This is a genomic window from Paenibacillus sp. EC2-1 (assembly GCF_049311625.1).
Lineage (GTDB): Bacteria > Bacillota > Bacilli > Paenibacillales > Paenibacillaceae > Paenibacillus_AQ.
In genome coordinates, this window is record NZ_CP186007.1 from 57672 (window position 1) to 115342 (window position 57671).

The following is a 57671-nucleotide window of genomic DNA, read 5'->3' on the forward strand; positions in this document are numbered from 1 at the left end:
ATACATCTCCAGACTGTTTGCCTGATCAATTGCGCCATAGTCGTTATCGACTGAACCTGTCGGCGAAGATTCTGGGCGTGTGATTGTCTTCAATACAACACGATCAGTGATCTTGCTTAGCCCTAGCTCAAGGTCGATCGCGCCACGAGATTTAAACGTAGCTACAAACTCATCGGATGGCTCAGTGATGAAGTTAATGGCTGGATTATCGTAAGACACGATATAGTCCATAGCCTCCACCTGTGTATACTTCGCATCTTGATCGCTTAGATGTAACTCTAGAACAGGTTCAGTATTTTCGGTATACAGCTCAACACTATGTGGCTCAAGCTCATTCAATTGGAGAGAGCTATTTGTACCCAAGATCGAATACACTTTCTTGTTACCAACCGGTGTTGGATCCAGTTCCAAAAGTGCTCTAGTCAGTTGGTGTGTACCAGTTGACATTGATGCGTTGTTGAACTCGTAACAATTGAATACAAGCAGTGCGCCCCGCCCTGATGGCAGGGATACATCGGAATCAAAAGTTACCTTCTTCGCAACTTTGTCCAGTGTATAAGGTAATTGACCTGTGCCTTTCAATCCGCTTACCGCTGCTGCAACAGTTTGATAATCCTTCTTCGCCGCGATAGATTTTGTACCAATTGGCAATCTGAATCGGCGGCCCGAAGATATCATAGGATCAAGTTCAAGTTGTATTTTCGTACGATCTTCACGCCCTACAACTCCTGTGATCTCGGTAAACGTTAATGAAAAGTGTTCAGCTTTTGGAGGTTGGACGACGAAATCAACAAATCCGCCTGCGTAGTCAATGCTGTAATCATAATTCGCCACAACACGATCTACTGTAGGCGCATCGAGAACTTTTTCGACCACAACAGGAACCGTATCTAGAATTTTGCTAAAGCGATAATCGTAAGTAACGATAAGCTCGGCTCCACTCAGGATACCCCCGCCTTCTACCAAGGTCAGCTTTCGAGTCGCTGTAACGAATTTGTAGTCAGTGTCGGCTTCATATGTAACAACGCCGTTCAGTGACTTCACTACTAAGCTACCCTCTACAATATTCGTTCCAGACAGGGTAACTTCCGATGAATCTCCCGTACTAGTAAGTTTGATCGTTTCAGATCGAGATCCTGTGGGGATATATCGTAGGTTTTTTAAATCCGTCGTATCTTTTACTAATTTACCGCGAACAACATCGCCTTCCTCGAATGGACGTGGGTAGATTAACTCCCAGTTCTCATCCGCCTTAACGAGACCTTCGTCGTCTTTAATTGCCGTTGTGATAATCTCAGATAGGTCACGAAGGATGCGGCGGCTGGTTGTAATACCTTCGATCCATTTAGCTCGTTTTAGAGACATTTCTCATTCACTCCTCATCATCGTAAGAATCTCAAGCTTGGCCACACTGTCTTACTCGTACCGGATTCATTGTGGAAATCAAATCTGACTTTTGAGCCGGCAGGTAGGCGATGGACTATATATAAAACGTTGCCCATATTGATCGATTCCGCGATCTCTCTCGTGGGCATCGTCTCGACTAAGCAATACTCTGGTTCACCGGGGTCGGTTGAATACGCCTCCCAGTAATCTCCATCTCTATATCCCGAACATGCGATAGAGATGTTGATCAGCTCCATATCTGTGGGGCAGACATACTCAACGCTGTACGTTCCAGGAAGGGCTGGAACGGCTATCCCCGAACCAAAACCTTTGGTGAAGCTCTTGGTGAAACGGGGAAAGAGATGTGCAGGGAAGTTAATCTTTTTAATCTCATCAATAACGCCACCGACGTTATATGACTGAACTACGCTCATCGTTGATTCACCCGCCCTTCTGGAGGAGTGTCGACATCCGGCTCTGGTTCCGGTTCTGGTCCCGGCTCTGGTTCTGGCTCCGGCTCTGGTTCTGGCTCTGGTTCTGGCTCTGGTTCTGGCTCGTCAGACGGTAATGGATCGGGCGTAAACACGATATAAGTCGTACCATCTTTGTCCTGAACGATCGCGTACGATCCACTAACAAGCTCATGAGATTCCTCGTAGTCATCATTGGTAATGTGATGCCCAACGATAGATAGAGAATCAGTATCTATAAGTGAAACGTCTATTTCTCCGATCACACGGAAGTAAATGGATTTAATATTTGTCGGAACCTCAGCCCCATCTGCAGCCGGGAAGCTATCCACGAGCTCCAGATCGAGGTCCATCGGTTCATGCATAATCTCCACTGGTGGCGCATCATCTTCAACGATAGGTCTTTCGACAAACGTGGTGTAATGAAACTGCCATGTCGGGCTCCAGTCACTAACCGTTCCATCCTTACGCATACTCCGAACAGACCAATAATGCAGTCCGTCTTGCCAATCTACATCCGGCTCAATGACCGTATCTGCGACACGGAATCCTGACAATTCTTCTGGAAACACTAGAGTGTCATAGCGATTCGATTTGGAGATTCGGATTTGATAACCTGCAGCCTCCTCGACTGATTGCCAAGTAAAACTAGGTTTATAACGAATAATAGATTCGTTGGCAGGAGATGATAAGTCTGGTGTGGTGAGTAACTTCGCCGACTCCGTAGTGAAATTAATAACGACGTTACCAGCCATCGGGTCACCTAGAATGCTTCGTAATCCGGATGGTTGATCATTATCGAGATCGGAATCGCCAATCATAAAAAACTGATAAGACATCCCCGGAGATAACGGAGTGAGTGGTGTAAACGTCAAGACTCTTCTTCGATACGCTGTACGACCCTCTATTCGAACTCCGTGCGTGTCGGTTAGATAGACGTAATCTTTGAAATATCTCTGGTCGAGATCTGCGCTAAATTCGGCCGTAATAGATACGGTTGTCGCCACTCTGGTCTCGTAACTCGCAGGTGATGTTGTTAGAACGACAGGACCTTTACCCATGTTCTATCACCCCATCTTCACTGGATTAGATGTAACCGAATTTCTTTCTCAAAGCGACTTTGATTTCATCAATACCCGAACGGGAGTTTAAGTCCAGTTCAGCCATATCGATTTCGTTGCCCTTAATGAAATCGATCAGATCGGATCTCTTTCCGTTATCGATTTCTTCCTTACTAAGTGCGGACAGCTCTCCGTACAACACATCGCCTTCTGTACCAGACACTGATTGGGAAGTATTCTGCGATTCTTGATCTAACCCAACTGAGGATGTCGCATCTTTATCGGATTGAGCATATTCACCAGCTTGAACGTCCTCGCCAGCTTGTTTCAGCGTCACAGGATCGAGGGATACCGAAGGGGTATTTCGCTTAATTTCTACTGCGACCGGAACACCCTTCAAGCTAAGGTCTTCTTTTGAGAACACCTTATTAACATCGATTAATGTACCGCCCCGCAGACCACGCTTTATTGAGTCCGATAAAGGCAAATCCGCAGGGTATTGAGCCTGCGGTTTAATGTTGCCTATCAGATGAAAGCGTGTCTGGGGGCAGAAGAATCCGTTATACCCTCTCGCGAGTTTGATAATTCGTTCATCTGCCATCCAAGAACACTCCATTCATTTTAGGTTTATTATTACATTGTCAGAATTGACACTTAATCGATTGTTCTTACTGTGATTGGCTCTGCGTAGGATTTATCCATGCTGATGTTCTTCGCAACAGCGATCGCTTTACCCTGATTCAGGATACCGATACCATAGCGTTCGATCATCTTCATGTTTTTCAAACCACGAGCCGGCTCATCCCACTCTTCGACCTTCATGTCATCTTTCACCAGCAAGACACCGATGTTGTTACGATCAACCGCATACACATCGAAGCGTTTCGCTTTCTTGTCCAAAGGAATGAACGGAGACAATTGAACGTTGAAGTTGAATGGCAAGCGACCTTGGATGGAGTCTGGTCCCAATGCGATATCCGTCGGCTTACCTTTCGCAGGGTAGTTACCGTAAGGATTAGCCTGTAGTGAACCCATCAGCTCGTTCTTCGCAAACACAGTCCAAGACAATGGGTGCATCAACAGATCTGTTGGTGTGTACTCATTCGCCATAACTGCGATCATCAGATCCAAGAAGTCCTCGGCAGAGAACGTATCGTTGAAGTTACCCACTTTATCAAGACCGGTCGTTCCAAGCTCAGGAATAACCATACGTTGTTTGTTATCGAACACAGTATGTCCGTGCTTACGGAATTGATAGAATGCTTTTTGTTCTTTATGGCGAGCCATCGCACGACCAGCTTGTTTGATCATCATGCTGACGATATCCCACTGAGATTCGGATACTACTTCCTCAGTAAATCTTAGGCGCAAACCGGATTTACCGACACGAACCTCAGGTGTCTCGTGAGTCTGCCAGTCGATTCCTTCTTCCGGAATCTCTTGACCTTCCGCCACATCGTAAGCTCTCATAACGCCCATAGAAGGGAAGATTTTAGAGGTACCGTTTTTCAACCGGATCTTCTCAAGCATCTTTGTACCGATGTACATTGGTTCAGCTGCTTCACGCATAGCACCAACGACAACACGAGGAATCAAGATCTGTGCGGATGGTGTAGCCAAGAACTCTCTCAAACGGAAGTCGTTCTCTGGAAGCTCACCTTCCATCATGCGCTCAAAATCTTTAAGGGTTGCAACCTCATCCTCAGTTAATTCAACTGCGCGGATTTCAGCCTCTGTTAGCTCTTCTCTGCGTTCCATTTTCGTACGCAATTTTTCCTGCAACGCTTTATTATTTTTAGCCATTATATGTATCCTCCTTCGGATCACATGGGATGTATAGTTGATAAGCTAGTCGGGGGAGTTTTGTCCCCCGCCATCTTATTTAGAATTTCAGCAAGATACGAACTGCTCCAAGGGATCCTTTATAATCCCATCCGGCTGGAGTACCGAAGAATTCAGCTCGGAAATCAATACGAACATTCTTACCGGCATCATCTGCCTTTGTAACATAGGCTACGACACCATCGCGAAGCTCTACGTGAGCGCCTGGCGTCTCGATGTTGTTGATGAACAGCTTCATAGTGCCGTCAATGATGTTCTTCATGCCAAGGTTAAACTGCACCAATGTACCTTCCGTAGTACCGCCAGGGATACTAAAATCACGGGAGTGAACAGTCATCGCACGGTTCTTACCATCCAAGATACCTGGTACACCTGTAGCATCACCCTCAGTTGTGTAGTACTGAGAGAAGTAGCCATTCTCCCCGTTCTTACCAAGACGAGCATACTCAGGGTCGTAAGGATATCCGCCATCCCCCGGAGCATTGTACCCGGATTTATTCGGCACGCCATCCTGGTCTTCACGACGAGCTGTTTCATCCCACATAGCCCATTTCATCCAGCCTTGCGGTTCTTGATCGTCCTCAACCTCACCAACTTGACCGATGATATCGGACAGTTTATGTTTTGACTCATTGAACTTCACAATCTTACCGAAGTTCTGAGGGTCACGAGACCAAGTTACAAGATCGTTTGCTTGGAGCTTATCCGCACCGTCATTGTAAGCAGCCCCGTATTTAACCGTAGCAGCGTCGGTAGCATTTTGTAGTAACGGAAGCTCTACATATTCGCGGGTGATAACGGAAGGTTGATTGCCATCCAAGAAATCTTCCCAGTGTTTTGTAAAGTTATATGGGGCCATACCGAAAGGACGAATTGTATCTGTTGCGATCGTAAGTGCGTTTTTCTTAAAGCCGATCGAATCATCGTTGTATCGCTGCGGCGTAACACCAACGAGCAAGCCTTTAGACACAACGACTTCTTTTTGTCCCGGACCGCCGTAATCGTAAAGGAATAAGATAGGTAGATTAGGGTCGGTTAGCCACTGGCCTGCAGGGCTATCGCCACCCGATACAGATAAGCGGCCGGCATGGGAACGAGTTCCCGGCTTACGTTTAACAGTTGATTCAAATACTGCCATTGTCATTACCTCCGTTTCGGATAGGAACTATAATTTTCTGACATCTTGGAGACCATTGTCTCTTCCATATCTGCCAGGGTCATTCTGTTTTCTGACTTGCCCGGCTTATCAGTTGATTCTGTTACATAATCACCGTCGCCATCTACCGCGTCATCTTCGTCTACGAGATAAGCTGGTGACTCAACGACAGGGATGTTTCGTGGTGTCTTCACCAAGTCCGAAATGCTAGACTGTAACACCTTGGATGAGCAGTTAGCCCATTCGGCCAATGCTGTTTCTCGATCCTCTGGTTTGTCTTTGCCGTGCATAATTCGAAGATCAACTACTCGCTCCGCCAAAGCCTTACGTGCAAACTGAGCAAGTTTGAGGTTTTGCGATTCAAAGGTTTTGCGTTCGTCCTCTGCTGATTGCAAATGCTCTTTAGTCGTCTGCAATTCGGCTTTCAAACGTTCACTCTCTTCTTTGGCCTCGGTTACCTCGGTAGACAATAATAAATTGTCAGCCTCGGACTCCTCAAGCTTCTGCTCCAAATTTTGAATCTTTTCATTGGCTTCTTTGAGCTGACGTTGGAGATCTTCGTCGACATCTTCTTCCAGAGCATTGTCAGAATTGACATCACTCTTGTCTTCTTCTGGGTTTCCTGGTTCTTCGCCGTTATCTGCCTCATCCGATTGATTATCATCATCAGCAGATTCCGTTGTATCTCCATTTGTACCATTGTCAGAATTGACATCATTAGAGGATTTGTCGTCTTCTTGCCCCGCATTTTCGCCGAGGATACCATCTATAAGATCTGAATCGTCAACAGATTCAGTGACAGATGTTGCTCCAGCTGCGGATTCTTCTGGTTTATCCATGTTCTTCCCTCCTTCACCGCTTACGAGTTCAGCCGCGATGACTTGAGAATGCACGTCCGCAGGCATGTTAACAAAGGAGATTTCATCACCGGTATACTCACCGATAATCCAATGCGCCGTCTTCGTCTCATATTTGCGTCCGCGATAGTGTCCGCAGAAACCTTCTTCGACGATGTTCTTAGCGCACACGCTGCAGTTGACCTTGTTTGCAGATCCTCCGACGGATAGGGTTAAATACCTTCCATCTAAAACTTTATCAATTGCATCTTCATCGGTCAACTCTAAAATTAAACGGACGTTGTATTTATCTGTTAGCGTCGATTCCACGTAGTCTGCAGATACGATACGACCGAGGGGCTCCGTATAACTATTGTGGTTTTTCAGAACCGGTTTATAGTGTGGCGTCGTCCATGTAGGTACGCTCGCCTCCAATGCGGTCCCCGGGTAGAACGTGAGATTCTTCGTCATCCCCGTATGAATACCCTCAACAGTTACACGAAGCTTTCGCTTTTTGCCGGCGGATGATCCGGCACTTTCAGTCAAAATGATTTGCTTATTCTGCTCTTTAAGACCTTCGAGCTCTCCACCCCTGAACTGTAATTCGATTGTTTGTCGCAGCTGAATCGGCTGCCCTTTTACGATCGATTCTTCCAGAGGGATATTGCCTGCTTTACTCATCGTCGTCCACCTCCTCCTGTGATTGATACACTTCAGCGGTCTTCGTCGTCAGATCATGAACACGGTCTGTATAAACGTCAAATATAGAATTCACAACTTCGCTCGTGCGTTTCAGCGCCTCATCACCAGTCATCTCTTTGACCGTCTTGATCAAAATATCCTGGATCGAACTTACCATCCGTTTGGTTGGGATCGCCATTACTGTAGCTACTGACTCGCCGTAATGTTCCATCGTAAGACTAAGCATTTTCCGTTCTGTATACTGGAACGCGGCCATAATCGTATTGATGTGGGATACTCCGCTTTCCTGATAATGACGTTTAATTAATGATTTAACAGCATCATTCAGTTGTGTATATTCAGTAAACATCTCTTTCTGATAGCGAAGATCACTGCTGTTCGTCGCTTTCTTTGGAGATGACTTTACACCATGTTGGTTTGCGGGCTTTGTTTTGTTGTCGGTGGCGGCCTTCTTCTTATCCTGATCACTTGCAGCTGTACCGGTTGTCGGTGATGGAGCAAGTGATGCCTCAGCTTGAAGGGTCGCGATTGTAACCATCTGCAGATGCATCCGGCTTCGCTGCTCGCCATCCTCGATTGGATCACGACGTATCATCTCACGCATCTCGTCTTCACTAACCGCGTTATGCTCATAGAGATATACCGCTTGGTTTTCCATTTTGATTTGTGAGTCTTTGTCGATCTCCTCAAACATAAATCGCACCGCATCATCCGGGTTAAGTACGGGGTCGAAGCCGCCTTCCATGAGAATCTCCTTGATCATGCCTTCGTCAATAAAGGTAGCCATAATGCGCTGGAAAGCTTTACAGCGGTCTACGAACTCGCCGGAGATATTATCACCCGTTGATCGGTTTGCGGTATTTCCGCGTCCCATCATCAGCGCCGAAACGCCCATGACGGAGAAAACCCGATCCTCAAAGTGTTTGAGATATTCTTTCGCGTCAATGATCTGATTCGACGCGATCGCTTTCATCTCTACCCTCTCATTTGTGACAAGCCCACCCTCAACGCTCATGTTCTCCACTTCATTCCGAACCTCTTCAACCTCACCAGGTTCAGCCATCAGCTCTGGCTGTGGAAGACCCACTTTAATATGCCAGAGTGGGTGCAGGTTCCGGTGAACCAAGCGTAGTACATTTTCCTCAATCTGCCTTAGCGCACGAATGTCATCTAGTGCAGGTAAGAGAAAAGGTGTCCCAAAGGCTTTCCCTTTTTCACGCTTATAGTACATATGTACAATATCCTGCGGTTTAAATTTAACCTTCCCTTGCTGACCATCGACTTCTTGCTGCCAGCCTTTTACTACACCAAACTTGTCCCGTTTAACGCTTATCGTTTGAACATTGATTGGGAAGTATCCGGCTACTGGCATACTATCGCCGACACCCATGACATTAAGACCTTGGAAGATTGACGTATCCTTTGCCCGCGCCTTTGCGACAATAACATTGGAATACTTTACAACATCCTCCGCAATCTCAAGGAACAGCTGATTTGTAGGTATGGAAGTAGCTTCGGCTATCAAGCGGAAGCGCATCTTCACATAGTCCGTCGCATTAGGATTTTTCCCGACGAATTGCCAGCCGGCTTTAAACATCATCTCGATATACTTATCGATCGCCTGCCTTACATACCCCTCGGAATTATAAGCGTTGGTGATATCTTCGAAGTTAAACTCAGGCGGTACAAAGTCGGTCGACCCACCATCTCCGCCCATCGCAAGCCCGATTCGCTTAATGATGGACATAGCCGGATCACGCTTAGCAGACCCACCGCCACCGGTTCGTGGTGCGCTACTAGAAGGGGCTTCGCCGATGGAGAATTTTTCTTCGAATACGGGTGGTTGGATATCTTCATCGTCGTAATAATCGTCGTCTTCGTCTCTGTTCCAGAGCAGCCTAACACGACTCCACCATCCGCGTCCGTAAATTTTCCGAGCCATTCGACGACCTCCCTAAGTTTGAAAAGGCGGGGTTAATACCCCGTCCTCCAAACCGTTTGATTATTTTCTTGGCAGCTTATCGAACCAGTTGTGGGCGTAGCTAGCCCCACGAGAAGCGACTAGGCCGATAATAAGAAAACCGACCAGCTTAAGTCCTACAGAACCTTCCGCGAACAAACTTACTTGCATTAAAAATGCGAGCAAGATAGCAAGCACGAGAGAAACAAGTTGAATATTCCCTTCACTGAGGACGGAAAACTGAGTCTTAATAGCCTCCACAACTGTCTCCGTTAAAAATGCGATGAGCAGTGTTACTGCGATAACCGTACTCCAATCCGTAAATACAGGCATGGTTTACACCTCCTTATTTCTTGGCTTGTTCAACGGCATAGTTAATGGCGCGAATCATCAGTGCTGCAGTTTCAGCGCGAGTAATATTCTCGTTCGGTCTTGCGACGAGCTTACCTTTCGCATCCGTACTACCGCCCATCAAAGATTGACCGTTTGCAGTCTTCATCTCGTGAGCCTGATTCACAATCTTGCCCGACCAACTATTGTCGTCTACATCGGCAAAGTATTTACCCATGTGGTACACCACCTTGTCTTCGATCGATTCTGGTTTTTTCCCAGACATTGCAGCACCAACGTCAGCAACAAATTTAGCCCACAAAGCATTACCTGTAACGCCACCGATGTTTAATGTCTTCATAAAGGTGATACCTTCCGCTATCCGTTTTTCATAGGATGCGTCCGTTTCATCTTTCTTCCGTTTAATCATCGATTTGACGCTCGCGCGAACGTGTGCCGGATCCTTGATATAGTCTGTCATCATCATCGGGCAATCTTTGCCTGTGACATCATAATGGCGGACCATGTGTTTTTTAGGATCCCAACCGTAGCGCTTCAAGATAGCTGCCGCAAACCCGACTGCTCGATCGTATGTAGTCTTAAAATCTCCGTCCATATTCACGCAGATCTCAAGACCGATCAACTTATCATTCGGGTAGTTACCAAACCGATCTGTCTTATATCCATTACTTGACCCGACATGGTAAGCCATCTCGTTCTCCGGAAACAGACGATAAGTTCGGACCGAATCCAAGATGTATGGCGCTGAGGCATACGATCCGTTAAGATTGTGGAAGTAATTCGCGTTAGCTTTTGCATCCGCACCGAAGTTGATATTGCCTGTCCAGTGGATCGCGAGACCGCCAGGAGTAATCTTCGTACCAGGTCGGGTCCACTTGTTTACTGGGATCAGCCAATCGATGATATTGAACTCATCGTACATTCGTCCCACCACCTATCTTCAAAGGCTGCTCGGGATTTTTGTCCCTCAATGCCATCATACAACGCCCGTCTTCAACAGGACAATAGTAACATTGTCAATTCTGAGAGGCTGCTTTCTTTTTCTTCTTTTTCTTTGCACGTTTTGGCGTCATCGTGCAACGAGTTGACCAGCCTGCGTTTTCGTACTTCTCTTTTCTTGCTCGCTTGTCGCAGGTTTCGGCGAGATCACACCAGCGGCACTTAATACGTGTCGCCTGTTCGACATCCTGTCGTTCGGACATAGCTTGTGACATGAGGATCCCCCTTTCGTCGTAGTGCGGACAACATTGTCAGAATTGACATCGATGCCTAAAGAACAATATACATTGTCTGCCATCTCTTGGCAATCAAAAAACGACCCTCAATGAAAACCGAGGGTCGTTGATCTGCATTACGAAGACTGAGATTTATTTGAACCAGCGTAGCTGGAACACGTCCCCATCTTCGAATGGCGCCATCATCTCGATGGCTACACCTTTAGTTGCCACACTTTCATCTGCAACTTCGGTGTAATTGCGTCCGATCATCTGTAACATACCATTCAGATATACAGACAGCGTCTTCGCTCCAACAACAAAACCTTCTGGCGATGACAAGGTATAGCGAGTTTTTCCAATCAGCGCATCACCTGTGCCAATTGCTTTATCTTCGCTATAAGGCTTGACGATCGCGTCGATACGCAGGCCAAGGGCCTCGTCTGCATCTTCGCGAGCTTTTGTTTCTTCGGCGATCATCTCCAACACCGTTTTTACGTTATTCGCCACACCATCATGATCATACTGGTAGCTCGATCCGAAGATGTCCTTAGCCAGCTGAGTCAGATCTAGTCTGGATGAGATGTCGGAGGCACCGTCAACGAATTTCTCATTCGCTGCAAATGTCTCAACGACATCCTTAAACGTAAACCGCTGTGGAAACTGCAGATCGATTTCGGAAACATCAGCAAAGGTATGCTCAACTTCCCCATCGATTGCATCAAGGCTGTAGAACTTAACGATGTAATCTGCTTCATCGTGTGTCAGCCTACCGTACACCTCTCGTCCGGCTTCACCAATAATTGGATCGCCCGTTGTTGAGTTGCGAAGAATGACTTTGTTCTTTCCCGTTTGAACAATCGGGCCAAGCTCTCCATCAGCTGTAGCTGGTGACCCAGACACTTTGGCGGTCAAATTTACGCTGACTGACGACGCGGTGATAGCGACGTTATCAACTTGGACGAAGTCAACGACGAGCTTCTTGCTCAAGATCTCATTACCGCGCGTCTCCCAATCAATAGCTAATTTGGATTCGGAAATCGCAGCATCAGCAGCGAGATGTACATCTTTGATAGCTCCGTCTTTAATCTGACTACCACGAATAGCGTTGAAGAAGTTGTTTGCCATAGGAAATCATCTCCTACAAACGGGTGAGGCTTTGTTAACCCCTATATGTAGTCGCGCCAATGCGCGGGGCTACCCACAATAAGTACCCGGAGCTTCAAGTTGATGAGTCTTTATGAATCGCGGAATCTCACGATCCGGATTTCCGCGATCGTACTCCTCATCTACCAGTGACAAGAGATTGTTGTATTCCTGCGCCTCTTTCTTTGCATGCAGGTTTTTAAAATAATGCTCTGTCTGCTCGGCGTTCAACACGGTGTTACCGATGTTCTCGACAACCATGTATTGAAACGTTTGTGGTACTTGATCGGCATTCTGTTGGTACAACATCTTGAAGGCTTCGGCTCCAGGACTCTCCGGAGTATCATCATATCCGGTCAGCAAAGTGTCATAAACCGTATGCACTTTCTTTCGAGTTTCTGACATCTGCTTATCTAGAAAATCACGGAATTCTTTTCCACCGACGCGCTCCATGTTGTCGTACGCAGCGATCGCCTGAGCCGCACTCTTGCGATATGCAGCTTCCATAGTCTCTTTCATGAGCGGAATATGTTCCTCGGGTGTCTTATCTAAATACCTCATAAGACCCTCAACATCGTCCAACGCGTAATCCTTTATCTTTGAAGTAAGGTAAGAATCGCACCGAGATACAGTGTCTCGATACCAGCCAGTGCGATCTCCACACGCTGCGATCGCCTGTACTCGAGTAGATAACCGACTATAATCCACCGATTTCCCCTCCGACTCTAACCGCAGGACGCTCGAAACTAGGTCCTCTTCCTTCTTTCGGATCGACGTCGTATCATCGTAATCGGCCTCGCCGTCAAAGAGTTCTCGATTCATGAAGTCTAAATAACTCTCCATTTCATCTTTTAAATCTTCAAGGATCGGAATGACATCTAACTGAGGAATACCGTTGATATTATTGATATTGTCATAAATGACATCCTTAGCCTCGATTAAATCCCCTTCATCCTTTGCGGCACGATACTTCTGGTAAGTTGGATTATTGCTTAGACATTTGTCCGTCTTACTCAGTATATCTGATGCTCTCGATAATGTCGCCATTAGATTATCAACGACATCCGAACCCAGGACGTTCGCCGCACGTCTCGCGACGACAGACGGCTCATAGAGTTTTTCACCGGCTTCCTTTTCGGCAATCGTCGATAAGATGTTTTGATTTAATCCGAGTCGAGGACGATACTCTAGAAGCTCTCGCTCCCAAGGGTGCATATTATTCACTCTCCCATCATAAAACATGGAGTCCAGCCACGGTCTCCGGACAAGAATACCTAAAAGGATCTTCTTGAGGGCATTCCAAAACTCCTTCGTGCTGGAGAATATCCCGACTCTCGATTGGGATTTGGACGTACCCCTAGCGCTCTCGCAACTCTCTCCGCCTGTTTTTGTTCTGGCGACGGAGTTGTAATATCTCTTTTCTTGATACTATCTCGTTGACGGCGATCGATCGCATTTTTCAATGCGAAGATGGCGCTCGCCTTGGTAACCTTCAAGATATCATCAAAGTGCTTGATGAAGCCAAATAAACAAAACACGATACAGTCGAGGATATGTTCATTCTCATCTGTGTACGTCGGACGTCCACTTGATCCCCAAGATTTAACCTCGTAGGCTTCAAATTGCGTGATTGTATCTCGGTCTGATGGATTGAGAGCAACCATCTCACGCTCAAACATCCATACCGCATTGTTAACCATGAACGGCTTGATATCCTTTTTCTCGGGTCTTTTGGTTACCGGGTCATAGACCGTGATCTTTTCGCCGAGATGCACGCGCTCAATCTTCTTCGCGCTACCCATCTCGGGATGCTTCATGTACCACTGTCTCAGCTGCTCGATCTGATTTTCGCCATGACCGGCGTCGCACATTACGAAATCAAACTGAAACTCTCTATCTGCATCCTTGATCGCTTGAACGGCATTCTGGTAAGTAAAGTCACCCCGAGGGATAACTTTCCGGAAGAACGGAATAAATTTATTATGCTCGTAATTCCACTCCATGCCGACCATGTTGGTATCAGCTTTTGATTTATCCCAGTCAACGCCCAAGATTCGAGGACCATTCCGCTCGAAGTCTGTTGTGCGATAATCTACTCTTAATTTTTTACCAAGATCGATAGCTAAGTCAATATGTTTTTTCAAGAATACGCCAGAGACACTTTCACCGAACTCTGCCATAACCTCCTGAGTAAACCGTAGCTCTGTAAGATCCAGACGAAGCTCTTCGATATATGTCAATCCGGTATCTGGGTTGATCTTAAGCAGCTCTGGGTTTACCGTCGATGGTGCGTGGATTGTCGTCCAGCCATTACCATCGCGAATCTTACCACCCTTAGGATTGAGCTTATCCGTCCCATCGGAGTTCGTTAAGAACCCTTTCATTTTTCGATGATACGTTACCCGCCCTGTTGCTGCAGTCGTCTCTTCGTCAACCGTATAAGCCAATGTCGCACCTGTACACCACTTGTAATACGAATCACGTCGACCAGATGGTGTAGATGCCACGATCATACGAATACGCTCCGGCGCTTCGTTACGGATGTTCATGATGTTCGTGATATCATTTTCTGTTAAATAGTCAGCTTCATCGAGTACAATCAAGTCCGCACGCTGACCCCGCGTATTCGCCGCGCCAGACCCCGACTTAGAGCCCGCAGTCATACCATGGATGATCGTACCATTTGGTAACTCGATATGGTTCTCGATATCCCGGCTCGGGGCGATCTGGCCTTGCGACATATCGATCAGCTGACGCAGACGGGTGAAGATGAGTTGTATCTGGTCCTCATACGGTGTGACGATTAGGATATTATACTGAACAGAGTTTGGCGCCTTATTCGGCTGCGTCGTCGCATAATACATAATCGTAACGCACATTGAGTCTGTTTTCCCAAGACGACGCCCTAAGCGAAGTGAAACCCTTTTGGAGTCCACCATCTCTTGAAGCATTGGTTCCTGGTAATCACGACAGATCCAGTTCAAGGTTTCCGCTGCCCAAAGTTTTGGGATCTTCATCAATGTAAAATAATACATCTCTTCTGGGCTAAACTTCACTTTGGACTTCTTCATCCACTTCTGTGTCTGGTCATACATCTGGTCGTACTCGTCTTGCCAGCGCGCCCTTTCTTCTGGGCTTAGGATTTCATCGCTGACATTTTGTAATATCTGCATTAAACCTCACCTACAATCGTTTCACAGCTTTAGCCACAGTCTGCTTCCATTTCGGGCGAGGCTTTCGGCCATGACCATCAAGGGGATCGCGAATAAAACCGTCATAACTCGCTTGCCTGTCTGGAGACAGTGCCTCCCATTTCTTTTTCGCATCTGCCTGATATCGATTCATTTCAGTTACGTCATTCATCTTGACGGCAAGATCGTACATGTCAGAATCAAAACCGTTGTCGATCCCGACCATCACCCCTGTGTGTGTCTTCGCGTCGAATGGTATTGGCTGCGGGCCTTTAGGTTTCTTTTGGGGCTTCGGTTTGGGCTTCGCTGAATTGGAGTACATAACGGTCGCAGCACCTAACCCTACACCGGCTACACCGAGCCCCGTATACAACCGCAAATTTTCTGCATCTTGGTTTGAAATGATCTGTGGCATTATCGTCACCTATGTAATTGCCGAGCCTCGCTCCCGAGGATCGTCTCAGTCGCAAGACGATGTTGACGCATCATATCCATCTGCCGCTGGCGCATCGTTGCCGCCTGCTGACTGTCATGGAATCGACCGCCAAGTGTCCCGGTATTTACACCCTTCTCATTTGTGACACGGCTAGCATTAGCCGCTTTATCTAAACGGTTTTCCCGTCCCTCATCAATAAACTCCCTACCTAAAGTGCTAGCGGCTCCGGCCAGAGTAATACCCCACATTAACGGTTCAGCTACCAGCCATGCTGCAGCCGTACCAGCTGCGATAGCCGCGCTAGTCGTCGTTGATTCATCTGGATGTTCAGATCGACGCCCCATGTAAGTCGTGACACCATCTACGCCAGCACCAATTGCGGCCATAGCGGACACTCCACCCATGCCTTTCATGTTCTTCATAACATAACTGGTTACGCTCATTTGATCACCTCATATTATGCATCGCAAAGACCAGGTCCCCATCTGCGCCAAAGTTATCTATTCTACGCGGGCTTGGCGTAACCATACCTGGGAGAGCTTCAATCTCTCCATTTTGAATCGTTGCTTGGATCGCTTCTTTTCTCATGTTCGTTCCACCATATTCGTCGAACGCACCTTTTCCAAAGGCTAGCGCGATAGGCGCTCCGAATAACGCCGCAGATCCATAAGGCGACTTCGTCATATGGTGAACGAGACCAGCCGCGTTGATTGCGGTATCTCCGACAAGATCCATCGTACCCTTGGTGAGGTGACCTAGACCTTTAACGGTGGGGACGAAGGCTGCAGCTGCAGCCCCGGCTCCCAACTTAACCGTGTTCTTGCCGGCAAACCCCACACCCTGTCCCAGGACTCCTAAGGTGGAGTCACTGAGTACACCGAATGTTGCCTTCACACGATTTCCCTGCCGCTCGAACCAATCGTTCCCATACTTTCCGGGACCGTCAACACCAGTCCTTACGATCTCACCCTTTTTCTTGATATCGTCTACTAAACGACCCATGGAAGATCGGGTAATATGCTCGCCAGCCTCATTGACCTGTTTCGTTCCACCTCTGACAGCACGACCGGCATTCTTTGTTACAGTCCATGCCCCACCAAAAACTCCACTAATTAGGCCACCGATCATACTAGATCACTCCTTAGATAAACGGAATTCCGGCGATATCACGATTCCCTCGGTTATCGTGCGTCATATCTCCGCCCGTTAAGAATCGGCCGGCTGTACCGAGTCCAACAGATCCTGCGGCAACTGCACCATAGCGTTTCGCCAGAGTCATAGCTCTTCCATCAGCTACGTCACGCCCTAGAGCCCAGTCTTTTGCTGCAGTACCAAGCGACTTGATTCCGTCGGTGATCTCACCAGCCCGCATAGCTTCTGCATCACGAAGAGCCTGAACCTCTGCAGTATTAGCTCCTGGAGCGAGTCTTGCTTTACGCTCAGCTGGTGACAGGTCTTTTAGTGCCATATCTAAATCTCTTCTACTCTGTCTCACTGCCTCTCTGCCGGGTGTACCCCGTCCAAGAGAATGAACACCTGTCTTTACACCTTGTCGTACCTGATCTGAGAACAGTCCTTGTGTCGCTGCATCCATGTTGGAACGAAGCAATTGACCCATTACTCCCATAACTTAAACCTCCTCGTCAACTGTGTCAGAATTGACATCCTCATAATCGCCATCAACTACGATAGGCATCTGCTGCATAGCCTTCATCGCTTTAGCCATTAATGTACTTGCGAATGAGGAAGGATCCGACACTTGTTTTTCTTCTTTCTTGGATTTCCGTGTTGCCATCAGATCCCCAAGAATCTGCCTCTTGCGAGCGAGTAGTTTCTCTTCGTACTCTGTCGCTTTATGAAGCTGCGGCGCTGTAACCGGATCTCCGTTACCGTCAACAGTAAACGCTACATCCTCTATAAAATGATCGGCAGAAGCAAGAACGCCTCCCGCACGTAGAAGCTTAACCTCTGTATCAACTAAGTCTTTGATCTGTGATTGGGCGAAGTAATCGTCACCTACCTGCAGAGCTTCGACGAAGCGATCGTATAGTGTAATAATTGCAGCTATCTCTACAGGACATCGCTGTCCCATTGGTCGCTGTCCTGGCGCGATAGAGCAAACGTCTTTCAAGGGACACTTAGTATCCTTGCAGATCATCGGTACGTTCGCGAGGAATCCGTGTTTCATGTTATACATCGATCGAGCTTTTCGGATCTCGTCAACATTCGCGGCGGTCTGTCCCCATACGGACGGTAACTCAATGGAGTCCACCTGTGTGACAACAGCGAGCGACGCTAGTTCTTCCGGTTCGTCTCCGAAGTCGACTAGCTCCAAGTCAAACGCTTCTTTCTTTTTTGGAGACTTTTTCTTCTTCTTTTTCTTCACCGGTTCGGACATAGAATCACCACCTTTTCATGGTATGACGACAAGCCCTACACGCTCGACGATGCTTCATTGGTCACTTCGAGGATAGGGCTTTGTCATCTTTATTATTACTTGAAACTACGAAGTTAGCAACATTCCTTCGGAATGTTTTTTCGATTTGTTTCCATCACGAAGATGCTTCTTTTCTCGTCGCTCATCCTCGATCGTATCCCGGCATGATCCGCAATACTTAAGTATCCGGTCTTTCCGATAGATCAAATCTTGTTGCCCACATCGTTTGCAGGTTTGTATCTTGTCTCTTCGATTCGCCAAATTGGTATGAGGTATTCCATATCTGAGTCGACAACGAGTAACCGTCGTACGATGACACCCCATCCGATCCGCAATCTCGTGATCGAATAATCCTTCGGATTGAGAGAGTGCTCGAACTTGGTCGACCTGTATCGGCAGCATAATATCACGTCCTCATACGCATATTCAGTTCTCAGGAAGAAGTGTATCATAAATGCCTCCGGCTGTCGCCGGAGAATCCATGATGTCATTGTCCCGCCGCAAGGATACAGCAGACAGACGCAACAAGTCGTCAAATCAACGTTAGTCGTCTCAAACTGTTTGCGACGCGACGAAAAATGGAGTAGAATAGACGCATAGAGAGTTCTCTTATCGGGTATAAATAAAAGAGACCCCAATGTTGGTAGCATTGAGATCTCTTTCCGACAAGAGCAGCAGGCAAGATATCACGGCGATCATATCAGAGAAAGACCACCGGACAAGGCGCTTACCTGTTACCGGTGGTTTTTTCTGTTTCCACGAAACTTCTTCCAGACCTCGCGTAAAGCAACTACGCCAACAGTAAGACTAACTAACTTCTCACCCAGGTCCAAAATCAGTGTCAGGAGACTAATAAGAGATGACACGGCGTCACCCCCTTTCGGGTTCAGGTTCGCCGTGTCATGCCCACCGATAACTTGTCCTCCTAATTATACCATCTGCCAAGCTATCTTTCTACACTCCGCCTAAACAACCATCTTCTTTACTTCTTCTTGCGTATTCTAGCAATTACACGATCGATATCTTTGTTTAATATCCTCTTCCACTGCGGATCATTTTCGAGCTCCGCGAAGGCTTCTTCGAGAAGAGAGTTAAGAAACTCTCCCTTTACTCGACCACCATGAGCGTTATCAAACAATTCCAGCTTCGCCAAATTGGGCAGGCTTGCCATAAAACTTGTCTTCTTGTGCGTCATTTCTTTCGTTACTTTATTCTGTACATAATTAAGCACATTACCGCTGACACGATGAGCTAGACCCATTCCGTCGTCGCCTGACTGATGGAGTCGATACTCCGAATCACCCTCATCTTCTTCAAGACGATTTTGATTCTCGGTTCTTACTCCTTCACTCGGAATATTATTCGTATTCTTAGAATCTATTCTTGGTGAAGATTCTTTATTCTTATTCTTTTTATTTACTCCGTTATTAGGAGTATTCTTTGTATTCCTAGAATCGGAATCATTTTTATATTCCTTATTTGTATTCCTAGTTTCAAGATTCTGAGTAGATTCGGATTTCTTATTATCAGAAGTGGAATCGTTATTAGGATCCTGATTACTATTATCGGAATCTATTCCTTCTTCATCTTCCTCAAGTATATTCCTATTTTGTATTCCATCTTTAGGAGTGATGTTATTATTCTCATTTTCAGAAGATGATTCCGGAATAGTAGGGGTATTCCCTGATTCTATTCCTGATTCCGGTTCTGTCTTTAAACGCACGTCATGCGCGTCATCTGGCGGTAGAGTGCCGATTCGGTCAATAATTTCACCCTTGTTTGGGTTCTCTATAGACGTAGTATTATTTGCGGAAATTTTCTTCCAGCGATCCAGCTTCGATGCCATTAGGATAACCTCCTCGTTTTAAAATCTCGTCTACGAGTGATATATACATCTGCTGTGCTTCGCGATCAGCTTTATAATTCCAATTGCTGATACCCTCGAAAGTGTATTCCAAGACACGAGCTTTACGACGAATAATTGTATCAAAAACAAGTTCGCCGTATTCCTCACGAGTCGTCTCCAGGATGTGCTGACTCATCAGATATCTAGAATCGATCATCGCCGTTAGTATACCGAGTAGGCGGGTGTCTGGATTAATCACATTAATCGTATGTTGAAGAGTCTCTAGATAACGCTCGAGAGATGACTTACAGAATGGCTCCGCCTGCAGGATTACAACTGCATAATCGGAGGCAGCCATACCATTAATCGTAAGTTCACCAAGGTTAGGAGGGAGGTCGACTAAGATGAAATCATACTCATCTTTAACCGTCTCCAATGTCTTCATCAGGATCTTGGAGGGAGCATACTTATCCGTATTTCCTTCACGTTGTAGCTGCGCTGCGTACTCGGTGTAGATCCAACTGTTGAGACCTGCCAGGAAGTCCTCGGCCGTTAGAATCGAAAGATTTTCGTTAATCTCATGAATGTACGGTCTGGCGTCCAATGCCTTGCATGCCTCGAATACTGTCTTCTTAGTAAAGTCGTACGGATCTCTCTGTGTCAGAAATTGCGTGAGGTTACCCTGAGAGTCGTAATCGACCGCCAAAACCTTAAAGCCAATTCTCGACAAAATTGTCGCCACCATTGCCGTGACTGTGGTCTTCCCACAACCACCTTTTTGAATACCAAAACTAATTGTTTTCCCCATAGATTGTCCATCCCCCTTCATGCCCTAACGTACTTGAAAACTCCTTATTCGTCAAGGGTTTTGGGGTGTTAAAATATTGAAGATAAATCATGAAGATGCTTATTCATTAGGAATACTAATCGTGAATAAGGTTTAAGAATATTACTCAAGAAGTCAGTACCAGAATAATGAATAGGAATCAGGAGTATATTCGGTATGTAGGTATATATTAGATCATTATATTTTAGGAATATAAAATAGGAATATAATTAAGGAAGATTGTTTGCGATGTGTATACCTATGTGTCAGTCGTGGTAGTAGACAAGAGTAACGCCGGACTGCGTTTAGTCCGGCGTGTTGGGTGGGTTGTGATTAATCTATTTAATATTTAACTATTTGAGACTTGCGCGAGACAGCAGTCCGCGATAATCCTCGTTTCGATCGAGGAGGCGAGCTGTTGCGCCTGGGATCTTATCCAGGCCATCAATCATCAAACCCTGTAGATCGAGGATGATGTTGTTACGCTGTTTCTCTAGACTCAAGACTTCTTCTTTCGTATGATCAATCTTCTCTGTAACACGCTCTAGGCTTTTACCTAGACGACCAATTTCCGATACGACAAGTCGCTCCATCTTGCTTATATCCTCGAGAGGGAATAGGGCGACCACCTGCGCAGCCTTTACAGCGGCCTCCTGATCCTCAGTTAATTTCTTCTGTTCATTTTCCATATTAATATTCTCCTCCAATTTTCGTACGCGATAGAAGCAGTCTTTGAAGCTCTTCGCTAACCGTAGCCACCTTAGATCCGGATATCTCTAGATCTTGCGGTACTGGCACTCGGTTTACGCCCTTAGCTTTGAACCTATACTCATCGTAGACGAATTGCTCATTTGTATCCGCATAGCGCCGACAATCAACAAGAACCGGCCCATCTATGCGCTCTATTGAACTATGACCGGACTCAGATCCATAGAATATACCCATCGGTATCTCGCTCGATCGTCTCATCAGATCCTTTATCCCGTCGTCGTGATCCATCACGTAACACCTGAACGAGCCTTTGATCTTATAATCGTCCGAGCCGTCAAATGATTCTATCCAGTTGATACTCGCTATAGAGCCTATAAACTTATCTCCGATTACAAGAGTCATGTCAGCAAACTCTAACGCTTTAATAATTTTTAGTTCCATCCTCATAACCCCTCTCAATTCTGACATGTTATTTATAAAAAGGGCTGTCGCGTAGACGACAGCGACAGCCATATTGATTCAATCAGGAGAAAAAACTATTACAAACGTATCGTAACATAACATTCTCGCAATTGACAATATATATAAAAGCAAAACGACCCGGGGGAGGGTCGTCTTACCAGGGGATTACTACATAGGACAATATACCAGAATAATTGTTTTTTGGACTTACCTGCATTATACACGGTAACCCTAGATGAATCAAGGCGTTACGGGCATTTCGGTACCATCATCTGCATGGCGCTATTACCATTTAATGTAAAATCGTATAGGGGGTAAAAATTATATATATTTCCGCGCAGTAGCACCATATATATATGTGATGGGGTATAGGGTAGTTTCATGCCCCACCCGGTCACACAATAAACTAATCCATGTGAGGAGACAACGACAATGAAGAAAGACAAAGACAAGGGTTATGGGTACGCACTAAAGAACAAGGCACATCTTGAATTCCTAGGATACTGCGACCAGAAAGGGTTTGTGTATTCAGAGTACTTAGGAGATGAATCATACCGTGTAATCTCATTGAACAATGGTGAGTTACTAGAGCTAATCCGTTTCACTGGCGATCGCAAAGACGGATACGACTACTAATACTAAAGGAGATGTCAATTATGAGAATGGCAATTGGAAGAGTAGTTAATGGACGTATGACAACCATGGTGGCTAACGATAAGGGGATCACTGGGTACTCCAGACCCCTAGTCAGTATAGCTACACCAATTCAACAGCAAGGATCTATCGCACCTGTACCATCATCAGTAGAACTACCTGATTTCATGAATCGTTATATGGAAAAGAAGGCAAAACCAATTAGCGCACCGAAAAAGAACAAGGGTACATTTTATGATTGTCTAAAAGAAGCAATGGGTAAACTATAAAAAAATAAATACCCATGCATATATAAGCACTACACCAGTTGAAGGTTAAATATACCAAGGAGGGTTTTACCACTATGAGAACAATGACAAATACAAATAAACGTTTAGCTAAGTGGAACTTAACACGTCGTCAAATGATGCAGGATATGGAGGATATAGCATTCGCTAAGAAGAATGAGTACCACAACTCTGGTGTGTCTGCATACAACGCTGAGGTACATGCTCTTCGTGGACAATTAGAGTACACTATGGATATCATCGCAGAACAAAGCAGTGCAATGATTGATATGATGAAAGATATAAATGAACTACGCAGCCTACTCATGAAGGGTGTGCGCACAGGTGACATCCACATCGAGCATACAACAACGACCACTACTACTACGACAGAGACAACTGAAACATTGACAATTACTACACCTACAGGCCGCAAGCCTAAATGGGATAAAGACAGTATCTTCCGTGAGTTCGATATGTATCGTAGAGAGTACGGATTATTCGGTCGTATTACCCCTGAGATTGTAAGAAACAATTGGTCAACCATTGCTATGGCTACACGCAAGTACACAGGCATGACACTGAAAGAACTACTGGATCTATACGCACATGAACGTGATATTTATTAATACACATGCATGAAGGTAGAGGGCGAGGACATCATCTGCAGATGGATGGTGTCCTTTCTTGTGCCTTTATATTGGCACTGCATAGTAGACACCTAATATGGATTACAGAGCTATGCGAAAGGAGATATAATCATGACTAAGAACAACGCAAAGAACACTAACAACGGTACAACAACAGAGGCATTGTTCACTAGAGAGCAAGTCCTATCCATGGTAGCAACCGCAACTAAGGAGGTTCTTGATGAAAACAACAAAAAATGGAATGCTAGACTTGACGCAATGGAGGCTAAGTACCGCGACTTGGTTAACTCCAAGACCACCAATGAGGAGATGAGTGAAGTGAAAGAAGAAACTACTGTGGTAACAGAAGAGCAAGCAAAGGAAGCACACGCAGATGAGATTAAGCAATTAGAAGAGAAAGACGGTTTCCTTAAGCGTCGTATGCAAGAGATCCTAGCTGAAATTAATACAGCTGCTGGCCAAGCAAAGATAGATCTGATGAATGAATTAAAAGAAGTAACAGAGACACGAAAAGTGACACAAAACAGCATCCGCAAGCTTACTGCTAATGGCATTCGCGTCGTAGCCAATGTACAGCACGTAGGTGTAGATGCAGCTGTTGATCTCGTGGCCAATGCAGTCAAAGGTGTTAATCACATGATCGTCAATGGTCTGAATTGGACTGCAGATAAGATCGACGTAAAGACTGCCGCTGCTCCTATAGAAGGAGGTCAGGATATTGTAGATCTGACTCCGGCACAAATCGCTCATCTGCGTAAGGTACTTCATTTAGCATAATCTAAATCTATTCTCAGACCCCATGTGCAAGTGGGGTCTATCTTCACCCATACCATATTAATAATAAACCAAATTAAAAGGAGACTATTATCATGACTAATCAAATCACTGTTAAATCCCTGAAAGAAGAAGCAAAGGTTCTTGGCATCAAAGGATATTCCAAAATGACGAAGGCTGCTCTACTCTTGGCTATCGAGCAAGCTAAAGGATCCGCTAAACCTCAACCTGCGAGCGACAGCGAGCAGGCATCCGATGTGTTCGACGCTATGAGTGGCGATCTTAATGACGATGATACGTCAGAAGAAACATCCGCATCGACACAGGAAACGCCGGCTGTAGACTTGGATGACGATGACCTATTCACCGAGGACACAATCGTCCAAGTAAACCATCCCCTCGTCAAGTATCTCAAATCTGACAATACCAGAGTTGAGTTCTTGGTACGTGGGAAACGTGTCATTATTGGCTGGTCCAAGAAGGACTACAACATGCATATCTTCAAGGAGTCCACAGGTACATCCTGTGTAACATCCTACATCACACAAATACAATTCTTCAAGAAACTGATCAATGGCCGCGATGGCGACATCGCACTGGTCGTAGCTGCGCTTAAGCGAATCAAAGCTAAGCCAGCGCTGATCAAAGTTCTTGAACGTAAATCTCATGTGGCTGAGCAGAATGTGAGTGCTCAGACATCAGAGGAAAATACTCGTCCGCACCGTGGTGCTGTCGACCCTATCATCTTATCCAAATTCGTATCGGCTTATTCAACGATGATGAACATCAGCGAAAAAGAAGTACGATCCAATTACGGGAAAGAGATACGCCAATTCTTCAACGGGCTTGATTCATCTATGACCGTTGATCAGGCGATCGACACTTACATGTACACAGTGCTTAGCAATGACTATATGTAATATCAGCACCCCTCGAATCGTAGAGGGTCTTAGGTTAGGACGAGGTTCCGCTCATTTACCCTACACCAAGCTTGCGATGGGGCAGCGACTCGGTTATCGATATCCCGCCTACCGGCGTATGGTAACCAGTCTATCCGCATCACCCAAGCCGACCGGGTCCCGGCGACAGCCGGGCATTTGCACTACGCAGATGACGATATCAGATTCTCATGAGAATACAATCGGGCCGCTCGGATATCAATCATTAACGATGATTGTGATAAGCATATCGATCGAGTAGACGACGATGATAATGCATCTTGGTGAGAGATGAGGATAATAATCCGAATTCTCAAGCAGAACCACACCGCGTCTTACAGGTTGTACCAGTTCTGGTACGATGTACAAGTTCGATAGAATATCGTCAAATATATGTCCCACAAGGGATTGGTGCCGTTGACACGGCACCTGGCGATATCTCTTCTGATGATTATTATCATCAATTCGATACGCTTACGCGTAGACGATGATTATCGGATGAAGATGCTGTTCTTTGTATTAAGACGATGTAGGTGTAATTTGTAACATTGGTATCATCACACTAATAAGAGAGGATGAAGAAGTATGTCTGTTGTCTATCACCTAAGAAGTAGGGAGGTAAAGGAAATGATCGATGTCTTAGTTAAGTATTCTCCCTATCCATTGTACTGGTATGAAACACGTAGCGATAAGCAGATCAGTGCTATGTATCGTAATCACTTAGAGCGCCGCCGAGAGCAACGATCTGCAGATAAGAAGGCGGCGCACGATTATGCGATCAAGAGAGCCGAAGAGATGGAGGCATCAAGAGTAAAGGAGATGCTTGCTCCTCACCTAGCCCGTATCGAGCAGATACAAACAGATGGTCCGCCCGCGATTGAAACGCGTCGTCGTATCATCGGCGAATATCACATCACCGTCATCAATCGCAGATCAATACGATTCCAGTTCATCCACATGAATGGTCGTGTAGATAATGCTATCGTATCAAGACTCAGTCTTACAGGATTCACACTAGAATCATCTAGCGATAGTCTGCCACCACGTCATCTGTGTTTAGCCTGGGAGTCAGGTAAGAAACTTGTCATGACTGTAGATCAGTTGGTCGCCAAGATTCTAGGATCTGCAACAAACAATCCGCGTGAACTTGTGCAAGAGTTGTACCGGATTACGAACACGAAGCGACAGTCCAAGAGCGCAGTTTAATATCAACCTATACCAATACCCATACCAAAGGAGATAATCAATCATGGCTAAGAAAAGAAATCAGTATAAACTAGGAATCATCCGTGCAGAGGAAATGCAATTCGTACGCGTCAAAGGTGAGAAGAACGATCGCCTAGTATTCGATACTAAACACTTCGATGTGAAGTTCATGCGTTCCAAAGAAGTCATGACGAGTGAGAACCGTTTGTTCCGTACGTTCTCTCATGACACAGAAACCAAAAGTATCGTAGCGAAGGACGAGAATACGAATCAACCTATCGTAGATGAAAATGGTGAGCTCCTACAAGTTGAAGTGACAGTGAATCTGGCACGCGAGTTTGTCGTTGTCGACATGAGTAAATGTAAGGAGCTCAGCATCATCGTTCATCTGCTTAAGAAGGGTTTTACGATTCTTCGCTACGATGCAGATGGTAACCAATATGAAGAAGCAATGCGTATCGCACTACGTTCTCCATCACAGGTACGTCAAGGTAAAGCTATCTACACAACACTTAATGTTGCAGAGATCCGCCGCGATGTAACGTTCAATATGGAGATTGCGACAGATGAAGTTATTGCAAAGATCCGCGCTCATGAAGGATTGGGATTATCGTCGACGATTGAGATCACTGATGAGAAATATACATTCGACGTAATGCCTGACTATGAGATTGAGCGCACACATGACGTTGAAATCTACGACCAGAAGTCGATGTCCATTCAATCGCTTCCTGGTATGACAAAATCATATAACCCACTTGATGGTCAAGGGACAATCCTTCCTTCCGCAGCCATCCGTACAGCACAAAAGCTTCACTTGATCTCTAGGAAGGATCGTAAATTCATGCTTCAAACATTGGAGCAATATCGTATCGTTAAGCTTGCATATGAAGCATCCGAAGAGTTCGCAGAACTGTGGAAGAAGATCCCGTCTGCATTCCAGGTACGTATGGGTCTGAACAAAGGACTTCTTATCGTACATGAGCATCAATATGAAACAACAGACTGCAACGGTAGCGATCACCGTTCATCTGCAGACAAGAAGATCATGCGCTTCTGGAAAGGCATGGGTAAGGATTTCTATACCGTTGTTGATGGTGAGGAGATTCACTACTACAATTTCCAATCCGATATCATGTTCACAGATTCCATGTGGAAGCGTAACTTCGATCCGAAGCGTATCGATGAAGTTAACCTTGAGATCGTATTGTATCAGAAGCCACGCAAAACGAATCGTACATTCATGGGTTATCAATATTGGCAAGCGCTCAAAGGTGTGAACGTGAAGAACTTCGCCGCTCGTGAGATCAAGAAGCTTCATGACAGTATCTTCACTGATGCTGGAGAGGCACTTGCATTCCTGAACATGATTGATTCCGGTGATGAGTCTAAGGATGATTACGAGGATCGTATGCAGCGTGCAGGCACGAAGGTTCAAAAGATCATCGAGGTTCTTCATGAGAATCCAGATATGATCGAAGAGCGTTGGGTGCAGAAGTCCATTCGTCAATTGAAAGAACAGTTCATTGATCGTATGAAAGGTGGTCGTATTCCAGTAGATGGTTGCAATCCTTATATCGCTACCGCTGTCGAGTGCATGTTTGGACGTAAGTCCGTCCTGCAGGCTGGTCAGCATTATTTCAACAACACTATCGGTCGCTATGCCGGCTTCCGCTCTCCGCTGATTCATGAGAGTGAGGCTGTTGTGATTAATACGGTTGAAGTTCCATCTTATGAATATTTCTACAACGATCTACTCATCATGAATCCATATGACGATACACTTCCACGTATGGGTGGTGCTGACACAGATGGTGACCGTATCGCTATGGTAGATAACGAGGAGATCGTTAACGCCGTACAGACAGACCTGCCAATGCTGTATGATGAAGGATTCAGTGCAAAGGCACGTCCAGTGAACCGTCAGGAGCTATACGAGTATGATTTGAATACAATCACTAACGATGCACCTACAATTGGACAAATCACAAACATGGCGTCCACTTGGAAGGATCTTCTGCAAAACGAAGATAAGATGAAACAGCTTGGATTCAGTGTTGAGCAAATCGAAACGATCGTGAAGATTCTTCGTTTCATGCAAGGGTGGGCTATCGACTTCGCTAAGACGGGTTGGTTCCCTAAAGTTCCGAAGTATGTGAACACAAACAAATCCCCTGACTGGTTGCCATGGAGCATGGGCGCAGTTAATGCTGGAATCAAAGGTGCAGAGGTATTCGAATCCAAGTCGCAACTGGGTATGCTTAGCCGTGCTGTGAAGTCTTACCTCAAGTCATACAAAGAGATGGAGACTAAAGAAGATAAGAAGCGTAGCTATCGCGATTTCTTCTTTGAGATCACAGACCATGCCGATAAGGTTGAAGAGAACCGCATCCGTCCTATCGTAAAAGCATTGTTCACGTCCTACAACAAGGAACTTCAAAGCTTGCGTGATATGAAACTTGAAGAAGATGAGTTGAAAGAGTTCATGTCTCACATCTTCGATAAATATCAGAGAGCAATCCTCTCCATCGATGCAGACATCTCTTCAATCGCGTCCGCAGCCTACAAAGTAGCTTACTCAAAAGGCAAGAACAAGGCAGTCAGTTTCCCATGGGTTGTTGCATACGAAGGTATGTTGATTAATATCGCGGCAACAACAGAGACTCGCCTTAAGCTACGTAAAGCTGACTATGAAGGACATATCGATGATATCCCTAGCGAGTTGTCTTTCTACCGTCGTGAGTCAAAGACAGCTGAATATATCGTTACAGCAAACGTAAAGAACGGCACATACAAAACGTATCGTAAGAATGGTCAACTCTACATCGCGATGGCACATGCCGGTCTTAAGAAATCGAAGAAGGATCGCACCGTGCGTCCTGATGATCTGCATATACCGTTTACGATTCTTGGTTTCAAACAAAATGGTCAGTCTGCTGAATCTATTATCGATATCCTAAAAGAGAATGACGGAATTGTGACAGCTAAGCGTGTAAGAGACAATGGTCCAGATGGTGAGCTGCGTATTGGTATTTTCGCAGAGGTTGACGGCGAACTTACTCGTATCTGCTCTACTGATAAGGATGCTAAAGATATCATCGGATCCTACCTACCATGTACGTTCCAGGTAGGTAACATCGATGATCTCAAGCCTACCTTCACAGCGAAGAAGGATGAGTCTATCAAAGAAACAAAAGCATATCACTTAGATGCTACTTATATCGATGCTGTTGAAACTGATATTGAAGAAGAAAATTTACAAACAGATGTTCCCCATTATGATGATTACATGTATAATATGGATGGTGGTTCCTATGGATATTTCTACGCCGACCCAAATACGGATAATTATGTCGAAATTGACACCGACGATTTAATTGACGAAATGCCATCTGATCGCATAGAATCAATCATGGAAGAATTAAGCATTGTTCATGCGTCTGCTGAATATGCGGATGACCTGAAAGTCATTCTCACAAATGAGAATGGTAAATCGCTAACTATACCAATGATGATTCTTCATGGTGATATTGTTGTCGATTACTCGTCCATGACTCCGACTAGAGCAACGCGCATTAAAGGTTCTGAATACGAAAACCTAGCGATTCTTGTTCTGGAAAAGGATCTTCCTTCTAAATTGTACGAGAAATTAGCCTAGTAACAGGAGAATCATTCTCCCTACCCATATTTTAAACCAGAGAGGAATATGCTGTATGAAAGAATTGGAATTGGCCCAAGCTGGAGACTTTGTCGAGGCATTCGTTGTTCACGAAAATGAAGATGTTTTCTTTAAAGGTTACCTAATGGATGTTGAACCGGGGGTAATCACAGACATGTCTCAACCGTTGCGATTCTTAGGTAAGATTTTGGTCACTGAATCGCCAATACCGCTAGGACCATTCCAGTACGTTTCGTACGATGGAGATAGCATTACAGTCTTGAAGAAACGAGCAGGACGCTGACGCGTCCTGTTTTGCTTTTATACGATATTAGGGGGAGTTTCGTGTGAAATTTGAAATTAAATATGCTAATAGCATCACTGGTGAGTCACTTCAAGTAATTGAAAATGTAATAATTGGTGGCGACTTGAAGCCATGTGCTGTATGTGAGGAAGACACTGCTTTTGTTGATATATCAGTAGAGCGACGTATCTGTTCGGAAGAATGTAGCGAAACATACTACAATAAAATATTTCCGGCAGACCATGCACAATGCTAAGGGGGTGTTAATTATGGTATCTCGTTGCGCCATATGTCGTTGTGTCATTAGTGACATTTTCTCTTTATGTGATGATAACCGTTGCGAAGCTGAATGGGATGAAGCTACGGATTCTTATAATTTACCAGATGGTCGTGTATTTACCTTTTCACCAGCTACCGGATTCTATGAAGAGAAGAAATTCAATTTTTAATGTCAAAGGAGACAATTTACAGCATGAATGCAAGTTTTGAAATAGCATTAATGATCCGCGAGGGTCAGCCTATCCCTGACGAAATCAATGTGCGTATCGGGGATTCAGATGTCAAAGGAAAAGTCGTAACCAGTACGCGCATCGACGAGATTTGGGTAGATATGAAGGTTGAGTTCTCGTCTAATTTGATTGAGCTCCAGACAGCTCCACAATCATTCAGCTTCTCTGGTCTTCCTAGTTATCCACGCACTGGTTTTGGATCATATGAACAGTTTGGTTAAAGAGATCGTTAATATCGGGGCGCTGACGCGCCCTATTTTGTTATCCGTACTATCATTATGATCTAATAGGGGGAGATTTATACTATGCCATCAATAGAGAATTTAAAGAGAGCTCAGAGAATCGATGATCTCACTACGGATTTAAAGGAGGCATCCTTAACCGGCAATTTTGCTAGAATAACAGAAGTGTCTGATGAAATTAGGTCACTTCTCGATGATATTATACTCGACTTCGATTTCGATACCCCGCAACAGGTGGACCCGGATCTCGATAATTTTAAATTTTCTGCTTGTGTAAATGCGGATCAGAAAATGGATATCGAAGATTGGGATAACGATGATATCTACTGGGGATCTGTGAGTGTTACGAAAACTACCGGAATACTCGTAACAAATCTCATCACCAACGATATATCAACAGTCGATGTTTCAAGTGCAGCTGATGATAAAGAGATCATCAAGCTCGTCAAGGAGCACTTAATAAATCATCATCAGTAAATACAAATTATAATCGAAGGGGTCATTCATATGTCATACACAGCTGACATTAAGGAAGGTTTGCGTGAGGTCCATGAAATTCAAACCGAGTGGGATGAATTACTTCGAAAACTCGATAAAAGACTTACATTGCTAGAAAACATGGATCTCGAGGATGATGGGGCGGACGAAATAATCGTCCGCCCTCTTTTTATTTAAGTCTATTAAATTGGCCCTGCACGATGTGGCTCTAAACCAAAAATCATTAGGATGGTGAATTGTTAATGAACTACAAATTTAATATTGAGGAAGCTATCATCCCCATTAGTGAAGAAAAGGATATGGTCATCAAGAATATGCAGGTTGAGGTTGAAGATCTGTCTATTCCCGACATTACAACCCTGCTTAAATCCATTCCATCGATCGTTAAGGAGGTAAAAAAGATCTTTACTCATTCTGAATTCGTATACTCTAACAAACAAACTTCCGTCGAGAGCGATCAGACAGAATCTATTCCTACAGAATTCAGCGAAGAATGGGAACACCGGCGTTCAGTATTAGCTAAGTTAATCCGTGACTCTGTTCACTCGATTACAGCTGTTGCCAAACCAATTAATGATTCCGTATCCGCTTTTCATCATGCCCCATCGGGCCATATGTTCTATGTATATGATACGTTTACACAATCGTATCCTCCGACCGGTCTTTACTTAGGAGAACTCGAAGATTATCGAGTCTACGCATCTACAAAGGAAGCTTATCATGAGACTATGGAGCTACTTCGAGACGACCATTGTGTTTCCGGATGAAGCTCAATGCCAAGAACCCTCGTCAATTATTAGGTTTAAAAGCACACCAAAGACTACCAGAGAATACTAAGGTAGGACACGTCAACAAGCAGGCTCAAAAACGTAATAAGCCTGTCGTATATATTTGGACTGATGGCGGATGTAGGCGGAATGGATTCAAGAACTCTGTCGGCGCCTGGGCTTGCCTACTGCAGACGCAGCTTGATGGTGAAGAATATCAGAAGATTTGGTGCGACGGTGAATGGGGTACGACGAATAATCGTATGGAGATGATGGCGTGTATCGTAGCTCTTAGAAAGCTTCGCAACCCGACTCGCGTCGTCATCCGAATCGATTCTAAATACGTTAAGAATGGTATCACTAAGTATATCAAGACTTGGCAGTATAACGGATGGATGACGCAAGCAGGTACGCCGGTTAAAAATAAAGATCTGTGGGTTGAATTACACAGTCTTATCAAGAAACACACTGTCGTCTTCATATGGGTTGAGGGTCATAAAAACGATCGTAATAACTTATACGTCGATCAGCTATGCTACCTCAAGATGGACGAGCTCGAAGCTAAAGCTGGCATGAAGAAGATCATATGAGAGGATGAAACTACATGATACGAGGTTTTATGAATATTCCCACGTTTGATGACCAAGTTATAATAGATGATAAGGTCCTTGTGTATCTATGTAAGTCTTGTGCTATGAAATTATCGGCAGATAAAGGGTCACCATCAGCAATAGGGATATGCTTCGTTCGTGGTTGTGAAAATGAATCCCATTATGTCGTTGATAAAAATGAATTGGAAGAATTCCACCAACAAGATAACAAAGGATGGCGAGAAATATGGCGTCATCGTACTATGCTTACCCGTTTCGATACCCGTGTTCAAGCCGAAAAATGGGTCAAGAAGAAAGATCATTTGTATGATAATGAGTTGAAGATAGATATTCATCCTAAAGACGGGTATGTAGTTTACCAAGCTATCACCAAAACCCCGTCATTCGAGAAAAGCTAATACTAGTCCCCGTCATATGACGGGGTTTTTGTTATCCGCGTATCACTTGAAAGATTTGAATCTCGTATATCTTGATCTGCATGAGGACGGGCGATGTCTCGCCCTGGGGGATTATCCCCTTGATTGAAGGTAGAGATTGAAGAGAGAGCGGAGCAAGTGAGTGTAAACGAACGCGTCGGTCTATCTCTGCACACACCTCCGCCTCACAGGGCTCCGGTGTACGTCCCTCTGAATGACTCATTCAAGCCGAATAAGGGAATGAAATGACCAGTATCATTGGCGACGCTTCGCTTTCTTCAATGACCCTGTCATTCAGGTGAACAGAGTTACTGTCACATACATATATTAAGACAAGCTTTAGGGCATTTTGTAACCTTTGTCACAGAATGTTCACAAAGATTTGTTTAATATACACTAAATACTAGGAGGTTTGGTAAAATGTCTGTAAAAAATGGACAGCAGCGCACCAATGATGAAAACGACGATCGTGTTGTTATCGACATTGATGATGATGCAGATCTGCAAGACATCGAGGCGGAAGATATTGAGGATGATATGATGAATATGATCAGCAGTATCGTTCAACAACAACTTAATGAAAACAACGTGAAGATCGATGAACGATTCAATTCGATGCAAACACAGCTCGATAAGATGGATTCTCGAATTCAGGTGTTGGAAAAAGCAAGCGCGAAGATGGGTCCGTCTGCAACCAAAGCGCAGAACGTCCGAGGCGAGCGCAATATGGTTGACTCTGCTTTGGATATGACGTTTGGAACCGCCGGTAAGATCCTGCATGGCGCACTCGACACACTATCTTACGTGACTTCGACATTCATCGATTTAGCTACACTAGGTCGCGCAAAAGATAAACCGATCATCCACATCAAACCGACTAAATAGGAGGTGCTCCTTTGTCTAAGGAGAGAAGAAAGGCAACGATTATTTTCAAGCGCGAACTAATCCGTCATGACGAGATGGGAAAACCCATTCATGGACCTATCATGCTTGATACCATAATCACACCGTGGGACAAGGTACAAGAACGTATTAAGATACTTCGTAGTTGGAAGTATCAAGTTGCTAGTACGCAAAGATATGCTTCTCTTACCGAAGACGATATGACCAACGATATTGGTACTATCGTTGATGACTTAAAGTTTGAGTAAGAGTAAACTGGAGCCCCGCGTTGTCACGCGGGGTATTGTTACAATGTCTTTCATTATACTTATGGTACAGTGATGTAAAATAGGTAAGGGATAAGGAGTAGGCGCTATGGATGTAAAAGTAAATAAGCTTAAAGCTGAAATACCAGGTGTTTTTGCCGAATCGGGCGTATGGATTGGAGCTAACGGTGAGCGGATCAATATATCCGACATGGATATCGCACATCGCGAAAACACCATAAACTTCTTGAGTAAATTACAAGAGGATCGAGACTATATTAATTGGATCGATTACGATGATAGACAATTATTCTTTGGCGAAGCTTATCATGCTATTAGGTTTAAATTGGACGAATTCCTCATAGCAAGGAATATTGGAAAATCCACAGCACAGGTCCTACAAGAGGAACAGTCTATTAAAGAAAATATTGCTGAAATCGGAATGAACGTGGGGTATCTTATCGCCTCAGGATCTATACCGAAAAATGAGTTAGATCTTCCTACAACAGAAATGAGCTCCAATATTGCTCTTTGGGCCGCCGAATTCGAATCCATAATCACCAAGGAAGGATTCATGTACTCAGAGTGTTCCGAACTTGGTGATCCGCAAGGATACATTGACGCTATTGATAACTTTACGGATTTGAAACTCAAGGAGAAAGGTTGGTTATCCGAGCACTATCGCAATGCATCGCATCGTTTCTGGAATATGATCCCTTGTCCTAAATGTGGAGCCAAATATACGAAAACGGATTGGACTACAAACACTCGAACCGTTGTATCTCAGTTAAACGGCGGTGACCCTACGACTGTAGTGCCATTCTTCAAGAGACGCAAAGGGTCTCTGTACCGATGTCCAAACCCACTCTGTCAAGATGAATTAATCATAGACAAAGACGGGAATTTGCAAATCCAAGACACAGACACTGAATAGGTTACACAGGGCACAGCCGACCCTTCAAATATCGGCTGTTTTTTTTATTTTATCCAAGATATCGAAAACAATTCATTGAGGAGCTGAGCGTTAATGTTAATAGCATCAGTTTTTGTAAGATCAAACGAGGGTGACATTTTGGTTGAAACATTGGGGTTTGAGGTACTACCGAGCGTAGATCACAAACTTAAAATCGCAAAGAAAGACGGTACGGGCTGGACCGATCAGTTATTTCTTGTTCGTGAAATTGAACACGCGATGGTGTCGAAACAGGATAAACCTTCGTACGCGCAGTTCATCAACATTTATGTAATCAGGCTCTGATAAGTATTAAACACATATAGAGAGGAGGTTATCTATGTTCTCACCAGACGTTCCAAAAGTATCATTTAAGATGGCTTATTTCGGCGCAGCCGAAGGATACAAGTTAACCGGCGCACGCATCAGTAAGGAAGAGTTTATGGCGATTCGTTGTGATTTAGTCTATTTGATCGCAGATCGTACCGATGAGTTTCCATACATGATGTGTATGTTCAGTCCCCATCTGATGGATCTGAAAGACGGTATCCGTACAATTCATTTCGAAAGCCTAGATCCATTCCTGCTTCGTGAAGAGATTGACGTAATACTCAGTGAATACAGCGACTTCGAGTCGAAAGCAATCCTGTTCAAGATTCGCAATTCTATCAATCTCAGTATTATCGCAACTAAGGAAGTAAAAGTTCAATACGCTTAAGACCAGGTCGTTGTCACGACCTTCTGTGTTTAAAATCGGGTCGTTGACACGACCTTTGATGTTCAGCAATTCTCATACCAAATCAAATTAAATTATAAGGAGATGTTTTGTTATGTTTAACGCAACTACTATGGGCCGTATGTATAATGGGAAGATTCACGAGTGGAAGCGCAATAATGAAGATCGCGAGATGTTCCGTGGGCGCTTGAATTATCGTGATCCTCAAAGCGGAGACTATCACTGGATCGATGCTGTCTGCTTTGCCGATTATGGCGAGAATGGCGGACTTGTGGGCTTCCTTGGAGAGAACTTTACAAAAGACGGTGGCGCAGAAGAAGGTCGTAGTATCGTTTTAACCGGTTATCCGCGTCCTACCCAAAAGCAAAAGACAGTTAAAGTTACTTTTAATTCTCCATCTAAGGGTAAGGTGCAGAAAGACGTTCCAAACGTACCATACGAAACTTTTGAGTTTGTAATCTTAAGCGCATATTTCCCTGCGCGTTCGCAGAATGCTTCCAGTAATGGTAGTGGGTCTGCAGATATGGGAGACTTCGACGAAGAGGATTTCGATGATGTTCAAATAGAGCCAACTATTGAAGATGGAAATAAAGAATCCGAAAAGAAAACATCTTCAAGATCGGCAGGCAAGAATACGAAGAGCGATGCCAAGAAGACCGAGAAGGAAAAGAAAGATAAGAAGGCTTCATCATCCAAATCATCGAAAGGTAAATCAACTACAAAGAAGGCGGCCACCACAAAGGGTGCGCCTGACGATGAAGACTTCTTTGATGAAGAAGCATCATAATATGTAGCAAAATGCTACAAAATGAGATTGACAATTGTGACACTGTTCAGTAAAGTAATGGCTAGGGGTTCTGGGGCGCCATGGACGACGTCCCTCCCCGGTTATATTAAGAGGGGTTGAAACTTCGTGAATAAACCTACCGAATCATTCACCAGAGAGAACATTGATCGAATTGCATCTGCTGTAGATAAAGCGGTGCAAGAAGAAGTTCAGCGTAGTGGAGAATCTAATCCATTTGTTATCGCGGCTGGCATGAGTCAAGCAATTCATTATTTTCTAATAGCGTTGTCACAAATGACACAAGAACAACTCGAGGGAAAAACAAGCCAGGTTATTAGAGACTTGACTGATCAAATCCTCAAAGCACTCGATGCTGGCAATAAACAAGAAAGAACCAATATTGAGGAAATGATGGCACTGATTCATTCCTTGAATACGTTATTGGAGTATTACAACAGTGTAGTTATGGAGAATAGGAATGAGTAAACCTCATTCCCTACTTCATCAAGAGCGTGAATTTTGTTCGGTCCCCCCGAACATAGTTGCCCCCAACTCCTCCTTCACGCTCTTGATGAAGTGGTCTTGCACCCACTTCAAAACTCTCTTTTGATTTGACCTAATGGTATGGGTAGGAAGGATTCGTTCCTTCCGTTATGCATATACAACATTACACTCTATATTCTCTTCATGGTTTCCCCCAATGAATTATGTATGTAATATAGAGTGATTTCCAGAGGTAACAGGGTAAAACTGTAATCAGCGGCCGCATGCTGCGAGCGTGATCGCATGCTTCCTCTGCTGATGATCTGATGTTTTTTCACCCTTCCTGTTTTTCATCGGATCGTCGGCAGATTAGGCTCTGACTGTAGTGCCGCGAATAGGTAGCAGCCTTTGATCGGGAGCTGGCGACTAAACAAGGATAAACCTAACACCAGTATGTTGTGTATGCAGAACGGAGTGAATGATTTTAGGAGGGTAACATCATGACAAAAGTGGTTTCCTTTAATGAAGCAAAAAATAAAAAGGATCAAGAAACAAAGAGCGACCAAGCCGTAAATGCTATCGCCGACTATCTTGATAGTAAGATGGCTGAGGAAAATGTGAAAGTTGAGGAAATCGTTTTTAAACTCGACAACGCACTTTCCGATCATGCAGACGTTCAAGAAAACAAGCCAGATATTAATAATGCGATCGAAGGTCTCGCTAGAACGTCTTTATTTTTGGCAATGGACATGGATCGAGAAATTGATGTCCTTGAACCGCACAACATTGTGCGGATGAAGATGATCGAATCCATTGCTGCAGTTATCGATCATATAACAGAATCAAGTCCACACCCAGTGTACGCACATGACATTTATATAGCTCTTCAAAACGTTACGATAGGGATGGCTCAAAACTTTCAAAGACTAACCCTTATGAGAGAGTACAAGGAGGATGATTCTAGTGGCAAATCTAATAATGAATCTGACAGCGGACGATAAGAAGGCGTCGTTAACTTTAGACGATGTCAATCATGACAATGTATCTTCAATCATTACTGGTATCTTTTCAGTATTCGGTGCGGCAACTACTCCATTACTGACTGGTGTCGCAGAATATGTAGGACCCACAGAATTTGGGCGTGATACTGCACATGAGGCTATCACGCATATTGAGGATAAGAAGAAATCTGTGGCTCCTATCGCCGCACAAGATTCTAACAAGATCTTTAGAACGAAACCTTATGACGATAGACCTCGTGCTACATTCGAACAAACAAAGCCGGAAAGCGAAGTCGTCTTCTCTACGAAAGTATCAACTGTTGAGGATAGCCCGTTATATCACGCGATGGCCAAAGCAGGATTAGAGGTAGATTCAAAGCCGCATGTAGACGAAAACTTCGATCCTGGAACGATGCCTGAGTTCTACAGAACAGGTATCAAGATAAAGACGATCAAGGGATTAGAGACAAAATGCTATCGCACACGGTATGTTTGCCCTGAGTGTGATAATAAAGGAAAGCACTACATCCCAGAAGGAACGGATCATGTTACTTGTCATAACTGTCAAACGGATATCACAGTACGTGATGCAGGGCCTGTGAGAGGGAAAGATAGCTATGGTCACTTCTATAATGCATCCGGATATCACAATACGGTTATTCATCCATGATAGAACAAGATGCATTAAAAGGGCTTGAACCAATCATAGCTAGGTTTTACGAGGACCTGTCTAAGCAAGGGGTTGAGGATCCGGCTAAAATAGCCATGGTCCTCTCCAGTATGACGAATACCCAAGTAATCAACGCTATGAAGGAACACGCATCTGCGTCTGATGATGAAGTTGAAAAAATTAGACAAGATGCAGTCAATGACTTCACCGAAACACAATATGCAGCTTCATTGGTCGACGTCTTAATCGGATACAGTACAAAAACATCCTTATCCATAGCAACACTTCTCAAGCTAGTGACTATGGTACAAAATATCAAAACAGACGATAAAATCGACGCTATGGGCTTATTATCTGAAAGGGAGGATCTCCATGAGTGATATGAGTGATATCTTTGAAAAAGTAAAAACTTTCTTAGATGACGCTGGTCTAGATGGCGAATCAGCGAATCTAGAATCTCATTTAGAGAACGATTTGTGCGCGGAAGTCGTAGACATTCTCCTCGTATGTGAGGATCTAGAGGATCACTACGATATCGATATCCCTCATGGGGATTTCGCTTCATGGGATACCGTTCAAGACGTCGTTAATACGGTGCACAGGTTGTTGTCTAATTAAGATAATCTCTTTTCTGAATATGTCTACACCTGAGGAGGAATAATGTGAACATCGGACAAGCTATCGAAGAAATGAAGCAAGGAAAGAAGGTTGCAAGAGAAGGCTGGAACGGCAAGGGTATGTGGATCGTATTAATGCCGTCGTTATACTTACCACCTCACTCTCAGCAAGAGCCTGGACCGAAGGTAAATGATCGTACAGCAAAACATATCGGCGTAGATACACCGCTAGATTCACAACCATATATCGCGATGTGGACTGCAGCTGGTCAATGGCAACCCGGATGGCTTGCTTCACAAGCGGATCTTCTTGCTGACGACTGGACTGTTGCTCAATGATTCATATTGATCCGTTTGAAAATATGTGGAAGAGAGAGCGATACGAAAGTTTTTGGCAGATGGCATGGCTCTTACCGGTCCTGTGTCTCCTATTCCTCATATGTATCTTCTATTTAGCCTTTGGCACCCTCATATACTGGTTTTACGCAATACCAGTATCTATTTCAAGAATCACCAAGAAATGGCGTCACAGGAAGCCCTAGGCGATTAAAACAATACTTGAATTGACCATTGATTGTGTTGTATATTATCTGTATTGTTATTATCACGAAAAACAGAGCATTTCGAAGTATTTGAGAGATAACTTGCAGAAACGGCGTATAATTAAAGTTTTACGCAGTTTGCGTTTTAAACGATTTTTAGATATGGATCTTACCACTTGGTCACTGAAAATCGTTTTAACGAGCAATCTAATCTCATAATTTCTTCCAGTTTAAAAGAGTGGGTCGACCCTATTAAAATTATGCCCGAGCTCTATCAATCTTATACTCGGGCATATAAAATATTAAAAAAGAGGAGGTTATCCAAATGTTTGAAGTTCAACCTAAGCTAAGTGGCTATGGAGAAATTAAAGTCACCCATAAGGTATACGACGTAAGGACCATCGGAGAAACGATAGAGTTCTTGATCTACAATGGGGTCTCGTGGACATGGGTAGATTCATCAAAGTATAAGCCACTTGAAAGTTATGGCCCAATTAAAAAGAAGAGTGGTCCTAAACGGAAGGATAAAAAGAAGATTGAGAATTCAAAAGAATCTGAAAAGGTAATGTATAGACATCTTGTTGCAGATAACGAAAAACAAGAGTAAACATACCATTTGACGGCATAGCTCAAGTTGGTAGAGCACCCTCCTGATGAAGAAGTAGCTTGCCCAAAACGCGACGTAATTTGATGTCGTTAGTAGGGGTAAGTGAAATGGATGCATGGTTCAAATCCTGCTGCCGTCTACAAAAACATCCTATTGTGAAGCTGAACTTGCTGCGGTGCAAATAAATCATATCGAGGATATGGTTCGATCGGCTTCACAATAGGGGCGTTTTTATCGAGTTCCCCCATTAAACCAATATTCCTTAAACAGGCTGAAAGGTGCGTCAGTGAGCTAGCTACTCCCGGCCGGCAACACCTTATAAAACACGTAGGACTCAGCTGGTGAGGTTCATCAAAAACTCGGTGAATATCCATTCCTATCGGGCCTGGATGTTGAGTGGAAAACCGTCATGGAAGAGGCGAGTTCGCTCGCCTGTTCGATTCAGCACTATATGCAGTACAGCTTGTGATCTAGGAGTCACCTTGGGAAGGCTTTGGGAGCTTGCAACTCCTGTGGAGGCATTTCGGGTACTTCTGACGGTTCGGAGAAAGCCGGACAGAAGAATACCCTTTACCAGTAGGCTGTACGACCAGTTAATCCACTGATCGGTACGCGCTCAAATAACCGATAAAGGGTATAAGTGTTGATAGTTATGTAGAGATCATCTGCACGAGGTGGCTTTCTACTCTTTCATTTTCGTACTTCGGTCACGATGTCCTTGGTCCTGCCAGACCAAGACAGAAGCATCGACGTGTTCGTCCACGAAAGGGACGGTTGCCCAAGGAGGGTGCTTGTTTACTACATTTGGTTGGTGTTTGTAAACATTTTCTTAAAAACTTTCGTTCAAAGGTTTTTATGTACGACCGCAATACCATCACTACGTGGACGCGTTAATTCCGGCGATACGGAGTTAATTATGAATATCCTATCAAATTAGGAATCATGATTCAACATTTTACGAATTTTACATCGCATAGGGGTTCCACGGCCCCGATCTTATGGGAATAAGGACAACGTTCGATGAATGGGTCCGGTTCGATTCCGGCAGTTCCCTACAAAGGCATACTGCCTATCCACACTAGATTGTCATTTGTGACAATGATATAATCTTCATGAAGCCCTAGCATGGGCGTGATCTTTTAATAAAGTAGGTGTTCAATATGGCACTAACAGAAGAAAACAAGACCGCTATCGCTGCGCAAGTCTCCGAAATCAAGGAGGGCGTAGAGGAAATCAAGCAATTGATTCTCGGATCCTTGTCCATTCAGAATGTTGGCGGAGGTCACGTATTCAATCTTAGCGTAAATCTTACAAAGAAGATTGAGGCGTTAGAGAAATCCGTTAATGACTTAACAGTTTAATAATCTTGGGCGACCTTCTTTAACTGGGGGTCGCCCGGATTGTTTTAGGAGGGTATCTCGTGTTGAAACAATTCTTTTGGCTTACGATGGCACTCGTGAGTTATATGTTAGTTACACTTCTATAGTAGACCGCCTCTGGCGAGGCGCGGAATGGTATTACAAAATCCGCGCCCGAGGTGATTTTTATGAGTTTACTTCATCTGGATATTTGGAGCGATATAGATATTGATGACGTTCTAGCCAGATGTATTATGGGTTGGCATAAACATCACGATTACATACTTGTTATGAGTAGTGTTTATATACCAAAGACGGATCTTCCTATAGATCGTCACTGGTCGCCATCAACGAATATTCGAGACACATTTGAGGTTATCGAGAAAATTAAAAATGACAGCATTTTCGTCGCCATCGATTCGCTGCCAAGAGGATTTAAGATCAGAGTAACCTCGCCAAACTGTAGGTTATTCGAGACTGTAGAGTCTCTTGAAGCTCTGCCGATGCGCATATCTAGGCTCATCATGAGAGCCACATTATGTATCGAAGAAGGTGAGACGTCTGGCAAATACTTTATGGAACATAAATGATCAAGAAGTCTCTTACGACGATCCGGTAACCGACATCTTAACTGCACGAGGGATACAGGATCCCGATAGGTTTCTTGAGATTACAAAGAAGAAACTTCACAACCCCTACAAGATGAAGGACATGAAGCTTGCTGTCACACGAATCATTCAAGCTATCAATGCGGGCGACCTTATCCGGATCTACGGCGACTATGATGCCGACGGCGTTTCTTCCACATCGCTGTGGTATATCGTACTAAAAGCACTGGGAGCCAAAGTGTCCTATTTTGTGCCGAACCGATTTACTGACGGCTACGGTGTTCATGAACACGCCATTGATCAATTCAGTAAAGACAAAATCAATCTTATGATTACTTGTGACACCGGAATAACGGCAATCAAGCAGATTGCATATGCCAAGAAACTCGGTATTGAAGTTATCGTCACGGATCACCACGAGCCGCAACTGGTAGGCTCTTACGATGCCGCTATCGCGACACTTGGCAAGCAAACTCTGGATTCATCAGGGACGCCTTATCTCATCCCTGATACCATCGTGGTTAACCCAAAACGCCCAGACTGTAAATATCCATTCAAGTCGCTTGCCGGGGTAGGAGTCTCTTTCAAGGTCCTTTCAGCTGTATGCGACAAGATCCATCCAGACGGTAAGAAGGCTCTCTACAAATACATGGATATTGTAGCCTTAGGTACGATTGCCGACGTTATGGATATGGTGGATGAGAACCGTGTAATCTGCAGCCTAGGACTTCACCGTATGGGCAAGTCAAAGAATAGAGGACTTCATCAACTACTCAGAGCTACTGAGCTAGATGGAAAACAAATAACCTCTAAAGATATAGGTTGGACCTTAGCCCCATGCATTAATGCCGCAGGACGTATCGTATCTGCAGGTGAAGCTGTAGAAATGCTTATATCCGACAACAAGCTAGACGCGTATCGCGCGGCTAAAAAGCTTGTTGAAATTAATAAAGAACGTAAGGAGGTCACGAAAGCTTATGTTGGAGATATCATTACAACCATTGAGGCTCGTCAGGAACAACAACCTTCATCGATCATCGTACACTATCATCCTCAAATCCCCGAAGGTATTGTCGGGCTCGTGGCTGCCCGCGTATCAAACCATTTCTATAAGCCGACCATTATCCTCACTGATGCCGAGGAAGACGGTATATACAAAGGCTCAGGGCGTAGCATCCCGGCGCTTGACCTCTTCCGCTCGTTAATGGGCATGACGGATTTAATGACTAACTTTGGGGGGCACGCAGCCGCCTGCGGTCTATCATTAAAAGCCGAGAACTTTGAGCAACTTCGGGAGCGTCTAGAGTTTTATGCTGATACGATGCTATCGAAAAAGGATCTTGTAAAAACGATGACATTAGATGCCGCCCTAAGCCCCGAGTCAATGACTCTATCATTCCTAGAACGTCTTGGGGAAATGGAGCCTTACGGTAATGGAAACAAACAGCCGATCTTCTATATGAAGGATGTGAAGGTGGTTAAAACCAAAGCAGCCGGAGATGAGAAGAATCACTTTTGGGCTCTTCTAAGCTGCAGAGGTAGGACTATATCGTCTATAGGTTTCTTTTTACAGAGTAAGTATGAAGAAATAGGTAGTCCATCGGTAATCGATGTCGCATTTTTTCCTGCAGAAAATGAGTACCCGAAAGGATCTGGAAGAGTCAATGTTCAGATGCTTATTGAAGATATCCGACCTGCAGCAACCAAATCCAAAAAGAAGAAGGGAATGAACAAGAAATGACGTTAAAAACGCTTAATTATCAGCACATCTATTCTGTACTCCGGTCTGCGATGGTCGACAGAGATCGAGATATCACCATGGTTATTGAAGATGTAGTCTTAATTCCGGTGGGTAAGACGGAGTTCGCTCTGAAAAAAGATGTGCCATCAGGAGCCCTGTTAATTTCCTATATGATGTTGTTTTACCCGAACTTCATTAGACGATGTGCGGACGACAAGAACTGGGTAATCCCTGCGTTACCTTGGCTAGGTGGCCGTCGTAATAAAAAGATGCCACTATTTGAGGACGAACTTCTCGTAGGGATTGCTTTGGCTATTGGTAAGTATGCCGGCATTTTAGAAGTCTACACACACGATATTCTAGACCAAATCGTCATTCGGGCAAACACACTATGCCCTATGGTCATCCGTACGATGGAGTTAATAGAGGAAAACAATCTCGGACTGGATGATGCTCGAGAGCTGTTTATCTCTTTAATGCAGGACGATGAGTATCGTTTATTTGTTTCATTAGCCGATGATTACGTAGCGAACACTTCCTGGATCATTGAGGATTCCATCAGCGCTGATACAAACGTGAATGAGAGAATTGACTTATCGAAGACGCAACCATCCAAAATGCCTGACTTTGGTCCTCCAGATTTTCATTAAATCAGAAAGTAGGTCATTCACATGAAAAAGAAGAGACACCGCACCTGGTGGTACCCCGCATTTCAGAAGGAATTAGATAAGATTAGGATCTCTGGTAAAATTCAAAAAACGACTACGATCACCAACGATGGCGGTACTGCCACGATTAGCGCACCTGCGCTATATGATCGAAAAGATGAGGCATATGCCGTCGCAACTTCCAAGCGATTCGAGGCTATGCGAGACGTGGATGGCAAGGTCATCACAAACGATGAAGGGTATGCACGGCTTGAAGATCTAGGAAGAATTACATTAATCGGCATTCGAGGGAAGGCTATCAATTGGAAGACGGTAAGCGAGGTACCACCATTAGATGGTATGAAGGGTGAGAGGATTGTCGTAATGGATGAACTTAGTACACATTCAACCAATATTGACAAGGTTTTCGAAGAGACCGACGAGATGTACGCTCGGTATGCAAACTCTCCAATCGCACGAGCCGGCGGTATTGCGCCAGTGGAGGTGAAAGAACTTGGAACTTCTGCAGACGAAACAGTACCTACTGAGGCTGAACAGGGAGCAAGCGCATAATACACTTGCGAACTGGAACGAATGTGAAACTAGTGTCGATGAGGCGTCGCTTCCTCTTTATCGTAGTCTTCACAAGGATGTTATCGATCAATTAGCTCAACAGGGATTAACTGTGAAGTTTGACTCACCTGTTGATGTAGATATCGAAGCAAAAGCAAGGGCTGCAGAATTACTGAGTCAGTTAGAAATGACGACCCAGAACCCCGCAGTGCCCTGCGATGTAATGATCTCAACACTCAAGATCATAGAAGAGCTGAGGGGCATGCTCTAAATGTTAGGTTGCTTTATTATCCCATTTCATGTTTATAATAAAGTTACCTTAACTGGGTGTTTTCTTTTCTATTGACCAGCTGACGACAAATGCCACCGTCGTCCGGTGTTGCGGGAATCACGCTCGAACCCTCCTGAGTGCCCGCGCTTAACACTGTTGCTGGTCCTTTTTTTATTCAAGGAGGTTGTCAATTCTGATACAATGGGGGTATCAATGAATAAGAGGGTGATGTTGTGGCTGCACAAGTTGAATTCCTGACCAAGAAAGAGCGTGACGCTAACGCTACTGCTATCCTGGATGCACTTAGCCCAGATCGTTTCACATTTAGTACGATGCTATTCGGATTCGCAGATATCATCCAATCACAGATGTTTAATAACGTCCGTGCTCAATGTAAAACCGAAGCCGAATATAACGAAATGATAGCCCGTATGACAAAAGGAATGTATGAAACCTCCAAGGCGCTCGACAGCGTATCTCAGAATGACGCAGAGGATTTGATTATTCTTTCATCTATTATGATCGATACAATCAATCGAGCCCTAATCCGTGAAGAATCACGAGGTGTGGCGGTATCTAAGTCATTTAAAACAATGTCTGATAAGACAGAGAGCTGATAACCTCAAATATCAATATTGGAGGAGACGATTAAATTGAGGATCCCGGAATACGCAACTCACGAACAGATCGATGCAAACTTAGCACATCAAACAGTACACCGACGTATCGATCTCGAATGTAGAAATGGAAGTAGCGACAAGGTTTATATCATCCTTATTACAGAGAATAATAACCTTATCGACTGTGTTGGTTACTATGGACGGCGTGGGGCTACGCTCCAATCCAATTCATACGGACCGTTTTCAACGTTACAGGGAGCTCATCGTATGGCGGACCAAGTAAAGCATGAGAAAATGAATGGACGAAGTAACTATACGCAATGCCTAGATGAGACGTTTGTGCCACGCCCACCAATGAAATCACAACAACCTAGTTTCCCCGGAGCATCGCCGAACCAAGGTACTGTAAATGATATCGTGCTTGGAAGTATGCTGTTCCCAGATTATGATATCGTGACATTTACGGAGTTCGAAAAATGTCTAGATAACGATGACTACGCATTGGAGCAGGTTCCATCAGCACAATCAACATTTTCTATGTTACTCCTTGTAGATGAGGGATACTTTAATGCATTCCGACGAGACGGTACTATGGGTAGATTCATTGAAAAAGTATCTATAGAGATTCCAGAAGACTTCGCTAAGAATAATCATGGGATGATCCTAGAGGCTTTTAAAAATCCACAAACCGGTACTTGGTCCGTTAACGATATCATTAAATATGACGATATTGAAAATGTAAGGAATAAACCTTGGAATAGTCGACGGGCGATTATGGCCAGTCTCTTTGAAGAGATGTTCCCAGGCGTCGATCATTACGATACGTCCGAAACGATCCACCTGAATGATTATCATTATGGTGATACGGAAGATGCTTACCAGCAAATGAAAGGTTTAATTGTTGCGAGAAACATTCACAGCATGTTCGCTCAAAGCAGGATTGTAACTACTAAGTTGTAGTGTAACTGCCAAGGATTAAAATAAAGGCGCTGACGCGCCTTTTGTTGTTCTTTTGAGGGGAGGTGAGAAATGTGGGTTTGTTTTCAAGGATATCAAACTTATTCAAAGCATCGACGCATGGCGTTATTGATCGTATGGAGGATCCGGAGGCGATGTTGAATCAGTATCTTCGTAATATGGAATCCCAGATGAGAAAAGCAGAGGCTTCCGTTGTACGTATTATGGGTACTGCTAAACAATTGTCAGCGCAAATTAACGAAGAGCAGGAATTGCTTGAAAAGTATGCGAATCATGCGGTTGCTGCAGCGCAAATTGGCAACGAAGAGCTAGCGCGTCATGCGATAGTTAAGAAGCAACAGCATGCGGCCAAACTTGAAATACTTAATAATGAATTCGCAGCTACATCTAAAAGTGCCGATGAATTGCGCCAGGCTCTACAAAAGATGCATGAAGAGTATGTTGCGATGACACAGCGTAAGGACGCACTAATTGCGCGGGCTAGTAGCCACAAAGCACAAAAGAAAGTAATGAAAGCATTGAGAGACATGTCTTCCAGTGATGGAGTAGCAGCAGGCTTTAATCGCGTCGAGCAGCGCATAAATAATATGGGTTACGAAGCGATGGCTTATAATGAGCTCCAGCAAAGAAATTGGGACGACGAATTACAGAGGATTAGCGATAATAAAGCTATCGATGACGAGCTCCAAGCTCTGAAAATCAAATTTGTATCGAATGCGGGTTGATGAATGATGCCAGGGATATTTGTGGATCGTCGAGATGACGATTTAATTGAAGTGAAAACACCATACCATGAACCCTATATCAAACGTCTCCGGAAAATCGATGGAGCCACATGGGGTGGAGATGAAGACCCTATGTGGCTATTGCCAATCGAATCGGCAGAAGATCTGGACGAGGAGTTTCGTGGCGAACTGATTTATGTTACGCCGCGTCACGAGCTTCTTGAGATCAAGCCGCCAAAGCCGCCAAAGATCCTAAAAGAGGTCCCAAGGGTAGACATACAGGGTATTAAGCTACCCCCAAGGGACTTTCAGGCTTTCGGTGCTAACTTCCTAGCGTATTGCCTTAAGGAAACCAAGATAGCGATTCTAGGCGATTTGATGGGGACAGGAAAGACGATGCAATGTATCATGACTGCAATGCAGCTTAAGCAAGAAAAGCGTGTTAGGAAGGCCCTTGTCGTCGTTCTAGCCCCACTACGAATTCAGTGGACTCAAGAGATCCGTAAGTTCACAGATGAGGATTCCATGCTCTTCGCTGACTTCAAGGCGAAGTATTCCAAAAAGGGTGGAAAGTCAAAAGTCGTAAAGACGATAGACGATCAGAAAAAAGAGTTCATTAATGAGTTTGTCAATTCTGACAAAATGTTCATGGTTATGAGCTATCAAGGTTTCCAACAGAACACCGCCATGTTGGAAAAAGCCGGTTTCGATATGATTATCTTCGATGAGGCCCATTATCTTGCAAATAAAGATGCGAAGACAAATAAGGCTGCGAAGAATTTCATCGCAAAACGTACAAAGAAACATCGGCGCGGTGCCTATCCAGGGATTAAGTATTCACTATACGCTTCTGGAACAATGATTACGTCTTATCCGGATCAGATCTTCGGACTTGTGCGGACAGGCAATGAGAAATTACTTGGTACGTATCGAGATTTTAAAAATAAGTTCTTGGAGTTCAATAACTACGACGACATCGTAGGCTACAAGAACTTAGATCGACTGCGTAAACTGATTCACAGCTTTACAATCCGGCGAACGGACAAGGAAATCCAGATGTCCTTACCAAAGATTGTTGAGGATGATATCTACATTGAACCTCATCCCAAACAGGTTAAGATCGATAAAGAACTCCGTGATTACCAGAAGGAGCTAATCGATCAGAAAAATAACCTACTCCGATCCGGTAGAAAAGATGAGGCGGAGGTCCTTGAGCAAAAGATGAAGGGGATATCCATGCAACGACGCATGGCTTCAAATCATCCTAATCTGTTTCAAATGTCTGCTAACGAGAAGACTCGGGAACGATACGAGAAGTTTCAGGTAAAGGAACTAGATTGTCCGAAGTTCGCTCGATGTATAGAGATGGTTCGTGAGATCGTGGAGAACGGGCACAAGGTTGTTATCTTCACCGAAAGTAGAAGAATGACAGCTATGCTACATAAACATATTAAAACGTTCACGAAAGCCGTCCGATACATAGGAGGATTATCTGATAAGGTCCGCGAGCGACGAAAACAAAAATTTAATAATAGTCCGGCGTGTAAAGTGATGATCGCCAACTCTGCTGGTAGCACAGGTCTTAACCTGCAGGCAGGCAGATATTTGATTAATTATGATTTACCCGATACTCCAGCCATGTGGGAGCAGCGTAAATATCGTATTCGCAGACTGGATTCTAAATTTGATAGGGTATTCATTTATAACTTAATCAATGAGGATCTCGTTGATCAGCAGACGTACGATAAGCTGAAAAACAAACAGGATTCGTTCAACGCTATCATCGAGAATGATGCCTCACAGACGGAGTTTCATAAAAAGATGGTCAAGAAGAAAGGGGCTCGTAAGCGTGCCAAATCAGTTTGAGAATCATGTGGCAAGCGGTGAGACTTTGCCATGTGTTACGTTCCCAGGAGCATACCCTATTATTTATATAACGCTTAATGGCGCTATACTTTGTGCCGACTGTGCTTCAAAGGAGCCTAAAGAAGTCGTCAAACATGATGCTTATTTCGAAGGCCCTACTATTGAGTGTGACGGTGGCTGCGGAAAAATGATCGAATCAGCATATGGAAATTTGGAGGAGGTTGTAAAAGATGAGGATTGATATTCCAGTAGAATTAACAGTGAGCGACCTGCGTGAGAGTAAGATTATAGATGACGTCAACGACCATGTCATCGCGCATGCTGATGGAGATTTCGATATAAGGATCCCCACCAATTTTGATGAGCTACCTATCAAAGTTCAAAAAAAGATTAATGAAAGATTTGGTAGGGGTCGTGTTCGAAATGCGCTTGATCCGGATAGTAATGTAATTCTCAATATAAACAAAAGTGCCTATATATCGATGAGCTCTCGCTCTATCGGCGGCTTCGCTTATGCCGTCCATTTTACAGACGATGTACGGGAGGATGAGTACTTCGACGATGTAGATAACAGGATTGGCAACTACTTTAAATCCAAGTTAAGAGGAGGATCTGCATGCTTCGATTTATAGGAACAGGAGAGGCTACAGATTTAGGCTTCAATTATGTAACACCTTATCAGCCAGTTTGATTTTTATAAAAAAGGGGTTGTCACCCCTTGTCTTGTTATATATGATAAGAAGGTATTTTCAGACAAGGTCATTTCTGACAATATTATATAGTAATGCTGAAAACAATCTTCTTTTTCATGTATAATATCAATTATTGATAGTCTCGGAGGAGGAATAACGTTGAGTCAACAAGTTGATGTATTGAAGAAGAGCTTGGAGATGGTCGACGCGTTTATAGAACAGCGTGAGCAAGAATTAAAAACGTTCTCGAACTTTGGTATTGATACAGAGCCACTGGTTATATTGTATAAGCATTTCCGTGAGCTATTGCAGGAGATGTTGGCCGCCCCAAGCCCACGTGAGTTTCATGACCAAATGATGGCCCTTTCGCAATCCATTGCTGGTATACTGATTATCGTTAAGCCAGCTAGTGCGAATGATATTATCAACGATATGCAGGCGGCAAATCCCACGATGGATGCAGATGCTTTCGCGGATCTGATTAAAGATATTAACAAGAACATTGCGCCGCAATTTCGAGCTAGTGAACAACTAGCTGATGATGACATTTTCGTAGATCCGGAAAATGATGCAAATGAACTCATTGATATGATGGAGCTCGGAGATCAGGTCAAGAAATCATCCGGTAAAAAGACAAAGAAGAAATCGGATGACAAAGCAAAAAGTTCAACAAAATCTAAGGGATCTGCTGATGAAGGTTCGAAGAAGAGCAAAGAGCCGAAGAAGGATCCATTCAGCGATATCTACGATAAATATAAATAATGAGTTAAATTATTAAGGAGGGTATTATTGTGGCCGTAAAAGAATTGAAAAAGACAAAGGCACCTAAATCAAGATCCGGAGCTGAGAAGCCCGACGAAATGAACTGGGACGATGCAGAGAGTAAGCCGAAGTTGTCCGTAAAAAAGAAAAAGAAAGTAAAGACTGTATCTACACTTGCAGCACCAGTGGATGATGTGGTTAAGAAGATCAAAAAGATTAAGAAAGAAATGTCAGATCGATTATTCGAGCGTACTGATGTCGTTGATGACGTTATGAGAGCTCTAGCTTCTGGAGACAATCTACTTCTGTTAGGCCCTCCAGGAACGGGTAAAACCATGCTGGCCGAGATGCTGTATCGTCATATCGCGGACGCAAGTATCTTTAAATACATGCTCAACCGTACATCAGACCCTTCTGCAATCTTTGGTCCATATTCCGTAAAGGAGATGGAGAACGACCGTTTCGTGAGAAGCACAACCGGTATGCTTCCAGAAGCTGAGATCGCGTTTATCGATGAGATCTTCAAAGGTAATGAGCCGGTACTAAACTCCATGCTTACAATGCTTAATGAAGGTATCTACCATAACGGAGGCAAAGCTGAAAAAGTAAACCTTCGTATTATGATCGCGGCAAGTAATGAGTTCCCAGAAACGGATGATCTAAACGCGTTTTATGACCGGTTTTTGTATCGTCACTGGGTTGATTATGTACAAGATCCAAACAACCGCATTCAAATGGGACGAGCTTACCGTGAAATGCTCGATCCGAATTTCCAAAGCAAAATTACGACAATCACATTGGATGAGATTGATATCCTTCAAGACGCTGTAAAGAGTGTCGAGTTTCCAGATCAGCTCGAAGCTATCTACGACAAGATGATTCGCGCACTTCAAGCGGAAGATATTAAGATCTCCGACCGTCGTTACAACAAAGGACAGATGGTTATGATGGCGAACGCTGTGTTAAACGGTCGTGATCGTGTAACTACAGACGACTTCAAATGTCTTCGTAACGTTCTTTGGAACAAAGACGTTAAAGAGATCGCGATAATCGAATCTGAATTGGGGAAATTCGTTAATCCATATGAGTCGAGGATTAAAGAATTTGTTAAGAAAGCCGACGAAGTCATGAAGAAGACCATGGCTGTAACAAATCGTTCTGAGCGCGCAGGTGAAGCTGTATCCGCAAACGCTGTGTTGCAAGAAGTCATCGCTAAAATGACCGATGAATTGAATGACGCTAGAGCAAATGGTGTAGATGTGAAGCCTCTAGAGAAAATGGTAAGTGATGTAGAGGGCATGATGGTAGAAATCGCAGAGAAATGCCTACGACAAACAATACAAACCTCTAAGAAATTCGGTTAAAGATATACGCCCTGCGAGATAGTATATATCTCGCAGGGTCGTTTTCTACTAACACATTGACGTGAAAGGAGTTGCAGTATGAGTAATTCAAAGGATCGCGCTATCGCAAGCGATGATACCAAACAAGACGTACTAGGTTTAGGTGTAAATACGGATGGCGACGAATTTCATGCAGTTGTAGAAAAAGATCCTAACTACCCTGGAATTGCAACAATGATCAATAGATCTTTGGGGACCCTCGTTGAAGCTTGTGATTATAAGGCTATGATACGGGTTTACTCGAAAGATAATGAGTCTCCAATATCAGTAAATTGGCTGACTGGCGAGATCAATATCCCGGAAGACTGGCAAATATCTACGATTAAGTAATGTTCAGAAGGGAGGTATCTTAGTGAAAAACAAGAAAATCAACAAGGTAGCAAAAACGCTTGGGCTCAGAGATAACGTAGATGTCCCATTATCACCTAACGCACTAGACCTTACAGAGATCGATCGAGATGTCTACCACGATTGTGTAGAGAGATATCCAGCGATGAAAGATAATCTGGAAATGGGTTTAAACGAATATGCTCCGTTTGATCATCTGTCAGAGGACATATTCAACTCTTTGTTCAAGTATAACGCGAAGCTTCGAGATGAAGACGAGGTTAAGTCTTATTCGCAATTCAACTATCAGATCATGGAAGAGATGCTCGAATCTGACGAATACGAGAAACTACGTAAAAATACCCGATTTGATCTAATGAGTTCAGCGATAGGTACGGAGGTACTTCAACAAAAATCATTAGATAAGATTACGCATTTTAAAGAGCAGCTGGCAAAACAGCGCAAAACTGGTCAACCGCAGGATGGTGCTGATGCTGGAGAGCTCATTGAGCAAATGAATCGAGCAAAGCAAATGTCGGGTAGTATCGATGATTTTGTCGGTGGTATTCCAGGCGGGGTAGATGGCATGACTCCGGATCAAGCCAAGGAGTTAGCGAACATGCAGCGTCAGCTTCGAGATATGGAATCTGATATCGATAAGAACCTTCTTGGCCAAAAGCAATTCGTAGGTGAGATGACGGATGCCATTGATGACGCGGCAAGCGAGACAGCTACCATCGTAGGTGACGTGAGAAACGTCGTTATGCAGTGGGGTCTAGAATCTGGACAATCTGGACGACGAATATCGCTTGAGAAGCGAAGAAAAGCGATCGAGCGTGTCCGCAGATCGTCAAGGCTTAAAAACCTTACGGATTTGATCGGGCGATTCAAGAAACTTGCTATGTCCAAAAAGAAACAGAAGGTAAAGGACGGTTACTCCGTACACGATGTCACTACAGGCGATCGTCTCGAAGACATTATACCGAGTGAGTGGGCGAAGCTTTCCCATCCCGTAATGCGAAAGGATTTTTATAAACGCTTTACGGAAAAACAACTCCTGCAGTATAAAAAACAGGATGTGAAATCAAGAGGACGTGGACCCGTTGTTGTCTGTCATGACAAATCGTACTCTATGTCCGATCATGGAAAAGATGATTGGGCGACAGCATTAACATTGGCAACGCTGGAAGTAGCCCAAAAGGATGGTCGAAATTTTGCGTATATTCCCTACAATAGTGACGTTATGCTGGAGACCGTTAAGGATATCCCTGCAGGAGAACTGGATCCGGACGATATTCTAGATATCGCTGAGCTTGCCGTTCATGGAGGTACTTCGTTCGAAGAGCCACTGGAGAAGGCTGTAGAGTTCATATCCAGCAATCAATACAGCAAAGGCGATATACTATTTATTACAGATGGGGACGCGGGCGTATCAGATAAGTTCCTTCAAGAATTTGCGAAGATCAAAGAAGATAAAAAATTCTTCGTCCACACCGTTCTGATTAATATCGGGGCATCAGGAGCATCGGATGGTACTGTAAAAAGGTTCTCCGATCACATCACAACCATATCTAGCGTCGCTGATTTGGATGATGCAAACGCTAATAATATATTCAGAATGATTGAAGATAGTGCTGATATACAAGACGCAGCTGCCGCTGCTGCCGAGCTGAATGACGACAGCGACGCTGGAGATATGGTATAATCTTGAAGCCGGTGAATAGATTGCTCCCGATTGCCGAATGCGGGAGCAGCTACTATCCTAAAGGAAAAGAGTGATTGAATGACCAGAACGTATAAGGCCAGCATTCCTTTTCTTCTCCTGGCTGTCGCCTTTATTCTTTGCATCATGGTTTATGATGTCAATTATGACAAAGTCAAAGCAGAAGATGCGCTGATGACAATTACACAGCAGCATAAGGATCTGGAGGATAAGGTTCAGGACTTAACGCAATCCAACTCACAATTACTGAAAAAGGTAGACGAGTTAAAGTCCAAAGAAACCGCAAATAAGCAAGAAATTGAGAAATGGAAGAAAGAAGTCGAAGCCAAGAAAAAAGAAGTGAAGACCCTAAAGCAACAAAAGGTTGTCAATTCTGACAATGACGGACCATCAATTAAGTTGGCATCCTCATCTTCTTCTAAGACATATAAGATGGAGGCTACTGCTTATACCGCCAGATGCGCTGGCTGCTCCGGCATTACGAAGCTAGGTATCGATATTCGTAACTCCACTCCCAAACTTATTGCCGTGGACCCAAACCTGATCAAGCTAGGCTCAAAAGTCGAGTTGATCGTCGGAGGACGCAGCTGGGGAACTTACTTAGCTGGAGATATAGGCGGAGATATTAAGGGACATCGTATTGACGTTCTTATGAGTACCAAAAAGAAAGCTAAGCAATTCGGCAGAAGATTCGATGTTTATGTTCGAGTAATCGAGGTACCTAAAAACCGGCTCAATTAACGCGCGACGGGTGAAAGCCCCGTCCTTTATTATGCAAAAAATCGGAGGATTACAGATGGCAGCACCAGTTATCATCACGCGCCGAGACTCTGCCCTAAAAGGGTTTGTAGTGAGTATGCTTGATTTATCTACCGCACACTTAACTCCGGAGACAATAAGAAGACTTAATCTTCGAGACGAGGAGTTAGATTCATGCATCACGATCTATGAAAAAGGCGAGTTCGGATGGTATATAGCCGTTCCAGAAAGACAGTACTTCTTACCCGAAGAAGTAGAGGGCATTCCTGATGAATTGTTGGAAATACTCAAGCTTGCAGTAAAGAACGACATCGATTGGATTATGTTCGATTGCGATGCTAATAGGCTTCCAGTGCTGCCCACGTTTGAATAAACCCGATTGGCCTGGGTTGTAGGCCGAATAAAAACAAACATTCAAGGATGTGTCTATATGTTAGCCCTTAAGGAACTAGATTCAACGTTAGATAAAGCAACGATACGACTGTCTTGTGTCGGCAATGACCCGGCGATTGAAGTATTACATTACCCCGAAGAAGGCGGCGTGCGAATAATCCGTGGCAAAATGGATAAAAATCTAGAGCTTAAGACGGTCTCTACCTCATATATGGGTGATGCACCTAAATGGGGGATATCTAAGGCCGAAGCCGCCTATGTATTGCAGAGAGCACGAGACAAGTGGTCTGTATTTGGAGACGATTATCAGGACGCACACTCAACCACGCTGCCTGCAGTAGGGGCTTATTTCAGTATCGAGGGTCATAAGAATTTCCTCAAAAAATATTCCCGAGATGATGCCTTAACACTAAGGATCGCTTGCGGTACAGAAAATAACACTTATTACAGAACCTATACGGGGAAATTCTACGAGCTTGAAAACTCTCGAGGCAGTATTACGGTATTCCTTGATGGAGCCCGATACTCCATGAATGAGATGGACGGTAGAAAGGTCTTAATAGATAGCGGACTGTTTCAAATTTTCAGCATTCCAACATATGCTCGTTTTTATCACACTTATAGATAGGGGATAAGGCCAATAATGAAGGCACCAACAATAGAAAGCAAGGTATTAGTCGCGTACAGCAGACGTAGACACGAGGTATACGTCATGAATTCCGATGGAGATATGCTCTTTTCAATTCAGGGGAGAGACCTGCGTAGGGTTACAAAAACAACATTACATGACGATGATAAATTAAAGACGTGGGTTTTAGATAACTACCTTTTAGAGCTGCAAGATCTCCTAGAAGCGAGTTAGACGAGAGGTAGTTATCTATGGAACTATTTACATTCTATCAACCCACATATCATTTGTGTAAGAGATACCGAGAGCGGATGGTTGACTCTGTCACAAATCAATTAGCGAGGAAGAAGATCCAGGCTGCTGATGATGATGAATTTGCGTGCCGTGTTAACTATATGCTGCTATTTTCTATTTATGGCCGCCCCGGATCAACTTGGAATACCGAGGTTCGGTACTATTTCAATTGGGACATTGTCATAGATATTCAGAGTAAAACTGTTGTGACGATGTATTTAAACGACAATCGAA

The 57671-nt window shown here is 44.2% G+C and carries 76 protein-coding genes and 1 tRNA gene (2 of these 77 cut by a window edge); 52 read left to right on the forward strand and 25 right to left on the reverse strand.

Translation table 11 applies throughout. From position 1 onward, the window contains the following. The 25 genes from ACK8P5_RS25740 to ACK8P5_RS25860 form a co-directional block, all read right to left on the reverse strand. Positions 1–1365: the 5' portion of a hypothetical protein gene (locus tag ACK8P5_RS25740; RefSeq protein ID WP_422661760.1), read on the reverse strand. 1605 nt of this gene lie to the left of the window's left edge; the window shows 1365 of its 2970 coding nt (coding positions 1–1365); the start codon lies at positions 1363–1365; its stop codon lies beyond the left edge, outside the window. Between the two features lie 17 nt (positions 1366–1382). Then, positions 1383–1820, reverse strand: coding sequence for a hypothetical protein (locus ACK8P5_RS25745; RefSeq protein WP_422661761.1), 438 nt, complete (start codon positions 1818–1820; stop codon positions 1383–1385). Further along, positions 1817–2917, reverse strand: coding sequence for an Ig-like domain-containing protein (locus ACK8P5_RS25750; RefSeq protein ID WP_422661762.1), 1101 nt, complete (start codon positions 2915–2917; stop codon positions 1817–1819). Before ACK8P5_RS25750 ends, ACK8P5_RS25745 begins: the two co-directional genes overlap by 4 nt. Positions 2918–2942: 25 nt before the next feature. Beyond that, positions 2943–3518, reverse strand: a complete 576-nt coding sequence (locus ACK8P5_RS25755) for a hypothetical protein (protein ID WP_422661763.1) — start codon at positions 3516–3518, stop codon at positions 2943–2945. A 53-nt stretch (positions 3519–3571) separates the two neighbouring features. Continuing rightward, positions 3572–4720, reverse strand: a complete 1149-nt coding sequence (locus ACK8P5_RS25760) for a hypothetical protein (RefSeq protein WP_422661764.1) — start codon at positions 4718–4720, stop codon at positions 3572–3574. 79 nt (positions 4721–4799) lie between these two features. Continuing rightward, positions 4800–5897, reverse strand: coding sequence for a hypothetical protein (locus tag ACK8P5_RS25765; RefSeq protein WP_422661765.1), 1098 nt, complete (start codon positions 5895–5897; stop codon positions 4800–4802). Between the two features lie 5 nt (positions 5898–5902). After that, a complete protein-coding gene (locus ACK8P5_RS25770) occupies positions 5903–7432 on the reverse strand; it encodes a hypothetical protein (protein WP_422661766.1) in 1530 nt (509 codons plus the stop codon). Beyond that, positions 7425–9395, reverse strand: a complete 1971-nt coding sequence (locus ACK8P5_RS25775; RefSeq protein ID WP_422661767.1) for a hypothetical protein — start codon at positions 9393–9395, stop codon at positions 7425–7427. The genes ACK8P5_RS25770 and ACK8P5_RS25775 overlap by 8 nt, the downstream gene beginning before the upstream one ends. 60 nt (positions 9396–9455) lie before the next feature. Beyond that, positions 9456–9746: a hypothetical protein gene (locus ACK8P5_RS25780; RefSeq protein ID WP_422661768.1), complete on the reverse strand. Its 291-nt coding sequence runs from the start codon at positions 9744–9746 to the stop codon at positions 9456–9458. 13 nt (positions 9747–9759) lie between these two features. Next, complete coding sequence (locus ACK8P5_RS25785; protein WP_422661769.1) at positions 9760–10686, reverse strand: N-acetylmuramoyl-L-alanine amidase family protein; 927 nt, start codon at positions 10684–10686, stop codon at positions 9760–9762. 94 nt (positions 10687–10780) lie between these two features. Further along, positions 10781–10978, reverse strand: a complete 198-nt coding sequence (locus ACK8P5_RS25790) for a hypothetical protein (RefSeq protein WP_422661770.1) — start codon at positions 10976–10978, stop codon at positions 10781–10783. 153 nt (positions 10979–11131) lie between these two features. Then, complete coding sequence (locus ACK8P5_RS25795; RefSeq protein WP_422661771.1) at positions 11132–12106, reverse strand: hypothetical protein; 975 nt, start codon at positions 12104–12106, stop codon at positions 11132–11134. Between the two features lie 69 nt (positions 12107–12175). Next, on the reverse strand, positions 12176–13339 hold the full coding sequence (locus tag ACK8P5_RS25800; RefSeq protein ID WP_422661772.1) for a hypothetical protein: 1164 nt from the start codon (positions 13337–13339) through the stop codon (positions 12176–12178). A gap of 59 nt (positions 13340–13398) precedes the next feature. Beyond that, positions 13399–15297: a terminase large subunit domain-containing protein gene (locus ACK8P5_RS25805; protein ID WP_422661773.1), complete on the reverse strand. Its 1899-nt coding sequence runs from the start codon at positions 15295–15297 to the stop codon at positions 13399–13401. Positions 15298–15307: 10 nt separating this feature from the next. Next, positions 15308–15739 (reverse strand): hypothetical protein, encoded by a 432-nt coding sequence (locus tag ACK8P5_RS25810; protein ID WP_422661774.1) that lies wholly within the window; start codon positions 15737–15739, stop codon positions 15308–15310. Continuing rightward, on the reverse strand, positions 15736–16194 hold the full coding sequence (locus tag ACK8P5_RS25815; protein WP_422661775.1) for a hypothetical protein: 459 nt from the start codon (positions 16192–16194) through the stop codon (positions 15736–15738). Before ACK8P5_RS25815 ends, ACK8P5_RS25810 begins: the two co-directional genes overlap by 4 nt. A gap of 4 nt (positions 16195–16198) precedes the next feature. Beyond that, entirely contained in the window at positions 16199–16879 is a 681-nt protein-coding gene (locus ACK8P5_RS25820; protein WP_422661776.1) for a hypothetical protein, read from the reverse strand. Positions 16880–16892: 13 nt separating this feature from the next. Beyond that, positions 16893–17378, reverse strand: coding sequence for a hypothetical protein (locus tag ACK8P5_RS25825; protein ID WP_422661777.1), 486 nt, complete (start codon positions 17376–17378; stop codon positions 16893–16895). A gap of 3 nt (positions 17379–17381) precedes the next feature. Then, on the reverse strand, positions 17382–18149 hold the full coding sequence (locus tag ACK8P5_RS25830) for a hypothetical protein (protein WP_422661778.1): 768 nt from the start codon (positions 18147–18149) through the stop codon (positions 17382–17384). Positions 18150–18254: 105 nt separating this feature from the next. Continuing rightward, positions 18255–18590 (reverse strand): hypothetical protein, encoded by a 336-nt coding sequence (locus ACK8P5_RS25835; RefSeq protein ID WP_422661779.1) that lies wholly within the window; start codon positions 18588–18590, stop codon positions 18255–18257. Positions 18591–18922: 332 nt separating this feature from the next. Then, a complete protein-coding gene (locus ACK8P5_RS25840; protein ID WP_422661780.1) occupies positions 18923–19054 on the reverse strand; it encodes a hypothetical protein in 132 nt (43 codons plus the stop codon). A gap of 116 nt (positions 19055–19170) precedes the next feature. Continuing rightward, positions 19171–20034, reverse strand: a complete 864-nt coding sequence (locus ACK8P5_RS25845) for a hypothetical protein (protein WP_422661781.1) — start codon at positions 20032–20034, stop codon at positions 19171–19173. Next, on the reverse strand, positions 19991–20842 hold the full coding sequence (locus ACK8P5_RS25850) for a ParA family protein (RefSeq protein WP_422661782.1): 852 nt from the start codon (positions 20840–20842) through the stop codon (positions 19991–19993). The genes ACK8P5_RS25845 and ACK8P5_RS25850 overlap by 44 nt, the downstream gene beginning before the upstream one ends. 371 nt (positions 20843–21213) lie before the next feature. Next, entirely contained in the window at positions 21214–21549 is a 336-nt protein-coding gene (locus ACK8P5_RS25855) for a hypothetical protein (protein ID WP_422661783.1), read from the reverse strand. A 1-nt stretch (position 21550) separates the two neighbouring features. Further along, positions 21551–22012: a hypothetical protein gene (locus ACK8P5_RS25860; RefSeq protein WP_422661784.1), complete on the reverse strand. Its 462-nt coding sequence runs from the start codon at positions 22010–22012 to the stop codon at positions 21551–21553. 453 nt (positions 22013–22465) lie between these two features. Here ACK8P5_RS25860 and ACK8P5_RS25865 point away from each other — a divergent pair, with 453 nt between their 5' ends. From ACK8P5_RS25865 to ACK8P5_RS26120, 52 genes are all read left to right on the forward strand, one after another. Beyond that, complete coding sequence (locus ACK8P5_RS25865; protein WP_422661785.1) at positions 22466–22669, forward strand: hypothetical protein; 204 nt, start codon at positions 22466–22468, stop codon at positions 22667–22669. Positions 22670–22689: 20 nt separating this feature from the next. Next, positions 22690–22956: a hypothetical protein gene (locus ACK8P5_RS25870; RefSeq protein ID WP_422661786.1), complete on the forward strand. Its 267-nt coding sequence runs from the start codon at positions 22690–22692 to the stop codon at positions 22954–22956. 74 nt (positions 22957–23030) lie between these two features. After that, complete coding sequence (locus ACK8P5_RS25875) at positions 23031–23582, forward strand: hypothetical protein (protein WP_422661787.1); 552 nt, start codon at positions 23031–23033, stop codon at positions 23580–23582. Between the two features lie 132 nt (positions 23583–23714). After that, positions 23715–24380 carry a hypothetical protein gene (locus tag ACK8P5_RS25880; protein ID WP_422661788.1) on the forward strand — a complete coding sequence of 222 codons (666 nt, stop codon included), beginning with the start codon at positions 23715–23717 and terminating at the stop codon, positions 24378–24380. A gap of 92 nt (positions 24381–24472) precedes the next feature. Next, positions 24473–25297, forward strand: a complete 825-nt coding sequence (locus ACK8P5_RS25885) for a Rho termination factor N-terminal domain-containing protein (protein WP_422661789.1) — start codon at positions 24473–24475, stop codon at positions 25295–25297. 76 nt (positions 25298–25373) lie between these two features. Continuing rightward, a complete protein-coding gene (locus ACK8P5_RS25890) occupies positions 25374–25577 on the forward strand; it encodes a hypothetical protein (protein WP_422661790.1) in 204 nt (67 codons plus the stop codon). Positions 25578–25599: 22 nt separating this feature from the next. After that, the gene (locus tag ACK8P5_RS25895; protein WP_422661791.1) at positions 25600–25806 is read left to right on the forward strand and encodes a hypothetical protein; all 207 of its coding nucleotides are present in this window, start codon (positions 25600–25602) and stop codon (positions 25804–25806) included. A gap of 136 nt (positions 25807–25942) precedes the next feature. After that, a complete protein-coding gene (locus ACK8P5_RS25900) occupies positions 25943–26521 on the forward strand; it encodes a hypothetical protein (protein WP_422661792.1) in 579 nt (192 codons plus the stop codon). A 43-nt stretch (positions 26522–26564) separates the two neighbouring features. Continuing rightward, positions 26565–30179, forward strand: coding sequence for an RNA dependent RNA polymerase (locus tag ACK8P5_RS25905; protein ID WP_422661793.1), 3615 nt, complete (start codon positions 26565–26567; stop codon positions 30177–30179). 55 nt (positions 30180–30234) lie between these two features. Beyond that, positions 30235–30483: a hypothetical protein gene (locus ACK8P5_RS25910; protein WP_422661794.1), complete on the forward strand. Its 249-nt coding sequence runs from the start codon at positions 30235–30237 to the stop codon at positions 30481–30483. 43 nt (positions 30484–30526) lie between these two features. Further along, entirely contained in the window at positions 30527–30739 is a 213-nt protein-coding gene (locus ACK8P5_RS25915) for a hypothetical protein (protein WP_422661795.1), read from the forward strand. A 13-nt stretch (positions 30740–30752) separates the two neighbouring features. Then, entirely contained in the window at positions 30753–30932 is a 180-nt protein-coding gene (locus ACK8P5_RS25920) for a hypothetical protein (RefSeq protein ID WP_422661796.1), read from the forward strand. 23 nt (positions 30933–30955) lie between these two features. Further along, a complete protein-coding gene (locus ACK8P5_RS25925; RefSeq protein ID WP_422661797.1) occupies positions 30956–31213 on the forward strand; it encodes a hypothetical protein in 258 nt (85 codons plus the stop codon). Positions 31214–31297: 84 nt separating this feature from the next. Continuing rightward, positions 31298–31711, forward strand: coding sequence for a hypothetical protein (locus tag ACK8P5_RS25930; protein WP_422661798.1), 414 nt, complete (start codon positions 31298–31300; stop codon positions 31709–31711). A gap of 30 nt (positions 31712–31741) precedes the next feature. Beyond that, positions 31742–31909, forward strand: a complete 168-nt coding sequence (locus ACK8P5_RS25935; RefSeq protein WP_422661799.1) for a hypothetical protein — start codon at positions 31742–31744, stop codon at positions 31907–31909. A gap of 65 nt (positions 31910–31974) precedes the next feature. Further along, on the forward strand, positions 31975–32499 hold the full coding sequence (locus tag ACK8P5_RS25940; protein ID WP_422661800.1) for a hypothetical protein: 525 nt from the start codon (positions 31975–31977) through the stop codon (positions 32497–32499). Then, a complete protein-coding gene (locus ACK8P5_RS25945) occupies positions 32496–33089 on the forward strand; it encodes a ribonuclease H family protein (RefSeq protein WP_422661801.1) in 594 nt (197 codons plus the stop codon). Before ACK8P5_RS25940 ends, ACK8P5_RS25945 begins: the two co-directional genes overlap by 4 nt. A 104-nt stretch (positions 33090–33193) precedes the next feature. After that, complete coding sequence (locus ACK8P5_RS25950) at positions 33194–33508, forward strand: hypothetical protein (RefSeq protein WP_422661802.1); 315 nt, start codon at positions 33194–33196, stop codon at positions 33506–33508. 438 nt (positions 33509–33946) lie between these two features. Further along, positions 33947–34411, forward strand: a complete 465-nt coding sequence (locus tag ACK8P5_RS25955) for a hypothetical protein (RefSeq protein WP_422661803.1) — start codon at positions 33947–33949, stop codon at positions 34409–34411. 11 nt (positions 34412–34422) lie between these two features. Beyond that, the gene (locus ACK8P5_RS25960) at positions 34423–34677 is read left to right on the forward strand and encodes a hypothetical protein (protein WP_422661804.1); all 255 of its coding nucleotides are present in this window, start codon (positions 34423–34425) and stop codon (positions 34675–34677) included. Positions 34678–34783: 106 nt separating this feature from the next. Further along, positions 34784–35608, forward strand: coding sequence for a hypothetical protein (locus ACK8P5_RS25965; RefSeq protein WP_422661805.1), 825 nt, complete (start codon positions 34784–34786; stop codon positions 35606–35608). 93 nt (positions 35609–35701) lie between these two features. Continuing rightward, positions 35702–35932, forward strand: coding sequence for a hypothetical protein (locus tag ACK8P5_RS25970; RefSeq protein ID WP_422661806.1), 231 nt, complete (start codon positions 35702–35704; stop codon positions 35930–35932). A gap of 34 nt (positions 35933–35966) precedes the next feature. Continuing rightward, positions 35967–36344, forward strand: coding sequence for a hypothetical protein (locus ACK8P5_RS25975; RefSeq protein ID WP_422661807.1), 378 nt, complete (start codon positions 35967–35969; stop codon positions 36342–36344). 112 nt (positions 36345–36456) lie between these two features. Next, positions 36457–37149 carry a hypothetical protein gene (locus ACK8P5_RS25980; RefSeq protein WP_422661808.1) on the forward strand — a complete coding sequence of 231 codons (693 nt, stop codon included), beginning with the start codon at positions 36457–36459 and terminating at the stop codon, positions 37147–37149. A gap of 126 nt (positions 37150–37275) precedes the next feature. Then, complete coding sequence (locus ACK8P5_RS25985; RefSeq protein ID WP_422661809.1) at positions 37276–37635, forward strand: hypothetical protein; 360 nt, start codon at positions 37276–37278, stop codon at positions 37633–37635. A gap of 497 nt (positions 37636–38132) precedes the next feature. Then, positions 38133–38633, forward strand: a complete 501-nt coding sequence (locus tag ACK8P5_RS25990; protein WP_422661810.1) for a hypothetical protein — start codon at positions 38133–38135, stop codon at positions 38631–38633. Continuing rightward, positions 38596–39303 carry a hypothetical protein gene (locus ACK8P5_RS25995; protein WP_422661811.1) on the forward strand — a complete coding sequence of 236 codons (708 nt, stop codon included), beginning with the start codon at positions 38596–38598 and terminating at the stop codon, positions 39301–39303. The genes ACK8P5_RS25990 and ACK8P5_RS25995 overlap by 38 nt, the downstream gene beginning before the upstream one ends. Continuing rightward, positions 39300–39683: a hypothetical protein gene (locus ACK8P5_RS26000; RefSeq protein WP_422661812.1), complete on the forward strand. Its 384-nt coding sequence runs from the start codon at positions 39300–39302 to the stop codon at positions 39681–39683. The genes ACK8P5_RS25995 and ACK8P5_RS26000 overlap by 4 nt, the downstream gene beginning before the upstream one ends. Then, positions 39676–39921 carry an acyl carrier protein gene (locus tag ACK8P5_RS26005; RefSeq protein ID WP_422661813.1) on the forward strand — a complete coding sequence of 82 codons (246 nt, stop codon included), beginning with the start codon at positions 39676–39678 and terminating at the stop codon, positions 39919–39921. Before ACK8P5_RS26000 ends, ACK8P5_RS26005 begins: the two co-directional genes overlap by 8 nt. A 44-nt stretch (positions 39922–39965) precedes the next feature. Further along, positions 39966–40259 (forward strand): DUF2829 domain-containing protein, encoded by a 294-nt coding sequence (locus ACK8P5_RS26010; RefSeq protein WP_422661814.1) that lies wholly within the window; start codon positions 39966–39968, stop codon positions 40257–40259. Between the two features lie 528 nt (positions 40260–40787). Then, positions 40788–41069: a hypothetical protein gene (locus ACK8P5_RS26015; protein WP_422661815.1), complete on the forward strand. Its 282-nt coding sequence runs from the start codon at positions 40788–40790 to the stop codon at positions 41067–41069. Between the two features lie 11 nt (positions 41070–41080). Then, positions 41081–41208, forward strand: a tRNA-OTHER gene (locus ACK8P5_RS26020). Between the two features lie 1021 nt (positions 41209–42229). Further along, positions 42230–42430, forward strand: coding sequence for a hypothetical protein (locus ACK8P5_RS26025; RefSeq protein WP_422661816.1), 201 nt, complete (start codon positions 42230–42232; stop codon positions 42428–42430). A 185-nt stretch (positions 42431–42615) separates the two neighbouring features. Continuing rightward, positions 42616–43017: a BC1872 family protein gene (locus ACK8P5_RS26030; protein ID WP_422661817.1), complete on the forward strand. Its 402-nt coding sequence runs from the start codon at positions 42616–42618 to the stop codon at positions 43015–43017. Between the two features lie 112 nt (positions 43018–43129). Further along, entirely contained in the window at positions 43130–44776 is a 1647-nt protein-coding gene (locus ACK8P5_RS26035; protein ID WP_422661818.1) for a single-stranded-DNA-specific exonuclease RecJ, read from the forward strand. Further along, positions 44773–45426, forward strand: a complete 654-nt coding sequence (locus ACK8P5_RS26040) for a hypothetical protein (protein WP_422661819.1) — start codon at positions 44773–44775, stop codon at positions 45424–45426. The genes ACK8P5_RS26035 and ACK8P5_RS26040 overlap by 4 nt, the downstream gene beginning before the upstream one ends. 21 nt (positions 45427–45447) lie before the next feature. Beyond that, on the forward strand, positions 45448–45996 hold the full coding sequence (locus tag ACK8P5_RS26045) for a hypothetical protein (RefSeq protein WP_422661820.1): 549 nt from the start codon (positions 45448–45450) through the stop codon (positions 45994–45996). After that, the gene (locus ACK8P5_RS26050; RefSeq protein ID WP_422661587.1) at positions 45938–46267 is read left to right on the forward strand and encodes a hypothetical protein; all 330 of its coding nucleotides are present in this window, start codon (positions 45938–45940) and stop codon (positions 46265–46267) included. Before ACK8P5_RS26045 ends, ACK8P5_RS26050 begins: the two co-directional genes overlap by 59 nt. 233 nt (positions 46268–46500) lie before the next feature. Beyond that, positions 46501–46884 (forward strand): hypothetical protein, encoded by a 384-nt coding sequence (locus ACK8P5_RS26055; RefSeq protein WP_422661588.1) that lies wholly within the window; start codon positions 46501–46503, stop codon positions 46882–46884. 36 nt (positions 46885–46920) lie between these two features. After that, positions 46921–47847, forward strand: coding sequence for a hypothetical protein (locus tag ACK8P5_RS26060; RefSeq protein WP_422661589.1), 927 nt, complete (start codon positions 46921–46923; stop codon positions 47845–47847). 71 nt (positions 47848–47918) lie between these two features. Then, entirely contained in the window at positions 47919–48590 is a 672-nt protein-coding gene (locus tag ACK8P5_RS26065) for a PspA/IM30 family protein (protein ID WP_422661590.1), read from the forward strand. Positions 48591–48611: 21 nt separating this feature from the next. After that, a complete protein-coding gene (locus ACK8P5_RS26070) occupies positions 48612–50456 on the forward strand; it encodes a DEAD/DEAH box helicase (protein ID WP_422661591.1) in 1845 nt (614 codons plus the stop codon). Beyond that, positions 50440–50697, forward strand: coding sequence for a hypothetical protein (locus ACK8P5_RS26075; protein WP_422661592.1), 258 nt, complete (start codon positions 50440–50442; stop codon positions 50695–50697). Before ACK8P5_RS26070 ends, ACK8P5_RS26075 begins: the two co-directional genes overlap by 17 nt. Next, positions 50687–51088, forward strand: a complete 402-nt coding sequence (locus tag ACK8P5_RS26080) for a hypothetical protein (protein ID WP_422661593.1) — start codon at positions 50687–50689, stop codon at positions 51086–51088. Before ACK8P5_RS26075 ends, ACK8P5_RS26080 begins: the two co-directional genes overlap by 11 nt. Before the next feature lie 219 nt (positions 51089–51307). After that, the gene (locus tag ACK8P5_RS26085) at positions 51308–51910 is read left to right on the forward strand and encodes a hypothetical protein (protein WP_422661594.1); all 603 of its coding nucleotides are present in this window, start codon (positions 51308–51310) and stop codon (positions 51908–51910) included. 29 nt (positions 51911–51939) lie between these two features. Beyond that, positions 51940–53274 carry an AAA family ATPase gene (locus ACK8P5_RS26090; protein WP_422661595.1) on the forward strand — a complete coding sequence of 445 codons (1335 nt, stop codon included), beginning with the start codon at positions 51940–51942 and terminating at the stop codon, positions 53272–53274. A 78-nt stretch (positions 53275–53352) separates the two neighbouring features. Beyond that, positions 53353–53643 carry a hypothetical protein gene (locus ACK8P5_RS26095; RefSeq protein WP_422661596.1) on the forward strand — a complete coding sequence of 97 codons (291 nt, stop codon included), beginning with the start codon at positions 53353–53355 and terminating at the stop codon, positions 53641–53643. 22 nt (positions 53644–53665) lie between these two features. After that, on the forward strand, positions 53666–55345 hold the full coding sequence (locus ACK8P5_RS26100; protein ID WP_422661597.1) for a hypothetical protein: 1680 nt from the start codon (positions 53666–53668) through the stop codon (positions 55343–55345). Positions 55346–55423: 78 nt separating this feature from the next. Beyond that, complete coding sequence (locus ACK8P5_RS26105; RefSeq protein ID WP_422661598.1) at positions 55424–56104, forward strand: 3D domain-containing protein; 681 nt, start codon at positions 55424–55426, stop codon at positions 56102–56104. 55 nt (positions 56105–56159) lie between these two features. Continuing rightward, on the forward strand, positions 56160–56495 hold the full coding sequence (locus ACK8P5_RS26110) for a hypothetical protein (RefSeq protein WP_422661599.1): 336 nt from the start codon (positions 56160–56162) through the stop codon (positions 56493–56495). Positions 56496–56552: 57 nt separating this feature from the next. Next, complete coding sequence (locus tag ACK8P5_RS26115; protein ID WP_422661600.1) at positions 56553–57143, forward strand: hypothetical protein; 591 nt, start codon at positions 56553–56555, stop codon at positions 57141–57143. Between the two features lie 251 nt (positions 57144–57394). Further along, positions 57395–57671: the 5' portion of a hypothetical protein gene (locus tag ACK8P5_RS26120; protein WP_422661601.1), read on the forward strand. It continues 86 nt past the right edge of the window; the window shows 277 of its 363 coding nt (coding positions 1–277); it begins with the start codon at positions 57395–57397; its stop codon lies off the right edge, out of view.

Coding starts and splice junctions, on each gene's coding strand:
- ACK8P5_RS26080 (WP_422661593.1), top strand. CDS start 50,687: ATGAGGATTGATATTCCAGTAGAATTAACAGTGAGCGACCTGCGTGAG.
- ACK8P5_RS25900 (WP_422661792.1), top strand. CDS start 25,943: ATGATCGATGTCTTAGTTAAGTATTCTCCCTATCCATTGTACTGGTAT.
- ACK8P5_RS25935 (WP_422661799.1), top strand. CDS start 31,742: ATGTCATACACAGCTGACATTAAGGAAGGTTTGCGTGAGGTCCATGAA.
- ACK8P5_RS25885 (WP_422661789.1), top strand. CDS start 24,473: ATGACTAATCAAATCACTGTTAAATCCCTGAAAGAAGAAGCAAAGGTT.
- ACK8P5_RS25875 (WP_422661787.1), top strand. CDS start 23,031: ATGAGAACAATGACAAATACAAATAAACGTTTAGCTAAGTGGAACTTA.
- ACK8P5_RS25755 (WP_422661763.1), bottom strand. CDS start 3,518: ATGGCAGATGAACGAATTATCAAACTCGCGAGAGGGTATAACGGATTC.
- ACK8P5_RS25930 (WP_422661798.1), top strand. CDS start 31,298: ATGCCATCAATAGAGAATTTAAAGAGAGCTCAGAGAATCGATGATCTC.
- ACK8P5_RS25765 (WP_422661765.1), bottom strand. CDS start 5,897: ATGGCAGTATTTGAATCAACTGTTAAACGTAAGCCGGGAACTCGTTCC.
- ACK8P5_RS26005 (WP_422661813.1), top strand. CDS start 39,676: ATGAGTGATATGAGTGATATCTTTGAAAAAGTAAAAACTTTCTTAGAT.
- ACK8P5_RS25760 (WP_422661764.1), bottom strand. CDS start 4,720: ATGGCTAAAAATAATAAAGCGTTGCAGGAAAAATTGCGTACGAAAATG.
- ACK8P5_RS25870 (WP_422661786.1), top strand. CDS start 22,690: ATGAGAATGGCAATTGGAAGAGTAGTTAATGGACGTATGACAACCATG.
- ACK8P5_RS25990 (WP_422661810.1), top strand. CDS start 38,133: ATGACAAAAGTGGTTTCCTTTAATGAAGCAAAAAATAAAAAGGATCAA.
- ACK8P5_RS25925 (WP_422661797.1), top strand. CDS start 30,956: ATGAATGCAAGTTTTGAAATAGCATTAATGATCCGCGAGGGTCAGCCT.
- ACK8P5_RS25860 (WP_422661784.1), bottom strand. CDS start 22,012: ATGGAACTAAAAATTATTAAAGCGTTAGAGTTTGCTGACATGACTCTT.
- ACK8P5_RS25830 (WP_422661778.1), bottom strand. CDS start 18,149: ATGTCCGAACCGGTGAAGAAAAAGAAGAAGAAAAAGTCTCCAAAAAAG.
- ACK8P5_RS25790 (WP_422661770.1), bottom strand. CDS start 10,978: ATGTCACAAGCTATGTCCGAACGACAGGATGTCGAACAGGCGACACGT.
- ACK8P5_RS26000 (WP_422661812.1), top strand. CDS start 39,300: ATGATAGAACAAGATGCATTAAAAGGGCTTGAACCAATCATAGCTAGG.
- ACK8P5_RS25950 (WP_422661802.1), top strand. CDS start 33,194: ATGAAATTATCGGCAGATAAAGGGTCACCATCAGCAATAGGGATATGC.
- ACK8P5_RS25770 (WP_422661766.1), bottom strand. CDS start 7,432: ATGAGTAAAGCAGGCAATATCCCTCTGGAAGAATCGATCGTAAAAGGG.
- ACK8P5_RS26110 (WP_422661599.1), top strand. CDS start 56,160: ATGGCAGCACCAGTTATCATCACGCGCCGAGACTCTGCCCTAAAAGGG.
- ACK8P5_RS25890 (WP_422661790.1), top strand. CDS start 25,374: ATGGGGCAGCGACTCGGTTATCGATATCCCGCCTACCGGCGTATGGTA.
- ACK8P5_RS26040 (WP_422661819.1), top strand. CDS start 44,773: ATGACGTTAAAAACGCTTAATTATCAGCACATCTATTCTGTACTCCGG.
- ACK8P5_RS25865 (WP_422661785.1), top strand. CDS start 22,466: ATGAAGAAAGACAAAGACAAGGGTTATGGGTACGCACTAAAGAACAAG.
- ACK8P5_RS25805 (WP_422661773.1), bottom strand. CDS start 15,297: ATGCAGATATTACAAAATGTCAGCGATGAAATCCTAAGCCCAGAAGAA.
- ACK8P5_RS25845 (WP_422661781.1), bottom strand. CDS start 20,034: ATGGCATCGAAGCTGGATCGCTGGAAGAAAATTTCCGCAAATAATACT.
- ACK8P5_RS25815 (WP_422661775.1), bottom strand. CDS start 16,194: ATGAGCGTAACCAGTTATGTTATGAAGAACATGAAAGGCATGGGTGGA.
- ACK8P5_RS25955 (WP_422661803.1), top strand. CDS start 33,947: ATGTCTGTAAAAAATGGACAGCAGCGCACCAATGATGAAAACGACGAT.
- ACK8P5_RS26035 (WP_422661818.1), top strand. CDS start 43,130: ATGAAGGACATGAAGCTTGCTGTCACACGAATCATTCAAGCTATCAAT.
- ACK8P5_RS25880 (WP_422661788.1), top strand. CDS start 23,715: ATGACTAAGAACAACGCAAAGAACACTAACAACGGTACAACAACAGAG.
- ACK8P5_RS25855 (WP_422661783.1), bottom strand. CDS start 21,549: ATGGAAAATGAACAGAAGAAATTAACTGAGGATCAGGAGGCCGCTGTA.
- ACK8P5_RS25780 (WP_422661768.1), bottom strand. CDS start 9,746: ATGCCTGTATTTACGGATTGGAGTACGGTTATCGCAGTAACACTGCTC.
- ACK8P5_RS25775 (WP_422661767.1), bottom strand. CDS start 9,395: ATGGCTCGGAAAATTTACGGACGCGGATGGTGGAGTCGTGTTAGGCTG.
- ACK8P5_RS25965 (WP_422661805.1), top strand. CDS start 34,784: ATGGATGTAAAAGTAAATAAGCTTAAAGCTGAAATACCAGGTGTTTTT.
- ACK8P5_RS25745 (WP_422661761.1), bottom strand. CDS start 1,820: ATGAGCGTAGTTCAGTCATATAACGTCGGTGGCGTTATTGATGAGATT.
- ACK8P5_RS25850 (WP_422661782.1), bottom strand. CDS start 20,842: ATGGGGAAAACAATTAGTTTTGGTATTCAAAAAGGTGGTTGTGGGAAG.
- ACK8P5_RS25945 (WP_422661801.1), top strand. CDS start 32,496: ATGAAGCTCAATGCCAAGAACCCTCGTCAATTATTAGGTTTAAAAGCA.
- ACK8P5_RS25910 (WP_422661794.1), top strand. CDS start 30,235: ATGAAAGAATTGGAATTGGCCCAAGCTGGAGACTTTGTCGAGGCATTC.
- ACK8P5_RS25795 (WP_422661771.1), bottom strand. CDS start 12,106: ATGGCAAACAACTTCTTCAACGCTATTCGTGGTAGTCAGATTAAAGAC.
- ACK8P5_RS25970 (WP_422661806.1), top strand. CDS start 35,702: ATGTTAATAGCATCAGTTTTTGTAAGATCAAACGAGGGTGACATTTTG.
- ACK8P5_RS26015 (WP_422661815.1), top strand. CDS start 40,788: ATGTTTGAAGTTCAACCTAAGCTAAGTGGCTATGGAGAAATTAAAGTC.
- ACK8P5_RS25820 (WP_422661776.1), bottom strand. CDS start 16,879: ATGATCGGTGGCCTAATTAGTGGAGTTTTTGGTGGGGCATGGACTGTA.
- ACK8P5_RS26045 (WP_422661820.1), top strand. CDS start 45,448: ATGAAAAAGAAGAGACACCGCACCTGGTGGTACCCCGCATTTCAGAAG.
- ACK8P5_RS25785 (WP_422661769.1), bottom strand. CDS start 10,686: ATGTACGATGAGTTCAATATCATCGATTGGCTGATCCCAGTAAACAAG.
- ACK8P5_RS26095 (WP_422661596.1), top strand. CDS start 53,353: ATGAGTAATTCAAAGGATCGCGCTATCGCAAGCGATGATACCAAACAA.
- ACK8P5_RS25975 (WP_422661807.1), top strand. CDS start 35,967: ATGTTCTCACCAGACGTTCCAAAAGTATCATTTAAGATGGCTTATTTC.
- ACK8P5_RS25800 (WP_422661772.1), bottom strand. CDS start 13,339: ATGCACCCTTGGGAGCGAGAGCTTCTAGAGTATCGTCCTCGACTCGGA.
- ACK8P5_RS26105 (WP_422661598.1), top strand. CDS start 55,424: ATGACCAGAACGTATAAGGCCAGCATTCCTTTTCTTCTCCTGGCTGTC.
- ACK8P5_RS25980 (WP_422661808.1), top strand. CDS start 36,457: ATGTTTAACGCAACTACTATGGGCCGTATGTATAATGGGAAGATTCAC.
- ACK8P5_RS25750 (WP_422661762.1), bottom strand. CDS start 2,917: ATGGGTAAAGGTCCTGTCGTTCTAACAACATCACCTGCGAGTTACGAG.
- ACK8P5_RS25940 (WP_422661800.1), top strand. CDS start 31,975: ATGAACTACAAATTTAATATTGAGGAAGCTATCATCCCCATTAGTGAA.
- ACK8P5_RS25825 (WP_422661777.1), bottom strand. CDS start 17,378: ATGGGAGTAATGGGTCAATTGCTTCGTTCCAACATGGATGCAGCGACA.
- ACK8P5_RS25835 (WP_422661779.1), bottom strand. CDS start 18,590: ATGCTGCCGATACAGGTCGACCAAGTTCGAGCACTCTCTCAATCCGAA.
- ACK8P5_RS25905 (WP_422661793.1), top strand. CDS start 26,565: ATGGCTAAGAAAAGAAATCAGTATAAACTAGGAATCATCCGTGCAGAG.
- ACK8P5_RS26030 (WP_422661817.1), top strand. CDS start 42,616: ATGAGTTTACTTCATCTGGATATTTGGAGCGATATAGATATTGATGAC.
- ACK8P5_RS25920 (WP_422661796.1), top strand. CDS start 30,753: ATGGTATCTCGTTGCGCCATATGTCGTTGTGTCATTAGTGACATTTTC.
- ACK8P5_RS26115 (WP_422661600.1), top strand. CDS start 56,553: ATGTTAGCCCTTAAGGAACTAGATTCAACGTTAGATAAAGCAACGATA.
- ACK8P5_RS26025 (WP_422661816.1), top strand. CDS start 42,230: ATGGCACTAACAGAAGAAAACAAGACCGCTATCGCTGCGCAAGTCTCC.